Raw genomic sequence first — 56586 nt, 5'->3', positions numbered from 1 at the left:
CGCTTGGAAACCACACCAGCCCTGCGTCGGACAATTCCCTGAGTCCCACCTTGCCATCGTCGCCCACACGGTAGTCGCTCGGCACCACCGCCAGCAACTTCTCGCGCACGATCAGCTTTTCGCGCATGCGTCCGCCCACCGCCACCGGCGTGTGCAGCAGGCCAATATCGATCAGCCCCTTTTCCAGCGCGCTGGTCTGCTCCGCGTTGCTCATCTCGCGCAGCACCAGTTCGATGTTCGGCACCTCTCGTCGCAATGCCGCGATCGCACGCGGCAGCAGGCTGAACAGCGCGGCAGACACAAACCCGATGGTCAGCCGGCCACCGCGCTGCGCGCCAATTTCGCGCGCGCGGTGTGACGCCGCATCGATGCGCGCCACGCTAAGCCGCACGTCTTCGACGATCGCTTCGCCGGCCGCTGTCAACGCGGCTCCACGGCGCGTGCGTTCAAATAGCTTGACCCCGAGATCGCGCTCCATGCGCGTGAGCGCCTGGCTCAACGCCGGCTGGGCAATGTCGAGCACTTCCGCCGCGCGCGTCACGCTGCCGGCATCGACCACGGCGAGGAAGTATTTGAGGTTGCGGGTATCCATGCGTTGAGCATATCAGAGTGCAATGAATAACGATCATATCCATAGTATGCAGCGCGATATCGAGGTGCCTAGAATGCTCGCCAGCAGCGCCCTGGTTTCAGGGGCGCACGAACATCTAGAAGTTGCCGCGCGTGGAGGTCCGCAGCCCGCACGGCGCAGGAGATTGCCATGAACTGGTACCGCGAGATCTCGCCCACCGAGAAGCGCACGCTGTGGGGTTGCTTTGCGGGCTGGGCGCTCGATGCCATCGACGCGCAGCTGTTCAGCCTTGTGATTCCCACACTGATCGCCACCTGGGGCATTGCCAAGGGTCAGGCAGGCCTGATCGGCGCGGTGACGCTGGTGGGGGGCGCGCTGGGCGGGTTGCTGGCCGGCGTGCTGTCCGATCGCGTGGGCCGCGTGCGCGCGCTGCAGATCACCGTGATCTGGTTCTCGCTGTTTACGTTCCTGTGCGCATTTGCGCAGAACTACGAGCAGTTGCTCGTGCTCAAGGCACTGCAGGGGCTCGGCTTCGGCGGCGAGTGGACCGCGGGTTCGGTGCTGCTGGCCGAGACCATGCGTGCGCGGCATCGCGGCAAGGCCATGGGCATCGTGCAGAGTGCGTGGGGTTTTGGCTGGGGCGCGGCGGTACTGCTGTACACGGTGGTGTTCTCTTATGTCTCGCCAGAGTGGGCGTGGCGCGTGCTGTTTGCGATTGGCGTGATTCCGGCCGGACTGGTGCTGTATCTGCGGCGCGGTATCGTCGAGCCGCCGCGCGAGGCGCGCGCGGCCGGGGGTCCGACACTCGGCCCGGCCCAGCAAGCTGGCACGCTGTCGATCCTCGCCGGGATTTTCCATCCATCGGTATTGCGTCAGACCGTCGTGGGCGGGCTGATCGGGCTGGGCGCGCATGGTGGCTATCACGCGGTGACCACGTGGCTGCCGACCTATCTGAAAACCGAGCGGCATCTGTCGGTGCTCGGCACCGGTGGCTATCTGTCGGTGGTGATCGTGTCGTTCATCATCGGCTGCTTTCTCAGCGCCTGGTTGCAGGACCGCATCGGCCGTCGCTGGAACGTGATCTTCTTCGCGCTCGCCAGCGCGATCACCGTCAATCTGTACGCCCTGCTGCCGATCAGCGATACCGCGATGCTGTTCCTGAGCTTTCCGCTCGGACTGTTCTCGGCCGGCATTCCCGCCACGATGGGCGCGCTGTTCAACGAACTCTATCCGCAGGGCGTGCGCGGGACTGGCGTGGGCTTCTGCTACAACTTCGGGCGCATCGTGTCCGCGGTGTTTCCGTTTCTGGTCGGCCATATGGGCAACTCGATGCCGCTGGGCACCGCGCTCGGCATCGATGCCGGTATCGCCTATGGCCTCGTAGTGGTAGCCGCGCTATTCCTGCCGCGGCCGCAGACGCAAGTGGCACCGACTGCCACACCGCAACGCGTCTGATTTTTCGGAGCGTACGCACGATGGACCGTCTTCCTTCCGCGCTGGCCGATGGCGGCAATGTTCTGACACCCGACAACGCGCGCTGGCTGGCTGCGGGGGTAGACCAGGCCGTTCCGGTCGAGGCGGTCGATAGCCACGCGCATGTGTTCGTGCGCGGTCTGCCGCTGGCGGCCGAGCGGCGCCATGCGCCCGACTACGACGCGACGCTCGACGCGTACGTCTCGCATCTGCGCGCCAACGGCCTGTCGCACAGCGTGCTGGTGCAGCCGAGCTTCCTCGGCACCGACAACCACTACTTTCTCGACGTATTGAAACGCTATCCGCAGCGGTTTCGCGGTGTGGCGGTGATCGAGCCGGGCACCTGCCACGGCGAGCTCGCCTATATGGACAAGCTGGGCGTGGTCGGCGTGCGGCTGAACCTGATCGGGCGGCCGTTGCCGGACCTGCGTAGTGGCCCGTGGCCCGACCTGTTGACGCGCGTCAACGCCATGGGCTGGCACGTGGAGATCCATCGCGGCGCCGGCGATCTGGCGGCACTGCTGCCGGCGCTGATCGAACAGCAATGCACGGTAGTCATCGACCATTTCGGCCGTCCCGATCCCGAACTCGGGGCCTCGGATCCGGGTCTCGACTATTTGTGCGGCACGGCCTCGACCGGCCGGGTGTGGGTCAAGCTCTCGGCCGCGTACCGCAACGTCGCCGATGCCTCCGGCACCTCGCTCGGCGAGGCCCTGACCCACCGCCTGCTCGACGCATTCGGCCCGACGCGACTGGTATGGGGCAGCGACTGGCCGCACACGCAGCACCGCGACGTCATCGACTACGACGCCTCGCGCGCGGCGCTGAACCAGTGGATTCCGGATGCGTTCACGCGACAGATCGTGCTCAGGGACTCGCCACGGATGCTGTTTCGGCTGGGCTAACGCGCATGCACCGGCGCACCGCGTTCGGGCATCTCCGCGCACAGGATCGACCCGGTCGTGGATTCGGTCATCAGCAGCAACTTGCCATCGGCCCCACCAAAGCAGAGGTTGGTCAGCGATGCACCGACCGGCGTGCGGATGACCTCGACAGGTTCGGCGCGATGGTTCAGCACCCAGACATAACCGAGCCCCGGGTTGGCGACGAGCAGGAAACCGTCTGCCCGCATGGCCAGACCATCGGGACCGCTTGGCCCATACGAAGTAAAGAACTGACCGACCTTGCTGACCGACCCATCCGCCTGCAACGGGACACGCCATACGCAGTTGCCGCGCGTCATGGCGACGTAGAGGACCTTCTCATCGGGTGACAGGACCAGACCATTCGGGCTTGGCGCGTTGTCGATCAGGATATCCAGCCTGCCGTCCGGCGCCAGGCGGTAGACGCGACCGGTGGGGTCGTGCAGGCCGGACTGGCCCTGATCGGTAAAGTACAGATTGCCCGCCGCATCGAACGTCAGGTCGTTGACGCCGCGAAAGCGTTCCGAATTTCTACGTTCCAGAAACGGCGTGACGATGCCGGTGTTCGCGTCGAGGCGCATCAGGCCGTGGCGGTAATCCGTCATCAGGAAACTGCCGTCGGCCATGCGCTTCATACCATTGGGCTCGCCATCGAACTCCGCCACCAGCTTCCAGTCGCCGCCCATCGACACACGGAACACGCGGCCATAAGGGATGTCGGTCACCCATAGATGGCCGTCCGCCCACACGGGGCCTTCAAGGAACGAATCGACCGATGCGCCGCCGCGGTTGGCGAGCGACCACGCATTGTCGCGGTCGTGCCGGCGAAAAGCGTCGGGCAGCCGGGTCAGCACCTCGGCATCGCGCACGACGGGGGGTTGTAGCCACTGCATCAGCGTTCTCCGCGAGTGTGTCTCGTCATTGCTTTTCGATATTGGCTTTCTGCGCCACCGTGGCCCACTGCGTGGTCTCGCGCTGGATCAGTTGCGCGAACGCCGCGCTGTCCAGATTACCGGGTTGTGAGCCCATCTGCGCGAGAAACTGCGTCATATCCGGCGCTTGCAGCGCTTTCTGGATCTCAGCCTGCAGGCGCGCGACGATCTCCTTGGGCGTGCCCTTTGGCGCGGCCAGCCCGGACCAGTTGAACAGACCGAACGCCGGCACGCCCGCCTCCGCGAACGTGGGCACGTTCGGAAACACATCGATGCGCTTGCTGCCGCTGATCCCAAGCAGGCGCATCTGGTTGCCCTTGACCGGCGCCAGCGCGGTAGGCGTGGACACCACGAGCAGATCGACACTGCCGCCCAGCAAGCCGACCATCGCTTCGCCAGCGCCCTTGTACGGCACATGCATCAGCCTGATGCCCGCTGCCTGCTGAAACGCCTCCGCCGAGAAGTGTGGCGAGCTGCCCGGGCCGCCCGAGCCGAACGTGACTTCGCCCGGATGCGCCTTGGCATAGGCGACCAGCGACGCGAGATCCTTGAAGCGCGAATCCGCCTTGACGCCCACGACCACCGGCGAAAACGCGAACGGTGCGATGGGCACGAGTGCGCTCTGATGATCCCAGTTCAGCTTCTTGAACACGTACGGCAGCGTGGTGTAGGAATTGTCGTTGGCCAGCAGCGTGTAACCATCGGCCGGTGCGTTGACCACCTGCGTCGTGCCGATGGTGCCCGATGCGCCGGGCTTGTTCTCGACCACGAAGCTCTGCCCCATCTGCAGGGTGAGCTTCTGCGCGATCTTTCGCGTCACCACATCGACGGCGCCGCCGGGCGGATTGGGCACGACGATTCTGACCGGCTTGTCCGGGTAGGCGGCCAGCGAAGGCTGGGCCACGGCCATCAGCCCACATACGACCGCCGAGACGGCGGTCGTCCATGCAAATGCGCGATGCAACATCGTTGTCTCCTGCAACTGCTTTTTATACCGCCGTCGCGGCGTCTTCCAGCACGGCGAGCACGTTCTTCGCCGCGCCCACCCCCATATTGATATACGCCGCATCGCTGACGCCGCCGATATGCGGCGACAGGATGAGGTTGGGGATCTGTTGAAACGGATGCGGCACCGGCATCGGTTCCACCGCAAAGCTGTCGAGGCCCGCCGCGCGAAGCTTGCCGCTCGCCAATGCCTCGGCCAACGCGGGCTCGTCGATCAGGCCGCCACGCGCCGTGTTCACCAGCATGGCACCGTCCTTGAACTGGGCCAGCGTCTCGCGATTGATCATGCCGCGGTTGTCGTCCGTCAGTGGGCAATGCAGCGACACGACATCAGACTCGCGATAGAGCTGCGACAGGTTATCCACGCGGGTCACGCCATCCGGCACCGACTTCGCGTACGGATCGAAGGCGACCACGCGCATGCCCAGCGCAACGCCCACCGACGCGGCGCGGCGTCCGATCTCGCCCAACCCGACGATGCCCAACGTGCGGCCGTTCAGCTCGACCGACTTGTGCGTAGCCTTGTCCCAGTGGCCCGCGCGCATGCGATCGTTCAGCTGCGGCACGGCTTTCGCGCAGGCCAGGATCAACGCCCAGGCGTGCTCCGCCACGGCCACGGCATTGGCGCCGACAGCCGCCTTGACCGCGATGCCGCGCTCGGCCGCGGCGTTCTGGTCGATGACATCGATACCGCTGCCATGCTTCGAAATGACCTTCAGCGCAGGCGCGGCGTCCATGACGCGGGCGCCGATCTTGCCGTACCGCACGATGATGGCGACCGGATCCTTCTCCGCAACCATTGCCAGCACGGTCTCTTCGCTGCACTGCTTGCCAGCGAAGCACACCTCGAAGTCGTTCAGCAACGCGAGCGCCTCGGGCGCGAGGTCATTGCCCGTGACCACCAGCGCGGGTTTCTTGCCGGCGCTCACAGCGCTTCCCCTTCAGCGAGCACACCGGCCGCGCGCAGTTCCTTGTCGAGCCAGCCCGGACGCAGTTCGCCCGCCTTGATCGCGGCGATACGCTTGGCCTCCGCATCGACTTTCTTCTGCGCCAGATCCAGAATCGCGGCGACGTCATTGCGCGGAATCACCACCACCCCGTCCGCATCGCCCACGATCAGATCGCCCGGATTGACGGCAACGCCAGCGACCGAAGCGGGCCAGTTGACCAGACCGCCGATGGCCTTGGTCGGACCGCACGGGTTGGTGCCGGCCGAGAACACCGGGAACGCGCCACCCGCCAGTTCATGCGAATCGCGCACGGCGGCATCGATCACGAAACCGGCAAGGCCCGAGGCCTGCGCCTGCGTGGCCATGATCTCGCCGCACAAGGCCGCCGTCTGATCGCCCTTGCCATCCACGACGATCACGTCGCCGGGTTGCCCGATGGCGAGCGCAACGTGGAACATCAGGTTGTCGCCCGGGCGCACTTCGACGGTCAGCGCCGGGCCGCACACTTTCATCGCGCGGGACAGCCCCTGCACGCGGGCATTGAGCGTGCCGCGACGCCCCACCACATCGGCAAGGATGGCGGCCTGGAACCTGGACGCACGCTCGACCAGTTCTGGCGAAACGCGCTCGATATCGCGACGGATCGCGGGGGATGCTTTGGCTTGGGTGCTCATCTACAACTCCTGAAATGGGGGACTGACGATCGGTGCTTACTGTGCGGAAGCAAGCTTCCATAGGCCTTCGAACTTGCCGCGCTGGGTGGCCATGTGCTGGGTCCACGCGGCGCCGGAAAGATACGAGATGCCGCGCGCTTCGTTCACCGCGCGCGACAGGAATTCGGGGTCCTTGACCGTGGCCTCGATGGCGTCCTGCAGCCGTCGGGCAATCTCGGGCGGCAAGCCACGTGGCGCGGCAAAGCCGCGCTCCGACGAGATCGTGATGTCAAGCTTCTGCTCGCGCGCCGTGGGCACGTCCGCCACCAGGCCGGGACGACGCTCCGTACCGAGCTGCGCCAGCACCTTCACGTCCTTCGAGGCGCGGTCCGCTTCGGTGAACTCGGTGGTGCTCATGGCCATCACGTCGATGTGGTGGCCAAGCAGGCTGGTCTTGGTCTGCGACGTGCCCGCAAACGGGATGTGATTGACCTTGGCGCCAGTGGCCTGCTGCAGCGCCAGCGCCGCCATATGTCCATTGGTGCCGATGCCGTTACTGCCCATCGACAGGCCTTCGGGATGGCCTTTAGCAGCTTGACGAGATCCGCCATCGAGGCGAGCTTGCTGTCCCCTGCCACCACGAACATGGCAGGGTCGTCGATCACACGCGCCAGCGGCACGATGGACGCGGCTTCGTACTTCGGCTTGCGCTGGATCGGGATGGTCAGCAGGGACGGCGTGGAGACGATGCCGACGGTGTAGCCGTCCGCTGCCGCACGGGACAGCGCGGCGTAAGCGATCTCGCCCGAGGCACCGGGCTTGTTCACCACGATGACGCGTGCCTTGCCGCCCAGATGCTTCTGCAGGTATGGCGCCATCGCACGCGCCAGCAGATCGGTGCCGCCGCCGGCGGCGAATCCCACATACACCTCGATCGGACGGTCATCCGGCCACGCGGCATAAGCGGGCATGGCAGTCAGCGCCGTCATGGCGATGGCCGCGAGATAGAGGGTTCGGATCGCACGCATTGGTTGTCTCCTTTCTGCGCGTTGTACTCTGTACAACGTCGTTTCATTTACTGTGTGGCAACTATAGTCCGTTACAGTGATGGCTCCACTTGTCGTTAACCCTTGCGCGGTACAAAACGTCGTTGTACACAGTACAATGGACACTCCATCACCAATCGGACCAACCCGACCATTACGATGAGTAACCATGGTGTGGCGGCAGTCGAGAAAGCGCTGGGATTGCTGGATTGCTTCAGGCTCGGGGCCGAAATCCTGTCGCTGGCCCAGCTCTCCACGGCGTCCGGCATGCACAAGACGACCGTCTTCCGCCTGTTGAATTCGCTGGAGCGCATGAGCTACGTGGCCCGCACCGCCGATGGGCGTTATGCACTCGGCCCGCGGGTGCTGTACCTCGGCAAGCTCTATGAGCAATCGTTCCAGCTGGGCTCGGTGATCGAGCCAGTGCTGCAGGAGCTGGCACTGGCCACGCGCGAGAGCGCGTCCTACTACGTGCTGCATGGCGACGAGCAGCGCATGTGCCTGTACCGCGCGGAGCCCAGCGAAGGCCTGCGCGAAACCCGCTTGCCCGGCACGATCCTGCCGCTGGACGACACAGCGATCGGGTCGGTGCTGAAGTACTGGGGCAAGGACGATGCTGCCGCACGGCGCGAGGAACCACTGCCGTGGTTCACCTCCGGCGCGCGCGATGTCTATACGGCCGCGTTCGCCACGCCCCTGTTCGGCGCGGGCGACAAGTTCATGGCCGCGCTGACGCTCTCCGGCCCCGCTTCCCGGCTCGAAGCCGCCGACCGCAGGGAGATCGCGCGCGTGCAATTGGTCGCGGCGAGAAAGTTGTCGAAGGCGCTGGGCGCAAGCGCCGCGTGGTGCGAGAAACTCTATCCGCTCGGGTAGCCGAGGCAACCATCGCCGCCTGCGTCGTGCAGCGATAACGCAAAAAGGCCCGGCATTGCCGGGCCTTCTTACTTCGACTCCCCTAACCTCAACGTACTGACTTGAACGCCGCGCGCAGTTCTTCCGCGAACAGCTGCGGTTGTTCCCACGCCGCGAAGTGGCCGCCCTTGGCCACCTGGTTGTAGTACATCAGCGATGGGTAGGCCTGCTTGCTCCAGCTCTCCGGCGCGCGATAGATCTCGTGCGGGAACACGCTGATAGCCACCGGTACCTTGATGTCGCGCGTCTTCTGCGCGTCCGCGCTGAAGTTGTTGTTATTGTTTTCCCAATAGAACCGCGACGACGATGCCCCGGTGTTGGTGAGCCAATACAGCGTGATGTCGTTGAGAATCGCATCGCGCGTCAGCACTCGCTCGGGCTGGCCGTTGCTATCGCTCCATGCCGCGATCTTCTCGTACGTGAAGGCCGCCAGCGACGCGGGCGAGTCGGTCAGCGAATAGCCGATGGTCTGCGGACGCGTGACCATCATCGCGCCATACGCGGCATTGCGGCCGAAGAATGTGCTCAGCGACTGGTACGCATCGCGCTCGGAAGCCGTGAGTTCCGACGGTGCCGGATCGCCGCTCAGGATCGACTTCATCAGCCCGCCAGGCACGGTCGCCGGCATGTTCAGGTGGATGGCCTTGAGCCCCGGGGGCGCCTGACGTGCCAGCGCGTCCGAGATGACCGAGCCATGATCACCGCCCTGCGAGACGTAATGCGTATAGCCGAGGCGCTTCACCAGTGTGTCCCACGCCCGCGCGGTGCGGTCCGGCCCCCAGCCCAGTTCGGTGGGCCGGCCCGAAAAGCCATAGCCCGGAATCGACGGGATGATCACGTCGAACGCATCTTCGGCGCGACCGCCGTAAGCAGTGGGATTGGTCAGCGGGCCGATCGTGTTGACGAACTCGAAGATCGAGCCCGGCCAGCCATGCGTGAGAAGCAGCGGCAGCGCATTGGGGTTGCGCGACTTCACGTGGATGAAATGGATATCCACGCCATCGATCTTCGTGACGAACTGCGGCAACGCATTGAGCTGGGCCTCGGCCTTGCGCCAGTCATAGCCCTTGCCCCAGTAGCGCACGAGTTCCTGCACGCGTGCCAGCTGGATGCCTTGCGTATCGTCGGCCACGGTTTCCTTGTCGGGCCAGCGCGTCGCGGCGATGCGGCGGCGCAGGTCGTCCAGCTGCGCCTGTGGCACATGCACGTGGAACGGACGAATGCTTTCGTCGGCCTGCGTGGCCTTGGCGGTGACCGCGGGCTTCGCCGCGTCGGCAGCATGAGCAGGCTGCGCAAACCCGATAAACGCGACCGCGGCAAAGGCGCTGGCGGCGGCGATGGCATGCAGACTCAGGACTCGGCTTGCCGGCTTCTGTTGCACGGCCCCACGATTGACGCGATACGACATGAACGTTCTCCTCGGTTGACTGGTTCGGATGCAACACAGTCTAGGGAGGCCGTTCATGCCGTACGTGTCTGGAAAGCGGCTTTTTGTGTGTGGCTGTATCGCGACTTTGGCCGGATACAAAGGGATACGTTAGCGGCCCTTAGCGGTCCGGCGCGACCACTTCGTACGCCTCGATGATCTCGCGCACCGGCCCTGGAATCGGCGCCGACTTCTGCGTTGCGGGATCCGCGCACACGTACACGATCTCGCCCGTGATCAGATGCTCTTCCCCGCGATACATCTCCACGCGGAAGAGCATGCTGGAGCGTCCCAGCCGCGCCATGCGGCCGCGGATATCCAGCTGGTCGTCAAAGCGCGCCGACGCGTGATACTCGAGCGTCGACTTGACCACGAAGATATCCACGCCGTGCGCGCCGAGCACGTCCTCCGGGTAGCGAATGCCGAGCGCGCGCCAGTACTCGGTGACGCAAATATCGCAGTACGTCAGGTAATGCGCATTGAAGACGATCGATTGCGGATCGACTTCAGCCCAACGCACGCGCAATGGCATGCCATGCCGGAAATCGCTTTTGGCCATGACTGTGATTACTGTGCCTTGGCCAGACCGAGCTTCTCGATGATCGCCTTCTCTTTCTTCACCGTATCGGCGGAGAACTTCGCATAGTCGGCGCTGCTCATGTAGTACGGCTCCATGTCGAACTTGGCCAGCGACTCGCGATAGTTCGGCATCTCCATGGCCTGCTTGAACGCGTCGTGCAGCTTCTGCACGATCTTCGGGTCGGTGCCTTTGGGCACCACGAGACCGAACGGCGAGGTCTGCACGATATTGAGGCCGAGTTCCTTGAGGGTCGGCACATTCGGGAAGCGCGCCGAGCGCTTCTCGCCCCACGTCGACAGCAGGCGCAGACGGCCCGACTCGACGTACGGTGCCCACGCGGGCGTATCCGCCACCGACATCACGTGGCCGCCCAGCAGCGCCTGCATCGACTCCGAGTTACCCTTGTACGGGATATGCGAGAACTGGACCCCAGCGTTCAGCGCCAGCTCTTCCATCGTGATGTGCAACGTGGTCAGCGCGCCCGGCGTGCCGTAGGTCAGCTTGCCCGGATTGGCCTTGGCATACGCGATGTATTCCTGCATCGTCTTGATCGGCGAATCGGCCGGCACGACCAGACCGAACGAGTAACCCGCCAGATTGATCACGTACTGCAGGTCCTTGACCGGATCCCAGTTGATCTTGGTCGTGTACGGCAGCCGGTACACCGGCATGGCTACCTGCGCCAGCGTGTAGCCATCGGGCGCCGTGTTCTGCATCATCTGCGCGGGCAGCACACCACCGGCACCGGGCTTGTTCTCGACGATCACCGGTTGGCCGAGGATCTTGGAGGCGTTGTCGGCCAGCACACGGAATGGGACGTCGGTGGAGCCGCCGGCGGTATAGCCGATGACCAGGCGGATCGGGCGCTGCGGAAACTTGTCGGCCTGCGCCTGCGCGGGCAATGCGGTCAGGCCGATCGTGCCAATGGCGCCAACCGAGGCGAACATGCCCAGACGGGCGAGGAAATTGCGGCGTTGCATGATGGTTGTCTCCTAGTCGGATGCGTAGTTATTCGGTGTAACTATTCTGGGTCGCAATGTCGGGGGGTTATCTAGGTGCTACGCCTCCCCGGGAGCGAAGGCCGCGCGTAACGCGCCAGCGGCATCGGCATAGGCGCCAGCCACCGCCTTGACGAAGCGGCCCATCTTGAAAAAATCGTGAATCATGGTCGGATAGTCGGCCAGTGTTGCGGGGACCCCCGCGGCTTGCAGCTTGCGCACGTAGGCCACGCCCTCGTCGTGCAGCGGGTCGTAGCCCGCCACCGCAATCCAGGCGGGGCAGCAGCCGCGCACGTCCGCCCCATCTCCACCGCCATCGAGCGGCGCAAAGCGCCAGTCGTCGCGATCCTCGGGTCGGCTCAGGTATTGGGAGAAAAACCAGTCGATCATCTCGGCGGTCAGCAGGTACCCGTCTGCGAGCGCTCGATGCGACGGCGTATCCTGCCGCGCGCAGGTACCCGCATAGATCAGCAGCTGCAACACGGGCGCAAGCCCGCGGTCACGCGCCTCGATCGCGCAGGCCGCCGCGAGCGTGCCACCGGCGCTGTCGCCACCCAGCACAATACGCGACGGATCGGCACCAACGCGCGTTGCTTCATCGAACGCCCATTGCATAACGTCGAACGCATCGTTGGCCGCGGTGGGAAAGCGCCATTCCGGCGCCAGGCGATAGTCGGCCGACAGCACCAGGCACTCCCCATCGAGCGCGAGCCGCCGGCACAATGCATCGTGCGAGTTGATGCTGCCCACGGTAAAGCCGCCGCCGTGGAAATACACGAGCAGCGGCTGCGGATCGGTCCAGCTTGGTTCGCGCGGCGCGTACAGCCGCACCGGAATCTGATGGCCGTCACGCGCGGTGACGTGCAGGTTCTCCACCGTGTGCACGGGCGGCGGCGACACATCGAGGATCGGCGCGCTCTTCTCGTACGCGACCTTGGCGTCGAAGACATCCAGCGCATGGATCGGCGGACGCTTCGCGCGCGCGATCAGGTCAAGCAATTGCGCGACCTGGGGATCGAGCGGTTGCGCGGACATGCCGGGCGTCGGCAGAGGATTGGCGGACATGACGTTGTGTAAGACCACGGCATAAAGCACTGCAAGGCAGAACGACCAGCACCGCACGGAAAATTGTGAACGATCGTTCGATTTCCGTCATTCTGCCATTGATTGGTGCGCGCAGGATTACCAAATTACCCTCATCGCACACATTGCGCACCCATCGCGCCAATTTCCGCGACTATGCTGAAAGAGATTCGGCAGCACCACATGTTTGACATACATACGCCAACCAGGCGCAGGAGACGACATGACAGGCGAACATCTGCAGGTAGTGCACGGGGACATTACGCGCATGGAGGTCGATGCGATCGTCAATGCGGCCAATGCCGGCTTGCTGGGCGGCGGCGGCGTGGACGGCGCGATCCATGGCGCGGGCGGGCCCGCGATCGGCAATGCCTGCCGCGCGATCCGCGATACGCACGGTGGCTGCAAGACCGGTGAAGCGGTCATCACCACGGGTGGATTGCTGCCCGCGCCGTACGTCATCCATGCGGTGGGGCCGGTCTGGCACGGTGGCGTCAAGGACGAGGACACCATGCTGGCCAACGCCTATCGCAACAGCATCCGGCTCGCGGCCGAGCACGATCTGCGGACGGTGGCGTTTCCGAATATCAGTACCGGCATCTACGGCTTTCCGCGCGAGCGCGCGGCCGATATCGCCATTGCCGCCGTGCGCGACGCGCTGGCACGAGCGCCCACCATCTCGCAGGTGACGTTCGTCTGCTTCGACGACGAGAACTACCGGCTCTATCGCGACCGGCTTTCCTAGTCGGCTGAAATAGATCGATCCGATCAGGGCAACGTGCTGCGGATCAGCAGGTTCACGCGCTCGGGTTGTTCATGGATGACCCAGTGCGTGCCTTCTGGAATGCGCTCCACGCGCAGGTCCGGCACGAAATCGCCGAGACCATCGACGAGCGTCTTCGGCAGCGCGCGGTCCTGCTCGCCCCAGATCACCAGCGTCGGCACCTTCACCACGGCGCAGTTGGGATCAAACCGGGCCGGATTGAAGCGCGACAGGTCCGCCGCGGGCTCGCTGTCGGTCGGCGGTCGCATCGGCGTGGCGCGGTAATAGTTGACGCTACCGGTCAGCGCATGACTGTCGTTGTCGCCCGGCGTTGACCACGCCGCGTGATACCGCGCCCGCACCGCATCGGTGAACCACGCGGGGCGCGTCCCTTCATGGCCGCCCAGCATCTTTTCGAGCAGCGCGAAGTCGTTGGCCGCCAGCGCCTGCTCCGATCCCGGCTTGCGCAGCCAGTTCATATAGCCCGAGGCCGCCTGTTGCGCGGGGTCCGCGGTCAGCGCGCGCGCGAACAGATACGGATGCGGCGCGTTGACGATGACCAGTTTCTCGACGATTTCCGGATGCTGCATCGCAAGATTCCAGCAGACCGCCCCACCCCAGTCGTGCGCCACGATCACGCAACGGGTGTAGCCCAGCGCGCCGGTCAGTTGCACCAGATCCTCGGCCACATGGCGCGGCCGGTAATTCTCCACATCGGACGGCTTGCCCGAGAGATTGAACCCGCGCAGATCCGGCGCCACCGCGAAATGGGTCTGCCCGAACTCGGCCAGCTGCCGCTCCCATGCGTACCAGAACTCCGGAAAACCGTGCACAAACAGGATCAGCGGCTTGCCCTGTTCGCCCGCGCTCGCATAATGCAGCCGCATGCCGTTCGGCAGGCTCGCGAACTGCAGGTGATGAATCACGGCAGGGGCAGTCATGAGTGTTGCGGCTGGGCTCGGGTGCATAGGGTGTCAATAAATATAGGTTGACGACGCGGACTAGTGCAACGAACTGTGGCGACGAACTGCGACGACGAACTGCGGCAACAGACTAGGCGAGCTTCACCAGTTGCTTGCCGAAGTTGCGGCCCTTGAGCAGGCCCATGAATGCTTCCGGCGCGCTTGCCAGCCCTTCCGCAATGCTCTCGCGGAATTTGAGCTTGCCTTGTCCGACCAGACCGCCCAGCTCTTTGAGCGCCTGCGGCCAGACGTCCATATGCTCGGAGACGATAAAACCTTCGATCTTCGCACGCGAGATCAGAATCGCACGGGGATTCTTCAGCGGCAGATCCTGGCCGTCATAGCCCGCGATCAGCCCGCACAGCGCGATGCGCCCGAACGCATTGAGCCGCGCGAGCACCACGTCGAGGATATCGCCGCCGACGTTCTCGAAGTAACCATCGATGCCGTTCGGCGTGACTTCCTTGACGGCCGCGTACAGCGCCTTGGCATCCGCGGCGGCCTTGTAGTCCACGCAGGCATCGAAGCCCAGTTCCTTGACCACGTAGTCGCACTTGTCCTTGCCGCCGGCCACGCCGACCACCCGGCAACCGGCCTGTTTCGCAAGCTGGCCGACCACGCTGCCGACCGCCCCCGACGCCGCGCTGACCACCACGGTCTCGCCGGCCTTCGGCACGATGATGCGGTTGAGCCCATACCACGCGGTCACGCCGGGCATGCCCACCGAGCCGAGGTACGCCGACAGCGGCACATGCGTGGTGTCCACCTTCTGCATGCCGCTGCCATCGGTGACGGCCATCTCCTGCCACCCAAACATCGCCACCACCTTGTCACCGACCTGCCACTTCGGGTTGCGGCTCTCCACCACTTCGCCCACCGTGCCGCCGATCATCACCGCATCGAGCGGCTGCGGATTCGCGTAAGACTTGCTCTCGCTCATGCGGCCGCGCATATACGGATCGAGCGACAGGAAATGATTGCGCACGAGCACCTGGCCGTCGGCCAGCTGGGGCACCGGCACGCTCTCCAGGCGGAAGTTGTCGGGCGTGACGGCATCGGTCGGCCGCGAGGCCAGAACGATGCGCTGATAGGTCTGCTGATTCGACATGATGGGTCCCCTCTTTGTTGTGACTGGTTTAGCCGTCCGCGCCGGTGTCGGCGGTGCCCGCCGTGCGCCGCGGCGGCGAGCGCTTGATGAACTTGAACGTGCCCGAACCGCGCGCGACCGTCTTGCCCTGCGGATCGACGATCTCCGCCTCGCAGAACGCCATCGTGCTGGTGCGATGCACGCAGGTACCGCGCGCCGTCAGCTTGTTGCCACGCCCCGGCGCCATGAAACTCGATTTCATCTCGATCGTGACGACGCCGCGTCCTTCGGGATCGGTCGACCGACCCGCGATGGCCATGGCGACGTCGAGCATCGTCATCAGCACGCCACCGTGCGCCATGTCCCAGCTGTTCTGATGGCGTTCGAGCAGGTCCAGCTCGATCTCGCTCTGCCCCGCTTCCATGCGGTTGCAGCGCACGCCGAGGTCGAGAAGAAAAGGTATCTTGTGAAGAAAGCCGTTGTGTTCCGTCATGATCCGAAAGCGTCTGCGTCATTGGGCGCGCACGTGCGCGCCCGCCATTATGGATTCAGATCGCGCTCACGCCACCGTCCACGGCCAATATCTGTCCGGTGATATGTTTGCCCGCGTCGCTGGCAAACAGCAATGCGGCGCCCTTGAGGTCTTCGTCATCGCCAAGACGGCGCAGCGGCACGCCCGCGCACATGGCATCCACGCCGATGCGGTCGAGCGAACCCTGCGTCATTTTCGAGGGGAAGAAGCCCGGTGCGAGGGCATTGACCGTGATGTTGTGCTCGCCCCATTCCGCCGCGAGCGTGCGCGTGAAATTGACCACCGCGCCCTTCGAGGTGTTATAGGCAATCGTTTCCATCGTGCCCGGTGGATTGCCGGCCAGTCCGGCGATCGACGCCACGTTGACGATGCGACCATAGCGGCGCGGAATCATCGACAGCCGGCCAATCCGCTGCGTGAGCAGAAACAGTCCGCGGATATTGAGGTTCATCACCTTGTCCCACGCTTCGACCGGATGATCCTCGGCCGGCGCGCCCCAGGTGGCCCCCGCGTTGTTGATCAGGATATCGACGTGGCCGAGCCTGGCCAGCGCCTCATCGGCCAGCCGCGCGATATCGTCCTCGCGCGCGCCATCGGCCGCGACCCACTCGGCCTCGATGCCGCGCGCGCGCAAATGCGCCTGCGCCTGTTCCAGTTCGCCGGCCTTGCGCGCCGACAGCACCAGCCGCGCGCCCTGCTCGCCAAGTGCTTCGGCAATCTGCAGGCCGAGCCCGCGCGAGCCGCCGGTAATCAGCGCGGTGCGCCCCTTGAGATCGAACAACTGGTTGATCGTGTGCATGGTGTCTCCCTTGTTTTGTTTTTAGAACCACGCATCGCGCATGTCGAGCGTGGTTCGGTCCAGCGAGGCCAGCAAGTCGAATTGCGGTCCGGTCCCAGGTAGCTCGAAGCGATAGAAGTACGTGGCCGCGGCCAGCTTGCCGCGATAGAAATCCGCGTCGCTGCCAGCGCCGGCCAACGCCGCGTGCGCGACGAGGGCCTGTTCGAGCCACATCCACGCCATCACCACGTGCCCGAACGCTTCGAGGTAGACACTGGCATTGGCCAGCGTGACCTCGGGACTGCCGGCCGACCACAGCGTCGTGGTCACGGCTGCGAGCCGCTGCGCGGCCGCGCCGAGAGCCTGCGCCTGTGCGCCGAGTGTGTCGTCACCCGTTGCGGCGGCGCGCGCGATGGTGTCGCGCACGCGCTCGCCCAGCAGCCGGAACGCGGCGCCGTCCTGCATCACGACCTTGCGGCCGAGCAGATCGAGGCCCTGAATCCCGTGCGTGCCTTCGTGAATCGGATTGAGCCGATTGTCGCGATAGAACTGCTCGACGTTGTACTCGCGCGTGTAGCCATAGCCGCCATGCACCTGAATCGCCAGGCTGTTGGCTTCCAGACACCATTGCGATGGCCAGCTCTTGGCGATGGGCGTGAGGATATCGAGCAGCAGCGACAACGACCGCGCATCTTCACCCGCCGCCTGCGAGGCACGCTCCTCATCGACGAGCCGCGCGCAATACAGGTTGAGCGCAAGACCGCCTTCGACGTAGCTCTTCTGCGCCAGCAGCATGCGGCGCACGTCGGCGTGCTCGACGAGCTTTACCTGCGGCGTCGAGGGATCCTTTCCCCCCGCGCCCACGGGTCTGCCCTGCGGTCGGTTGCGCGCGTAATCGAGCGCGTGCAGATAGCCGGTATAACCGAGCGCCACCGCGCCCAGGCCCACGCCGATGCGCGCCTCGTTCATCATATGGAACATGCAGGCGAGACCCTTGTGCGGCTCGCCCACGAGGTAGCCGATGGCACCGCCCTGACCTTCAGGCCGGTACTTCGTGCCCTCGCCAAAATTCAGCAGACAGTTGGTCGTGCCGCGATAGCCCATCTTGTGATTGAGCCCCGCGAGCGCGACGTCGTTGTGTTCGCCGCGCGTGCCGTCCGCATTGACCAGGTACTTCGGCACGATAAACAGCGAGATCCCCTTTACGCCCGGGATCAGCTTGCCATCGGGGCCGGGGATCTTGGCCAGCACCAGATGCACGATGTTCTCGGACAGCTCATGCTCGCCCGCCGAGATCCACATCTTGTTGCCGCGCAACCGGTAACGTGCCCCGAGCGGGGAGTCGCCGTCCGGCTCCGCCCGCGTGGTGATATCCGATAGCGACGAGCCAGCCTGCGGTTCGGACAGGCACATGGTGCCGAAATAGCGCCCCGCCAGCTCCGGCCGCACGAAGGTATCGATCTGCGCTGGCGTGCCGTGCGCCAGCAGCAGGTTGGCATTGCCGATAGTCAGGAACGGGTACGAACTCGTGCCAACGTTGGCCGCCTTGAAATACGCAAACGCAGCTTTCTCGAGCACCACTGGCAACTGCATGCCGCCGTACTCGTAGTCCTGTCCGGCAGCCATCAGGCCCGCTTCGCAGAACGCGCGCAGCGCCGTGCCGACCTCGGGGATCATGCGCACGGCGTCGCCGTCAAACTCGGGCTCGTGCTGGTCGCTCTTCTTGTTGTGCGGGGCGAACAGCTCGGTGGCGATGCGCTCGCACGTGTCGAGCGCCGCATCGAACGTTTCGCGCGAATGGTCCGCGTAACGCGGCACGCGCGTGAGTGCCTCGACCCCGAGCCACTCGTAAAGGATGAAATTGAGATCGCGACGCGACAGGATCAATGACATGGTGGCTGGGGGTCGGGGACGTTTGGTTACAGCACTTCGAACAACCCCGCCGCGCCCTGACCGCCGCCGATGCACATGGTCACCACCACGTACTTGACGCCGCGACGCTTGCCTTCGATCAGCGCATGGCCGACCAGACGCGCGCCCGAGACCCCGTACGGATGACCCACCGCGATCGCGCCGCCGTTGACGTTCAGGCGATCCATCGGAATACCGAGCTTGTCCGCGCAGTACAGCACCTGCACCGCGAACGCCTCGTTCAGTTCCCACAGGCCGATGTCCTCGACCTTGAAGCCGGTCTTCTTCAGCAGCTTGGGCACCGCGAACACCGGGCCGATGCCCATTTCATCGGGCTCGCAACCGGCCACCGCAAAACCGCGGAATACGCCGAGCGGTTGCAGGCCACGCGCGGCAGCCACCTTGCCATTCATCACCACCGCGGCCGACGCGCCATCCGAGAACTGCGAGGCGTTGCCGGCGGTGATCACGCCACCGGGCGTGGCCGTGCGAATCTTCGACACGCCCTCGAGCGTGGTGTCGGCGCGAATGCCTTCATCCGCCGCGAGCGTGACTTCCTTCGTCAGCAACTGGCCCGTGGCCTTGTCAGCGATGCCCGCGAGCACCGTGATCGGCACGATCTCGTCCTTGAATTTGCCGGCTTCCTGTGCAGCAGCCGCGCGCAGCTGGCTCTGCACGCCGTACTCGTCCTGACGCTCCTTCGAGATGTTGTAGCGCTTGGCCACGTTCTCGGCGGTCTGCAGCATGCTCCAGTAGATCTCGGGCTTGTTCTTCGACAGCCAGCTTTCCTGGATCATGTGGCGGTTCATCTCCTGCTGCACGCACGAGATCGACTCCACACCGCCGGCCACGAAGATATCGCCCTCATCGGCGATCACGCGCTGCGCGGCCATGGCAATGGTCTGCAGGCCCGACGAACAGAAGCGGTTCACGGTCGCGCCCGGCACCGTCACCGGGCAGCCCGCGCGCAGCGCGATCTGGCGCGCGATATTGGCACCGGTGGCGCCTTCGGGATTGGCACATCCCATCAGCACATCTTCCACCTCGCCCGGCTCGATCTTCGCGCGCGCAATCGCATGCTGCACCGCATGGCCACCCAGCGTGGCGCCATGGGTCATGTTGAACGCGCCCTTCCAGCTCTTGGCCAGCCCGGTACGGGCCGTGGATACGATGACTGCCTCGTTCATGTCTTGCTCCTCGGAATGTTTTGGTATCGCTTAGAGATGGTTCGGAACGGATCGTCCGGCGCGCTTCTCGTCCAGCACTTGTTCTGACGTCATACGCACCACGCCCGCCGCGCTCATGTCGCGCCAGGCTTCGGCGAGCGAGCCGTCGAGATCGATCGCGCGGCACGCGTCCTCGATCACCACGACATCGAAGCCCGCCATGCGCGCATCCAGCGCGCTCCATGCCACGCAGAAATCGGTCGCCAGGCCCACGCAGAACACACGCCGCACGCCGTGCTCGCGCAGATAGCCCGCGAGTCCGGTGCGCGTGGTGCGGTCCGCCTCCATAAACGCCGAATAGCTGTCGACGCCCGCGTGATGGCCCTTGCGCAGCACCAGCCGCGCGTGCGGCACGTACAGGTCGGCATGCAGCGCGGCACCCTGCGTGTCCTGCACGCAGTGATCCGGCCACAGCACCTGTTCGCCGTATTCAAGCCGCGTCAGGCCAAACGGCTGCATGCCCGCATGGCTCGATGCAAACGACGCGTGCCCGGCCGGATGCCAGTCCTGCGTCAGCACCACATGACTGAACGCGGGCGCCAGCCGGTTGATCACGGGTACCACTTCATCCCCGCGCGGCACGGCCAGCGCGCCGTCGGGCATAAAGTCGTACTGGACGTCGATCACCAGCAGGCAGTCGGTCTTGTCAGCGTTCATGATGGATCGACCATGGTCCGTGGCGCTCCCGTTCCTGGATGAATCACCGGCCTCAACCGTTGAAGCCCTTGCCTTCGTCGGCCAGCTTCTTCAGCAGTGCCGCCGGCTGCCAGGCTTCGCCGTGATAGCCGCGCGCATAGCGATGCATCGCCTGCACCACGTTGAACAGGCCCACCTGGTCCGCGTACAGCATCGGGCCGCCGCGGAACACCGGGAAGCCGTAGCCGGTCAGATACACCATGTCGATGTCCGACGCCTTGGACGCAATGCCTTCCTCGAGAATCTTCGCGCCTTCATTGACCAGTGCGAACACCAGACGCTCGACGATCTCTTCATCGGAGATCTTGCGGCGCTCGATGCCGATCGCCTTGGAGTTCTCGACAATCATGTCGTTGACCTGCTGGTTCGGATACGGCTTGCGGTCGCCCGCCTTGTAGTCGTACCAACCCGCGCCGGTCTTCTGGCCAAAGCGACCCAGCTCGCACAGCTTGTCGGCGGTCTGCGAGTACTTGAAGTCGGGACGCTCCACCGCGCGACGCTTGCGGATGGCCCAGCCGATATCGTTGCCGGCCAGATCGCCCATACGGAACGGGCCCATCGCAAAGCCGAATTTTTCCACGGCCTTGTCCACCTGTTCCGGCAGCGCGCCCTCGTCGAGCAGATAGCCGGCCTGGCGGCTGTATTGCTCGATCATGCGGTTGCCGATAAAGCCGTCGCACACGCCCGAGACCACGGCGGTCTTCTTGATCTTCTTGGCCACCTGCATGACCGTCGCCAGCACGTCCTTGCCGGTTTCCTTGCCGCGCACGACTTCCAGCAGCTTCATCACGTTGGCCGGGCTGAAGAAGTGCATGCCGACCACGTCCTGCGGACGCTTGGTGAACGCGGCGATCTTGTCCACGTCGAGCGTCGAGGTGTTCGAGGCCAGGATCGCGCCCGGCTTCATCACCTCGTCCAGCGTCTTGAATACGGCCTCTTTGACGCCCAGCTCTTCGAACACGGCCTCGATCACGAGGTCGGCATCGCTGATGTCGTTGTAGGACAGCGTGGTCGTCAGCAGCGCCATGCGCGCTTCCACCTTCTCCGGCGTCAGCTTGCCTTTCTTCGCGCTGTTGTCGTAGTTCTTTCGGATTGTGGCCACGCCGCGGTCGAGCGCTTCCTGCTTGGTTTCGAGCATCGTCACCGGGATGCCCGCGTTCAGGAAGTTCATCGTGATGCCGCCACCCATGGTGCCGGCGCCGATCACGGCGACGCGCTCGATCTTGCGCACCGGGGTGTCCGACGGCACGTCGGGGATCTTGCTCGCGGCACGTTCGCCGAAGAACGCATGGCGCAGCGCGCGCGACTCGGGCGTGCCGACCAGGAACATAAAGCCTTCGCGCTCGGCCTTGAGGCCGGCTTCGAACGGCTTCAGCGAGGCCGCCACGGCGTCCACGCAACGTGCCGGTGCCGGGAAGTTCTTCGCCACCGCTTCCACGGTATTGCGCGCGAACTTCAGGAAACCTTCCGGGTTCTCGTGCTTGACCTTGAGGTCGCGCACCTTCGGGTGCGGGCCGGAGGCGGCGCCCACGTTCTGGGCGAACTTCACGGCGGCCGGCAGCACATCACCGTCGACGATCTGGTCGAATAGCTTCGAGCCTTCGAATTTTTCCGACAGCACGGGCGTGCCGGACACGATCATGTTGAGCGCATGCTCCAGGCCGATCAGGCGCGGCAGGCGCTGCGTGCCGCCGGCGCCGGGCAGCAGGCCGAGCTTGACTTCGGGCAGCGCGATCTGGGCACCCTTGGCGGCCACACGATAGTTGCAGCCGAGCGCGAGCTCGAGGCCGCCGCCCATCGCCACCGAATGGATTGCCGCGACCACCGGTTTGGCGGACGCTTCCAGCGCGCGGATCACCGAATGCAGCGTCGGCTCCTGCGTGGCCTTGGGTGTATTGAACTCGCGGATATCGGCGCCGCCGGAGAATGCCTTGCCTGCGCCGGTGATCACCACCGCCTTGACCGCGCCGTCATCCAGCGCACGGGTCAGGCCTTCCACGATGCCGAGCCGCGTGCTGTGGCCGAGGCCATTGACGGGCGGATTGTCGAGCGTGATGACGGCCACGCCGTCCTGAACCTGATACTGCGCTGTCATGCTGGTTCCTTTGGAGTTCGGTTGTCTCGGATGGATGTCTTGTAGTGTGGTGCGAGCGGGAACAAGCATACACAAAATAGCACGGTCGTTCAATTTCTCGTTTCCACCTGCCCGTTGTCGCGTTTGGTGGGCCCGCCATGCAGCGGGGATCACTCTCCGCCATCAATCTCACGGGAATTTGATGCAACCCTCTAATCTGCTGCGAACGGTCGCGCTAGACTCGCGGCTCTTTGCTTTTTGCCAGCCCATATGGACGCTCACCAGCACCCGGTCGTCGAGCACGATAACCTCCAGCGCAAGCTCGGCGCGCGCCACCTCACGATGATCGCGATCGGCGGCGCGGTCGGCACCGGCCTGTTCGTCGCGTCCGGCGCGTCGATCGCCCAATCGGGCCCCGGCGGCGCGCTGCTAGCCTACTGCCTGATCGGTCTGATGGTCTATTGCCTGATGACCAGCCTCGGCGAACTGGCCGTGCATATGCCCGTGGCCGGGTCGTTCGTCACCTACAGCGCGCTTTACGTCGAGGAAGGCTTCGGCTTCGCACTTGGCTGGAACTATTGGTTCAGCCTCGCGGTGACCATCGCGGTGGAGTTGACCGCCGCGCAACTCGTGATGCAGTACTGGTTCCCGGGCGTGCCCGGTGTGGTATGGAGCGCGGGTTTTCTCGCGCTGATGTTCGTGCTCAATGCGTTTTCGGTGCGCGGCTTCGGTGAAGCCGAATACTGGTTCGCGCTGATCAAGGTCGTCACCATTGTGATCTTCCTGATCGTCGGCGTGCTGATGATCTTCGGCATCCTGCGCGGTGGCCCGCAATCGGGCTGGCAGAACTTCACGATCGGCGATGCGCCGTTCGTTGGCGGCATCCCCGCCATGTTCGCGGTAGCCATGATCGCGGGGTTCTCGTTCCAGGGCACCGAAACCGTCGGCGTGGCCGCCGGCGAAGCGACCGACCCCGCCCGCACGATTCCGCGTGCGATCCGGCAGACGTTCTGGCGCATCCTGTTGTTCTACGTGATCGCGATCCTGATCATCGGCGTGCTGATTCCCTATACCGACCCCAACCTGCTGCGCAACGATGTGACGGACATCGGCGTGAGCCCCTTCGCGCTGGTATTCCGCCACGCCGGGCTGGCCTTCGCCGCAGGCCTGATGAATGCCGTGGTTCTCACCGCCCTGCTGTCAGCGGGCACGTCGAGCATGTACGTCTCGACCCGCATCCTCTACGGCCTCGCCGTCAGTGGCCGCGCCCCACGCGCACTGGGCAAACTGACCCGCGCGGGCGTCCCGCTGAACGCGCTGTTCGTCACGACGGGCATCGGCGCGCTGTGCTTCTTCAGTTCACTGTTCGGTGACAAGACGGTGTACCTGTGGCTGCTCAACACCTCGGCCATGACCGGATTCTTCGCGTGGTTCGGCATCGCCATCAGCCACTACCGCTTCCGCCGCGGCCTGCTCGCACAGGGCTACGCAGTCTCGGACCTCGCCTACCGCTCCCCGCTCTACCCGTTCGGCCCGATCTTCGCAGGCATCCTCTGCATCGTGATCGTCGCCGGCCAGAACTACCAGGCCTTCACCGACATTACCCACCGCTGGCCCGAGATCCTCGCCACCTACATCGGCGTGCCAGCCTTCGCCGCCCTCTGGCTCGGCTATCGCCTCGTCAAGAAAACCCGCCTCATCGCCTACGAAGACATGCCGTTCGAACTGCCACGGCGGAACAGTGCAGCGCGGGACTAGCCTTTCACCGCCTGCCGTTGCGCCTTGAACTTGCTCAGCGCCTCAGCGGAAAACAACTGACTGCGCCCAACCTCGCTCGCCGCGACAAGCTTCCCGTCGCGAACAAACCGGCGGAACGTAGGCATGGACACCTCAAGATAGTAGGCCGCTTCCGCCGCGGTCAACTCGGCGTCGGCAAGATGGCCGAAAACCTGATCGTATGAGTAGCTGACGTCCTTGAACGCCAGCTTCCCGACCAGCGAGAAGAACCGGCTCCGATCCTTCGTCGACATCCCGCCCAACTGGCGGACAAGCTCTTCCGGCGTCATTGACATGATGGCCTCGCAGTTTTGAGATAGCTCTTGAGCTCGTCATAGAAATTTTCACGCGAGCCAACCTGATAAAACTCGATCATCAGGAACTCCACAGCCACGCTCTTTCCCTCCGTGGCCGCCGGTCCGTACGCGATCAAATATTGCTGCCGCTGATAGCGAAACTTGTGCACCCAGATGCCGGCGAGATCCCCAGTCTTGGGTTCACCGATTCCGGGATCACGACAGATCGCCATCACTTCGTTTTTGATGGCAAGCTGCAACTCCAGCCGTGCCTTCTTGACGAACTGGGCGAACGGCCGCCTGAAGGTCGCGTCATCGATTCTTTTTTGAATCATAAATGATCTTATAAGATATCGCATCGACCGGCAAGTGCGACACCACCCGATGCAAATTCCAAGATGGCAGCCACCGTGATGCAGTGCCGCCGCGACCAGGCAGTATCGAGCCGCGGAGGTGCGAAATCGATGAGACGATTCGCATTCTGTGGGGCAAAAAAAGGGTTGATCGTCGATTACCCGGGAAGGCGGCTCGGATCCTGAAGAGAAAGTAGAGGTCATCGCGGAAGCCATACACCGCGAGGTTGAGCACCTTGATCCGGTTGTTGATGCCCTCCACGAGATTGGTGCCCCGAGGCTAGCGCGCGTGGGAACGATAGCGGCAACGATTCGGGATTCGGGATTCGGGGATGATTTGCTCAGGAAGACGGAGGGCCGAGTTCGGCCAGAAGCCGACGTTGATAGGTCTTGCATCCGCCGACTGGTTCTGCTCGCATAGCGGCCCTGAGTCCACGCGGTTTTCGTGCAGCGACGCGGGACGGGGAGGCAAGCCTGCAGCGCGGCCATTCACCGATTATCTATAGCAGGCCCTGAAGCCGAATCAGGATTCTGCGCCGACGCAAACCAGGTGTTAACGAAATCGATGAAGGTGCGCAACGTCGGTGAGATCGTGGCCTGAATTGGCCAGACCAACCGGAACGTATAGCGGTACCGAAGATATGGCTCGAGCACCGGCTCCAGCCGCCCCGAGTTGAGATGATCCCGTACCGAAAACTCGGACATGCAGGTCAGCCCCAGCCCGTCTAACGCGAATTGCAGGCGGGCTGCGTCGTTATTGCAGATCAGGCGAGTTGGCAGAACCGGCGGTGTATCGCCTTCGTCCTGCGTCAGCGGCCAGGTCTGGATTTGCCCGCTATGCGGCATCCGGTAGTGAATGCAATCGTGCCCGGAGAGATCGCGGGGATGGGCTGGGCGTCCCCGCCGCTCCAAATACGCGGGTGAGGCCACGAGGTAAAGCCGGAAACTACCGAGATCGCGAGAGGCCAGGCTATCGTCCTCTATCTCGCCGGTGCGCAGTGCCGCATCGAAGCCTTCCGCCAAGATATCGATCTTTCGGTTATCGAACGACATGTCCAGCTCGATTCCCGCGGATGCTTTTGCTGGAATGCCGTGAGCATCGGCAAGTAGTGCCAGCTCACGAGGGGCAGTGCAACGCACAAGCGGGGCCGTTCGCTAACGCTCGAAGTCATTTATTGTCTCCAACTAGGACACACAGCAACCCTTTTCTGCATCTTTATCGCTCTAGCGCCGCCGCATAGGATGAATCCCGTAGACGCACACCGCGTCGCATACAACCTTAAGGGATCATCATGAAACTCTACATCGCTCAAGCCACGTGTTCGCTTGCCGTCCAACTCGTTGCAAACGAACTCGGCCTGAACCCGGAACTGATTCACTACGATGTATTCGACAAGAGCACGACGGCTAACGATAACTTCGCCGAGGTAAATCCGCTCGGCTACGTGCCCGTGTTAGTGCTGGACGATGCCGCGAAGACGCACCTGACTGAAACTGTGGTGATCACTTCCTTTCTCGCAGATCAGCAGCTCGCTGCTGGCTTGATCCCTCCGCACGGCACGCTCGACCGTGTGAAGTTCGATCAACTGCTCACGATGCTGGCTACGGAGATCGCTCAGAAGCACATCCCGTTGATGCGCAAGCTGCAGACCGAGTTCGGTACCGAGTGGACGCGCAACAAGCTCGTGGTGGCTTACACCAAGCTGGACGAGCAACTCGCGGATGGTCGCTCGTATCTGCTGGGCGAGCAGTTCACCGTAGCCGACGCGTATGTTTGGGCAACGATGTGGCATGAACGATCGGGCGCTGAGATCACGCATTTGAAGCATCTGATGGCCTATATCGACCGCATCACCGCACGTCCTGCCGCCGCTAAGGCGCTTAAGGACGAGGCTGAATTGGTGTCGCGTCATGCCGCCATGAAGCTCGCAGCCTGAAAGTTCTGAAGCGCCCGTGCCCGCTTTCGCCTTAATGCCGGCACGGGTTCGCCTCAGGTGCCACTGCCATGCTCTCCAGCCTTGTCTCGTCCCTCTCGCTGATCACGGGCCCCGCGCTTCTGACAAACGCTTCCACCGTGATGCTGCTTGGCGCCACCAATCGCTATGGCTTGGCCATCAATGTCCTGAGCGATGTAGGCGAGCGGCCCTGTGATCATGACAAGGCAATGGTGCCGTTCATGCGCCGCCGTACTCGTTTATTGTCAAAGGCGATGCTGTGGCTTCAACTGGCGGTCGGCAGCTTCGGGTTGTCCACGTTATCGGCGCTGGCGGAGCTGTGTTTCGGGCAGACCGTCGCACCCGGTATCGATACGCTGATCACGCCCCTCCTGCTAGGATGCTCCACGATCGGCGGCGTCGGCTTGATCCTCGGCGTGTCCACGTTGTTCGTGGAGAGCTGGTCGAGCGACAGTGATCTCCTTGTTCTCCTGCCCCGTGCTAATCGCGCAGGCTATCGGCCAGATGATTGAGTACGGCGCGCGTTTTCGCCGCCATCTTCACGCCGACCGGGATGATCGCGTGCACCGGCGGGCCTTCGACATCGGCCTCGGGGAGGATATGCACGAGCCGGCCGCTATCTACGTAGGCCTGGCCAACTCGATCGAAGATTTGCGCGATGCCGAAACCGCTGACCGCGGCGTCGATCAATGCCTGGCCATCCGCCAGCACCAGCACTGGGTCCATCGAGATTTCGCGGATCCGCCCCCCGTCGGAAACCGTCCACGGCCGCAACCGCCCGGTGGGGCCACGGAAGATCACGGCATGATGCGTGGCCAGATCGGCCACATCCTTGATTGTGCCCTTGCGATGCAGATAGTCCGGAGACGCGTAGAGACCAAGTCGAAGGCTGCAGAGCTTGCGTACGGTCATGTCGCCACTTGGCGGCAGTTCGCCGATGCGTACGACGATATCCCAGCCCTCGGCAACGGGATCCGACATGCGGTCATTAAGCGCCATCTCGAGGGTGAGCTTGGGATAGCGCTGCTGCAAGGTCGCCAGAAACGGCAGTAATAGCCGACCAAAGCCGGCCGGTACATCCAGCCGTACCCGACCGATTGGCTCGGCGCGACGTGCCGCCAGCGCCTGCTCCGCTTCCCGCAATCCCTGCAATGCCGCCTGCGCGGCCTGCAGGTAAGTCTCGCCGTCTTCGGTCAATCTAACCGCACGGGTGGTGCGCTGGAATAGCTGCGTGCCCAGCCGCTTTTCAAGCCGCTGCACTGCTTTGCCCACATTGGACTTGCTCGTGCCGAGGCCTTCCGCCGCGCGGGTGAAGCTGCCGGTCTGCGCTACAGCCAGAAATGATTCGATGTCCTGAACCTGCGCTTCAACGCGATCGACCATGTTGATTGTGTTCGTGGAGGCGACAAAGAAAATCAGATTGCGCAGTTTATCAGCAGCAAGGCAGCAACCACAATTCGCGTATCGACACGCACCCCCTCACGACAGGCCCCCATGCTGACAAGAGAATCCCTTCAGTCCGGGCGCTATTTCGACACCCTGGAGCTTCCGCCGGAATACCGATGGCCACAAAGCCGCATCGACGCTTCACTCGCAGAGACGCTGGCCGCCCGTCCCGACAATGGCGACGATCTGTGGATCTTCGCTTACGGCTCGCTGATGTGGAACCCCCTGCTCGAATTCGATCGTCGCGAGCTCGCGACGCTTCACGGCTGGCGGCGCCGCTTCAGCATTCGTAGCGTTGCCGGGCGTGGCAGCATCGCAATTCCGGGCCGCATGTTGGCGCTCGAGCCCGGAGGTACCACACAAGGCGTGGCGCTGCAGCTGCCGCGGCTCAGCCGGGAGCAGGAGCTTCGCGTCGTATGGACGCGCGAGATGATTTCCGGCGCTTATCTGCCTACGTGGGCCCCTGTCACGCTGGCGGACGACACCGACGCCTATGCGATCGTCTTCGTCGCCAATGCCGCGCAGCCCCTGTTCGAACGCGATGCGTCGGTCGGCACAAGCGCGCCAATCATTGCGCGCGCATCCGGTTCGTTCGGCACCAATGCGGAGTACGTGTTCCAGCTCGAAGCGTCATTGTTGGAGCACCAACTTCACGATGCATACATCGCCTCGCTGGCTGCGGAACTGCGGCGGCTGATTGCGTCGGAGGGTCGAGATGGATAAGTTCCACGCCATGCAGGTGTTCACTCGCGTTGTCGAAGCCAACAGCTTCTCCCGCGCGTCGGACTCGTTGAACCTGCCGCGCGGCTCCGTCACGCGCATCGTCAAGGATCTCGAAGCGTTCCTGAAGATCCGCCTGCTCAATCGCACCACACGCAGCCTGAGTCTGACCTCGGAAGGCGCCGCCTATTACGAGCGCTGCGTGCGCATTCTGAGCGAAGTCGAACAGGCCGAAGGCGAGCTCACAACTGACACACGCACACCGCGCGGGAAGCTGCGCGTGGATATGTCCGGCGCGCTCGGCAAACTCGTGGTAGTGCCCGCGCTAGACGACTTTCAGGCGCGCTTTTCCGATATCGACCTCAGCATCGGCTTTGGTGACCGATTCGTGGACCTTGTGCAGGAAGGCATCGATTGCGTGATCCGCGTCGGCGCACTGGGAGACTCCACGCTAGTGGCGCGCCGCATCGGCACCTATCACCTCGTCACCGTTGCCAGCCCCGGTTATCTTGAACGTCGGGGCACGCCGCGCTCGCCGGACGATCTTGAGCAGCACGTCGCTGTCAATTATGTCTCCAGCCGCACGGGCCGCGCCATCAACCTCAATTTCATCGTCGATGGCGAGCGGGTGAATATTCGCATGCGCTCGCGACTGGCAATCAACGATGGCGACGCGCATATCCAATGCGCCATCAAGGGCCTCGGCCTGGTTCAGGTACCACGCTTGCTGGCGCTGCCATATCTCGCGAGCGGCGAGCTGGTTGAGGTCCTGCCGGATTTCCGGCCTCCCTCGCTGCCAATCTCGGCTGTCTATCCGCATAGCCGGCATCTGTCGCCGCCGGTGCGCGCATTCGTCGACTGGGTGGCAGAACTGTTTGCTGCCTGCCCAGGGGTGAGTGCAGACACTGGCATGGAGTTGCCTCCGGACTCGCCAGTGCGCGCACGGCAGGTCAGTATCGCATGACTTCCGGGCGATTTTTCCATCTACAAGAATTCTGTTGGTCGTTTGCAGTGGATTATTTGCGCGCCGGTACGCCGTACAGTGCGGCTGGTCGAGCGGCCGCTGCTTCCGCCATCGCGGAACAAGGCGTTTTCATGAACCCAAAACTGGAAGTTCTGGAGGTTCCGATCTCGGGCCACGCGCAGCACATTGTGCTGCGCCATTACCGGCCCACGTTCGAGAAGGACCTGTTGCCCATCGTGCTCTATTTCCACGGTGGCGGATTTATCGGAGGTAGTCTCGATGAGGCCGAGACGCAGGCCGCGCACCTGGCCGAGTCTATCCCTGCGTGGGTCATATCCGTCGGTTATTCGCTGGCGCCGAAGTATCCATTCCCGGCCGCACCAGAAGATGCGTTTCTCGCGTTGCGCTGGGCCATTGACAACGCGCGCACCTTCCGCGCCGATGCACGCCGCATCGCGTTAGCGGGACATGACGCGGGCGGCAATATCGCCAATGGACTGGCCGCGATGACACGTGACCGCGGTGGCATACGAGTGGCGGCGCAGGCGTTGATCGGCCCACTGCTGGACCCAAGCATGACGCGCATTGCGTGTGACGCCAGCCGTGATGCCGAGCGCGATGCGCTCGAGTGCGCGCGCCAGTATCGCGCGTGGCTGCCCAGCATGGCGCTTCAGGTGCATCCGTACGCGGCGCCGATCGAATCGCGGCGGCTCGGCGGCATGCCTCCCACGCTCGTGATCAGTGCGGAGAAGGACCCCATGCGCGCCGAGGCTGAGCTGTACGCAGGCTGCCTGATCCAGGCGGGCGTGCCTACCGAAGCGATGCGCCGCCGCGATCTGTGCCACCGCGATCTGGTGTGCGACAGGGCCGTGCTCGACGACGCAGCTACCTTCCTGCGTCGGCGCCTGGCCATCCCATAGCGGCCGCATTTCCCGCATTCCGACCTGCGGGCTAATTGTCTCCAAATTAGACACAAAGAAAACACGAAACCATCCTTTATCCCCTTATTGGCGGCAACCATACTGCATTCCAAGCGGCGGACTCGCCCCGAAACCTCGTCTCGAATCGTCTGAACCAAGTGGGAGTTTTTTGACATGAACACCAACCGCAAACGGCTTTCCGTCGCACTGGGCACATTGTTCGTCCTGGGTGCGCTCGGTGCCGCCACCCAGTTCGGCCATATCCATGGCCCCATCGCCGATGCCCAGGCCGATGCCGCCGCACCGCAGGCTGCGGAAGTCGATGTCGCGCCGGTCGTGGCAAAGCAGATCACCGAGTGGCAGTCGTACTCGGGCCGGCTCGAAGCAATCGACAAGGTCGATATCCGTCCGCTCGTACCCGGCAAGATCGTCGCCGTGCACTTCATGGACGGCCAGCTGGTGAAGAAAGGACAATCGCTCTTCACGATCGATCCACGCCCGTATCAGGCCGAGGTTGACCGCGCCGCCGCTCAACTGGCCGCTGCGGAGGCGCGCGCCGCCTATGCATCGAGCGACGCCGCGCGCGCGGATCGCCTGATCGGCAGCAACGCCATCGCGAAGCGCGACTACGACGAGAAGCAGAACGCTTCTCGCGAAGCATCGGCCAGCGTCAAGGCGGCGCGCGCCGCGCTGGATGCCGCCCGCGTGAATCTGTCCTACACCGACGTCGTCGCTCCGGTCGCGGGCCGTGTGTCGCGCGCCGAACTCACCGTCGGCAACATCGTCTCGACCGGCGCCAGCGCGCCCCTGCTGACGACGCTGGTGTCGGTGTCTCCCATGTACGCCTCGTTCGAGGTCGATGAACAGACCTACCTGCGCTACCTGCGCGGTACCGGCAAGAAGGAAGTGCCGGTGGAACTGGGCCTGGCAGACGAAAGCGCCTACTCGCGCACGGGTGCCATCGTCTCGGTCGATAACCGCCTCGATGTCTCGTCCGGCACGATCCGCGTGCGTGCGCGCTTCGACAACGCCGATGGCGCGCTAGTGCCGGGCCTCTATGCTCGCGTGAAGGTCGGCGGCGGCCAGCCGCGCGACGCCGTGATGATCTACGACGCCGCGGTAGGCACCGACCAGGCGAAGAAGTTCGTGCTGGTGGTGGGTAAGGACAACCGCGTCCAGTACCGCGAAGTCAAGATCGGCAACCTCCACGATGGCTTGCGCATTGTCGAGAAGGGCCTGCAGGCCGGGGACCAGATCGTGGTTGGCGGCATGCAGCGCGTGCGTCCGAACGACGCCGTGAAGCCCCGCGCCGTGAACATGGTTGACATTGCGCGCGTCACGAAGCCAGCGGCCTGATTGGGGTCGCCCACGGAGTTCATCATGAACATTTCCAAGTTCTTCATCGATCGCCCGATATTTGCGGGCGTCCTTTCGGTGGTGGTGTTGCTGGCCGGCCTCATCGCGCTGGTGCAGTTACCCAGCGCTGAGTATCCCGAAGTGGTTCCCCCTTCGGTGATGGTGCGCGCGCAATATCCCGGCGCGAACCCGAAGGTCATTGCTGAGACCGTCGCTTCGCCGCTCGAGGAAAAGATCAACGGCGTCGAAGACATGCTGTACATGCAGTCGCAAGCCAACAGCGACGGCAACATGACCACCACTGTGACCTTCAAGCTCGGCACCGATCCAGACAAGGCCGCGCAGCTCGTGCAGAACCGCGTCAATCAGGCCTTGCCCCGTCTGCCGGAAGACGTGCAGCGGCTGGGCGTGACCACGGTCAAGTCCTCGCCGACGCTGACCATGGGTGTGAACCTCGTCTCACCGAATGGCAAGTACGACCTGACCTACCTGCGCAACTACGCCCTCATCAATATCAAAGACCGTCTGGCACGCGTACCGGGAGTCGGCGAAGTGGTGCTGTGGGGCGCCGGTGATTACTCCATGCGCGTATGGCTCGATCCGCAGAAGGTGGCTCGCCAGAACATGACGGCCAGCGACGTAGTCAAGGCGATTCGCGAGCAGAACGTGCAGGTGGCGGCAGGCATCGTCGGCGGCGCACCGATGGCGACCAATGTACCGATGCAGCTCTCGATCAATGCGCAGGGCCGTCTGAAGACCGAGGACCAGTTCCGCAACATCATCCTCAAGACGAATCCGGATGGCGGCGTGGTGCGCCTGTCCGACGTGGCTCGCATCGAGCTGTCGTCGGCCGAATTTGCGCTGCGTGCATTGCTCAGCAACAAGGAAGCTGTCCAGATCATCATCTTCCAGCAGCCGAACGCAAACTCGCTGCAGATCTCGGATGACGTGCGCGCCATCATGGCAGAGCTTCAGAAAGAAATGCCCGAGGACGTTCGCGCCGATATTGTGTATGACCCCACTCAGTTCGTGAAGGAGTCCATCGACGCCGTTATCCACACGCTGTTCGAGGCCATAGCGCTGGTCGTGCTGGTGGTGATCGTGTTCCTGCAGACCTGGCGCGCGTCGCTGATTCCGCTCCTGGCTGTGCCCGTATCGATCGTCGGCACGTTCGCGCTGCTGCTCGGCTTCGGTTTCACCATCAACGCGCTGTCGCTGTTTGGTCTGGTGCTCGCCATCGGTATCGTGGTGGACGACGCAATCGTCGTAGTGGAGAACGTCGAGCGCAATATCAGCGAAGGGCTGACTCCACGCGAAGCCACGTACAAGGCCATGCAGGAGGTGAGCGGCCCGATCATCGCGATCGCGCTGACGCTGGTCGCCGTGTTCGTGCCGCTCGCCTTCATGAAGGGCCTTACCGGCCAGTTCTACCAGCAGTTCGCGATGACCATCGCGATCTCGACGGTGATCTCAGCCTTCAACTCGCTGACGCTCTCCCCCGCGCTCGCCGCGCTGCTGCTGAAGGATCACCATGCACCGAAGGACGCACTGACCCGTGCCATGGACAAGGCACTTGGGCCGTTTTTTGTGCGCTTCAACAAAGTGTTCCATCGTGGCTCGGATTCGTACGGCAAGGGCGTGGGCAGTGCCATCCGGCGCAAGACCGTGATGTTTGCCGTCTACGGCGTCCTGCTGGCCGGTGCCATCCTCATGGGCAAGGTTGTGCCGGGTGGGTTCGTGCCTGCTCAGGACAAGGACTATCTCGTAAGCATCGCCCAGTTGCCGCCGGGCTCTTCGCTGGAACGCACAGAAGAAGTGGTGCGCAAGATGACCGAGATCGCGCTGAAGCAGCCGGGCGTGGTCGGCGTACCCGCGTTTCCGGGCCTATCGGTGAACGGTCTCAGCAACTCATCGAGCAGCGGCCTGGTCTTCTCGGTGCTCAAGCCCTCAAAGGAACGTGGTCCGGGAGAATCCGCCGACGAAATCGCCGCCGCCTTGAATGCGAAGTTCGCAGAAGCCATCAAGGATGCAGTCACCGGCACCTTCCCGCCACCGCCGGTGCAGGGTCTGGGCACGGTCGGCGGCTTCAAGTTGCAACTTGAAGATCGCGCCTCGCTCGGCTACGAAGCCCTGAACGACGCTACGCAGGCGTTCATGAAGGCCGCTGCCAAGGCACCCGAACTGGGTCCGATGTTCTCGAGCTACCAGATCAACGTGCCACAGCTTGACGTGGATCTGGACCGCACGAAGGCGAAGCAGCTGGGCGTGAACGTGACCGATGTATTCGACACGATGCAGATCTATCTGGGCTCGCTGTACGTGAACGACTTCAACCAGTTTGGCCGTGTGTACCAGGTACGCGCCCAGGCGGATTCGCAGTTCCGCGCCACGGCAGCCGACATCTTGCAGTTGAAGACGCGCAACGCCTCCGGCGAGATGGTGCCACTGTCGTCGCTGGTCACGGTCTCGCCAACGTATGGCCCGGAGATGGTCGTCCGCTATAACGGCTTCACTGCCGCCGACATCAACGGAGGCCCGGCGCCCGGCTACTCGTCCGGCCAGGCCAAGGCCGCCATCGAGCGCATTGCAGCCGAAACGCTGCCCCGCGGCATCAGCATGGAATGGACGGACTTGACATATCAGGAAGTGCTGGCTGGCAACGCCGCGTTCTGGGTGTTCCCGATCAGCGTGCTGCTGGTGTTCCTGGTGCTGGCCGCACAGTACGAAAGCCTGACGCTGCCGCTGGCGATTCTGCTGATCGTGCCGATGTCGATCTTGTCCGCACTGCTCGGTGTGTGGATCACGCGTGGTGACAACAACATCTTCACGCAGATCGGCCTGATGGTGCTCGTGGGACTGTCCGCGAAGAACGCGATCCTGATCGTTGAATTCGCCCGCGAGCTGGAGATGCAGGGACGCACGATCGTGCAGGCTGCGATCGAAGCGAGCCGCCTGCGTCTGCGTCCCATTCTGATGACGTCGATCGCGTTCATCATGGGCGTGGTGCCTCTGGTGATGTCGACCGGTGCCGGCGCTGAGATGCGCCGCGCGATGGGGATTGCCGTGTTCTTCGGCATGCTCGGCGTGACGCTGTTCGGCCTGCTGCTCACGCCCGTGTTCTACGTGGCGCTGCGCAAGCTGACTGGCGGCAAGCGCCTCATCGACAAGCATCACACGCATACCCAGCCGCTGCATGGCGAAGCGCCCGTTGCTTCCGCCGAGTAACACGTCAACCCAGGAGATCATCATGAAGACCTCATCGCATAACTGGCTGGCCAGTGGCTCGATGCTGTTGGCCTCGCTGCTGGTGCTTGCCGGTTGCTCGCTGGCGCCAACCTACGAAGTGCCGGCAACGTCGGCCACGACGCAGACGCAGTTCAAGGAGGCCTCGTCCGACTGGACGCAAATGCAGCTGAAGCCCGGTGAAGGCGGCAACTGGCAGACGGCGCGACCCTCCGAGGAACTCGCGCGTGGCGAGTGGTGGACCATTTTCGGCGACAGCCAGCTCGACGCTCTCGAGCAGCAGGCGCTGGATGCCAACCAGAACCTCAAGGCCGCCGCTGCACGGCTCAAGGAAGCGCGCGCGCTGGTGCAGGCGGCCAAGGCCGGCTACTATCCGACGCTCGATGCGGGCTTCGGTCCGACGCGCGAGAAGCTGTCGGCCGCCTCGCAACTCCAGCCCGACGGCACAAATATTCCGCAGCAGACGCTGTGGCGCGCGCAGGCCAGTGCTTCGTACGAAGTGGATCTGTTCGGCCGCGTGGCTTCCACGGTCGATGCATCGAAGGCCGAGGCGCAACGTAGTGAAGCGCTGTTTCGCTCGGTGCAGCTAGCTTTGCAGGCGGACGTGGCGCAGAACTACTTCGCGCTGCGCGGGTACGACGCAGAGATGGAGGTGTTCAGCACGACTGTGAAGCTGCGCCAGCAAGCGCTCCAACTGGTGGAGCGCCGCTTTGCGGAGGGCGATATCAGCGAACTCGATGTCGCGCGTGCGCGCTCGGAACTGGCTACCGCGAAGTCCGACGCCATGACCGTTCAGCGGCTGCGCGCCGCCTCCGAGCACAGCCTTGCGGTATTGCTTGGCAAGGCGCCTGCAGAGTTCTCGATGACACCCACGCCGCTGCAGGCCATCAACGTGCGTATTCCCGCAGGTCTGCCGTCGTCGCTGCTCGAACGCCGACCCGATGTGGCAGCCGCCGAACGTACGATGGCCGCGGCCAACGCGCGTATCGGCATCGCCAAGGCGGCGTTCTTTCCGTCGCTGACGCTCACCGGTGTCGGTGGCTTCGAGTCCGCCACACTCGGCGATCTGTTCAAGTGGAGCAGCCGTGCATTCCTGCTCGGTCCGCTCGCGGGCACCTCGCTCAACATTCCGATCTTCGATGGCGGCCGCCGCAACGCGAATCTCGCCAATGCACGGGCCGTGTATGAAGAGGATGTGGCGAAGTATCGCCAGCAGGTGCTCACCGCATTCCGCGAGGTGGAGGACGGTTTGTCCGATCTGCGCATCCTGGAATCGCAAACGCAGACGCAGGCCGATGCAGTCAGTGCAGCGGGCCGCGCGGCGGACATCTCACGCACGCAGTACAACGAGGGTGCGGTCAACTACCTCGACGTGATAGATGCTGAGCGCACAGCGCTGCAGAGCAGGCGTGCCGCCGTGCAACTGCAGAGCGTGCAAGCGGCCGCCACGGTCAACCTGATCCGCGCCCTTGGCGGCGGCTGGCAGGGTGTGCCGGAGACCGTCGCGAAACAATAAATCTGCACGGATTGTCTCTCCCACGCGCGCTCCTCTCCTGCATGCGGAGGAGCGTGCGGATTCGAACGTCTTTTTATCTCCTCCATTTTATGACTCCCCCTCCAACGGGCACACATCGTGGCCAATCAATGGTGCTGATCGCCGTCTGTCTCGCGGCAATTGTGCTGCCACTCAGTTTCTCCGGCGGCGCCGTGGCCACTCCCGCCATCGGCCGCGATCTCGGCGGCAGCGCGGTATCACTCACCTGGATCACTAACGCGTTCATGCTGAGCTTCGGCAGCCTCCTGATGGCCGCAGGCGCGTTGGCCGACGTGTACGGGCGCAAGCGCCTGTTCGTGGGCGGCGTGTTCTTCTTCGTGCTGACGTCCTTCGCGCTCGCACTGGCACCGTCCGTGTTCTGGATCGACGTGCTGCGCGCGCTGCAGGGCATCGCCTCAGCCGCAGCACTGTCGGGCGGTACCGCCGCGATGGCCCAGGAGTTCGAAGGCCACGCCCGCACACGCGCGTTCAGCATGCTGGGCACGAGCTTCGGCATCGGCCTCGCTTTCGGTCCCCTACTTGCAGGTTCGCTGATCACCACGTTCGGCTGGCGCGCAGTGTTCTTGTCCACCGCGCTGACGGGCCTCGTCGCGCTGATCTTCGGCGCATTGCGCATGCGGGAGACGCGCGACCCCAACGCACAGGGCCTCGACTGGCCGGGCACCATCACCTTCACGGCGACGCTGGTGCTTTTCACCTACGGCGTGATCGAAGCACCGGAGCTGGGCTGGAGCGATCCGTTTGTCATCGCGCTGCTCGCCGCTTCCGCGCTGATGCTGCTGGTCTTCATCGTGGTGGAGTCGCGCGTGCAGCGTCCGATGCTCGACCTCACGCTGTTTCGCTATCCACGCTTTATCGGCGTGCAGATGCTGCCGATCGGCACCTGCTACTGCTACATCGTGTTGATCATCCTGCTGCCGCTGCGTTTTATTGGCGTGGTGGGTCTGAGCGAGATCGATGCCGGCATCCTGATGATTGCGTTGTCCCTGCCAATGCTCGTTGTGCCTGTGATCGTGGCATCTCTGACCCGCTGGGTCTCTGCCGGCGTGCTGTCGGGTATCGGCTTTCTGATCGCGGCAGTAGGTCTGCAATGGCTGAGCCGTATCGATGTTTCCACCACCGGCGTCGCCGTGGCCATGCCGATGCTGCTGATCGGCATTGGCGCGGGGATGCCGTGGGGCCTGATGGACGGCCTCGCGATCAGCGTTGTGCCAAAGGAACGCGCGGGCATGGCAACGGGCATTTTCAACACTACGCGCGTCGCCGGTGAAGGCATCGCGCTGGCCATCGCCAGCGCCGTGCTGGCCGCGTATGCGCAGTCGGTGCTCGGCGACATCATTGGCACGCGTGAGACCGCTGCACATATCGCGGAAAGCGCACAACGTCTGGCCACCGGCGATATGGCACGCGCCATTGCCACGCTCCCCGGCGTCAATCCGCGCGACCTGCTGAGTGGATATGGCGAGGCATTCCAGAACCTCCTGCACATCATGACCGTCATCACGGTGCTGGCGGCCGGCTCGGTGTTCGGATTTCTGAGTCGAACGAGCTCGAACGACGACGCCGTCGGCACGGCCGGGCAATCCAATCTCTAACGACAGGAGTCCAAATCATGAACGTTTCTCTTCAAGACAAGTCCGTAGTCATCGCTGGCGGCACCTCCGGCATCGGCCTGGCGCTGGCGCGGAAGGCGGTTGTCGCAGGTGCGAAGGTGCATATCATTGGCCGCTCGACGGAGCGGCTCGCACTTGTGCAGGCAGCGTTCGGCAGCGATGTGGTGACGCATTGCGCCGACATCGGCATCGAAGGCGAAGTGGAGGCCGTGTCACGGCAAATTCCGCGCGTCGATCATCTGGTTACGACCGCCGCGGCACTGGCTTTCAAGCCATTTGTCGAACTGCGCAATGTCGAGATCAACTTGATGCTGAACTCGAAGTTCTGGGGCCCGATCTATCTTGTGCGCCACCTCTCATCCCGTATGTCCAAGGACGGGTCCATCACGTTCTTTAGCGGCCTGGCGGCATACAAGGCCACTTCGGGCGGAAGTATCGTGGCTGCGGTCAACGGTGGCCTCGACGGACTGGCACGCACGCTGGCGCTGGAGCTCGCCCCGATTCGCGTCAACGTGGTCTCTCCCGGGGTCGTCGATAGCTCGACGTGGGACTTCCTGCCGGAAGACGTGCGCGAGGGTGTACTCAACGGGATCGGCAGCACGCTACCCGTGGGGCGCGTGGGCAGATCAGACGAGCTTGCCGAAGCGGGTCTGTTCCTGATGACCAACGGCTTCGCGACGGGTACGATCCTGCAGGTGGACGGAGGTGCAAACGCGTAAGCGGCTCCGGCAAGGGCGGCGCAGTAAGCGGCCGCATTAAGCCTGATTGCAGCCGTCAAATCGGGCGGCCCCGGATGACGCCAAAGGGTCGTTCTGCGACATCCAACCACGACCACCCCAAACTGAAGCCGCCCGCGAGCATTGCCCTTGCCGAGGAAGTGAACTGCCAGAAGGAAGTCGTCCGCAAGGCCGACTTCAAGGCCGATTGACCATCCCGTTGGCAATCAAACCTCCAGCCACTCCTTGCGCACCATCGCGTTGCCCTTGAGTTCCGCTGGGGAGCCCTCGAACACGATCTGCCCGTGGCCCATCACGTAGACGCGTTGCGAGATGTCGAGGGCGATGGCTAGCTTTTGTTCGATCAGGAGCACGGAGATGCCGCGGGCGCGCAGCGTGCGCAGGAACTCCGCTACCTGCGTCACGATCAGCGGGGCGAGGCCTTCGGTGGGTTCGTCGATCAGCACGAGGTCGGGGTCGCCCATCAGCGTGCGGCACAGCGTGAGCATCTGCTGCTCGCCTCCGGAGAGCACGCCGGCTGGCGTGTGCTCGCGCTCGCGCAGCCTTGGAAATATCTCGAACATGTCCTCGATGTTCCAGCGCGGTTTGGGCTGGTGTGGGTTGCGTTTCTCGCCGAGTTGCAGGTTCTGTCGCACAGTCAGCGTGGGAAAGATATCGCGGTTCTCGGGCACGTAGCCGATGCCGAGGTGCGCGATCTCGAACGTGCGGCGGCCGAGGATATCGGTGCCGCGCAGCTTCAGCGTGCCCTCGGCGCGCACCATGCCCAGAATCGCCTTGGCGAGCGTCGAGCGACCCACGCCGTTGCGGCCGAGCAGCGCGACAATCTCGCCCTCCTCGATGCGCAGGTCGACGCCATGGAGGATATGACTCTTGCCGTAGTACGCGTGGAGCCTGGCCACTTCGAGCATCGGCGCCGCCATCATGCCGCCTCCACCGCGTCGTCGAGCGTGGTACCGAGATACGCCTCGCGAACCTTGGGGTTCCCGCGAATCGCCTCAGGCGTGTCGCTGGCAATCACCTCGCCATAGACCAGCACCGAAATCCGGTCCGCAAGCCCGAACACCACGCTCATATCGTGCTCCACCATGATCAGCGTCTTGCCCACCGTCACCTTGCGAATCAGCTCCACGGCATGGTCCGATTCGGACCGGCTCATGCCAGCCGTCGGCTCGTCTAGCAGGATCACCTCCGCACCGCCCGCGATGGTGATACCAATTTCCAGCGCGCGTTGCTCGGCGTACGTCAGCATGCCCGCCTGCGCATGGCGACGATGCGTCATGCCGATCAGTTCCAGCACCTCCTCGGCGCGCAACCGCGCATCGCGCAATGCCGACAGCCGATGCCAGAACGAATAGCGATACCCGAGCGCCCACAACACCGCGCAACGCAGGTTCTCGAACACCGACAGCCGGTGAAAGATATTCGTGATCTGGAAGCTGCGCGACAGCCCCATGCGGTAGATCTCGAACGGCGGCTTGCCGCCGATATCCTGCCCATTGAGCTTGACGGAACCTGAAGTGGGCGAGAAGCGCCCCGACATCAGGTTGAACGTGGTCGACTTGCCGGCACCATTTGGCCCGATCATCGCGTGCCGCTCGCCGCGCTGCACGCACAGATTCACGCCGCGAATGATTTCGGTCTGGCCAAAGCGCTTGCGCACGTCGGTGAGTTCCAGCGCGGGAGTCGTCGCCGTCATGCGGTACCTCCGGTTTCCAGCATGGCCCGCACGCGCGCGGCCGCGTAGCGCCATGCCAGCGCGCCCACCCCCCACAGCATGCCCGCCACGAGCCATGGCGCCAGCGTGCCGGCATCGAAGCCGACGCCGAACAGCGACATCGCGGTGCCGTTCGCGCTATCCACCTGTACCTTGTAGATCATCTCCACGGTCAGAATCGTCGCCGCCAGCAGCAGCAGGCCGGCTACCGCGCCCTGCGCGTAGGACGGCAACATCCGCTTGAAGCGTCCCGCCGCGATCAGCGGCACCTGGCGCAGGATCAGGCTCGCCAGCCCACCCGGCACAAACATCACCATCAGCACGAAGAACAGGCCCAGATACAGCAGCCACGCCTTGGTCAGGTCCGACAGCGCCACCGCGAACAGAATAAACACGATCGCGCCGAGCACCGGACCAAAGAACACCCCCGCGCCGCCGATAAACGTCGCCAGCAACACGCCGCCCGACCGAACCGCACTCACGTTCTCCGCTGACACGATCTCGAAGTTGAGCGCCGACAGCGCGCCCGCAATGCCGGCGAAGAACGCGGACAGGATCAGCACGAGGTAGCGCACGCGCTGCGTGTTGTAGCCGATGAATTCCACGCGTTCGGGGTTGTCGCGCACCGCGTTGGCAATACGTCCGAGTGGCGTCTGCGTCCACGCATACATGCCAATCATCGACACCAGGCACCATGCCGCGATCAGATAGTAGACCTGCCGCCCCGGCCCGAACGTGATGCCGAGAAACGGCTCGCCAACCACGCGATTGGTCGAGATCCCGCCCTCGCCGCCAAAGAAATCCGGAAACATCAGCGAACTGGCAAACACCATCTCGCCGATGCCAAGCGTGATCATCGCGAACGTCGTGCCCGAGCGCCGCGTGGTCACGTAGCCAAACAGCACGCCAAAGAACGCGCCCGCAAGCCCACCCACCAGCGGCAACATCGACACCGGCAGCCATACCTTGCCGGCACCGATCATGTTCAGCACATGCACCGCGATAAACGCGCCCAGCCCCGCATACACCGCGTGCCCGAACGACAGCATGCCGGTCTGCCCGAGCAGCATGTTGTACGAGAGCGCAAAAATAATCATGACGCCCATCTGCGACAGCAGCGTCACGGCAAACCCGCCCGGAAACAGCAGCGGCAGCACCGCCATCACCAGCGCGGTAAAGCCCCAGATCAGCCAGCGCGCAAGATTGAGCGGGCGGTAATGCATCGTGGTACCGGTCATGGTTGCCATCCGTCAGCCCTCCCGCGTGCCCATGAGCCCACGCGGGCGCACGATCAGCATGACTACCAGCAGCAAATAAGGCAGCACAGGCGCCACCTGCGCCACCGTGAGCTTCCACAGCGAGCTCAGCGGCGTGGCGTCGGTCACGGTCATGCCGAGCCCCGCGAAGATGGTGGCCGCCGAGGCATCGATCGTCACCGCGAAGGTCTGCAGCACCCCGATCAGTATCGACGCGATAAACGCGCCGACGAGCGATCCCATGCCACCCACCACCGCCACCACGAACACGATCGAACCGACCGCGGCGGCCATCGATGGCTCGGTCACAAACGCATTACCACCGATCACCCCGGCCAGCCCCGCCAGCGCCGCGCCACCGCCAAACACCATCATGAACACACGTGGCACGTTATGGCCCAGCGCCTCGACCATCTCCGGATGCGTCAGCGCGGCCTGAATCACGAGCCCGATACGCGTGCGCGTCAGCACCAGATAGATGCCCAGCAACATGGCCAGCGACACCAGCATCATGAAGGCGCGGTACTTCGGGAACGACGAGGTGAACACCGTGAACAGCGGTCCGTCGAGTTCGGGAGGAATCCGATACGGCACCGCCGCCAGCCCCCACACCAGCTTGACGCCCTCCTCGATCAGGTACGCCAGCCCGAACGTGAACAGCAACTCGGCCACATGCCCGTACTTGTGCACGGTACGCAGGCCAAAGCGCTCCACCAGCGCCCCCGCGCCCGCCACCAGCAACGGCGCCACAATCAGCGCGGGCCAGAAGCCAATCGTTCCGGCAATCGAATAAGCCAGGTAGGCGCCGAGCATATAGAAGCTCGCGTGCGCGAAATTGAGCACGCCCATCATGCTGAAGATCAGCGTCAGGCCCGACGACAGCATGAACAGCAGCAACCCGTAGCTGATGCCGTTCAGTAGCGATATGACGAAGAATTCCACGACGACCCCTTGCGTATTTGCGCCCCCCTCCCGCGACGCGGGAGAGGGGTTGGGGGTGAGGGAGAGAGCCGCTTAACCTGCTGCGCTTAACCTGTTGCGCTTAACCTGTTGCGCTTAACCAGCGTAGTTAGCCCGCGCAGTTAACCTGGACCGCCCGGCCGCTTCATCTGGCACGACGTCGGCTGCGCGGCCACGTACTGATCGAGCACCGCATTGGTCTTCCAGCCGTAGCCCGTGTTCTCCTGGTCGTACTTGACGTCCTTGCCATTGACCTTGGTCCACGTGGCCACCACCAGCGACTGCTGCGCCTGATGATCGCTCGCGCGCATCTCCACGGTGCCGTTCATACTCTCCACCTTCAGGCCGCCAAGCGCCTTGGCCACCTTGACCGGATCGGTCGAGTTGGCCTCCTTGAAGGCCTTGCCCAGCATGGCGATGCCGGTATAGGACGCGACCACGTAGAAGTCGTCGTTGTACTTCTTCTTGAACCCGTCGATCACGTCGGCACCGCGAAAACCATCGTTGTTCGCGTTGTAGTAGCCGACGTAGCGCACGCGCTCGGCCCCGGCCGCACCCATCGCGGTCGGCACGCCCGTGGTGGTCGCGTAGTACGTATAGAAGTTGGTCGTGAGATTCGCGTCCTTGGCCGCCTTGACCAGCAGCGCGAGGTCGCTGCCCCAGTTGCCCGTGATCACGGTATCGGCACCCGACGCCTTGATCTTGGCCGCATACGGCGCAAAGTCCTTCACCTGCGCAAGCGGATGCAGATCCTCGCCGACGATCTGGATGTCAGGCCGCTTGCGCTTGAGGTAATCCTTGGCCGCGCGCGTCACCTGATGCCCGAACGAATAGTTCTGGTTGATCAGATAAACCTTCTTGACCGCGGGATCCTTCGCCAGGTACGTGGTCAACGCCTCCATCTTCATGTCGGAGTTCGCATCGAGCCGGAAATGCCAGTAGCTGCATTTGCTGTTGGTCATGTCCGGATCTACCGCCGCGTAGTTCAGGTAGACGATCTCCTTGCCGGGATTGCGCTCGTTGTGCTTGGCCACCGCATCCTCGAGCGCAAGGCCCACCGACGAGCCGTTGCCCTGCACGATGTAGCGGATGTTCTGGTCCGCCACCTGCTTGAGGATGGTCAGGCTTTCCTGCGGCGACAGCTTGTTGTCGAAACCGACCACCTCGAACTTGTGCGGCCCACCCCACCCTTTCTGGTTGGCCACCTCGGCCACGTATTGCCAGCTCTTGAGCTGGTTCTGACCCACCGGGGCCATCAGGCCCGACAGCGGATCGATAAACGCGATCTTGACGGTCTCGGCAGCTGCCGGGAAAGCCAGCGAAGAACCGAATGCCGCCACTACCGCCGCGGCTGCCGCCAACGGACGCATCTTGGTCATGCCTGTCTCCTTCACTTTATTTTTATAGGGGGCCGCCGTACCGCCCGATGGCATCAAGCGGTCGGCAGCTTGTAGTCCGCGAATTGCTCGCGCAGCTTGAGCTTCTGCATCTTGCCCGTCGCGGTCAGCGGGATTTCGGTGACAAACGCCACATCGTCGGGAATCCACCATTTGGCGACCTTGCCGTCGAAGAAGCTCAGCAGCGTGTCGCGCGATACCTCCATGCCGGCGCGCTTCACCACCACCAGCAACGGTCGCTCGTCCCATTTGGGATGCCGCACCGAGATGCATGCGGCCATATGTACCGCTGGGTGCGCAGCCGCCACGTTCTCGATGTCGATCGAAGAAATCCACTCGCCGCCGGACTTGATCACGTCCTTGCTGCGATCGGTGATCTGCATATAGCCGTCGGGGTCGATCGTCGCCACATCGCCCGTCGGAAACCATCCGTCGTCATGCGCGGGCGTCTCGGCGCGGAAATAGCGATCGATGATCCAAGGCCCGCGCACGAGCAGATCGCCGAATGCCTTGCCATCCCATGGCAGTTCGCGGCCATCGCCATCGACGATCTTCATGTCGACGCCGAAGATCACGCGACCCTGCGTCTCCAGAATCCTGTGCTGGGCTTCCTCGGGCAGATCCGCATGACGCGCGAGCAGCTTGCAGACGGTACCCAGCGGCGACATCTCGGTCATGCCCCACGCGTGAATCACCTCGACGCCGAGCGCTTCCAGCGCGCGGATCATCGCGGGCGGCACTGCCGAGCCCCCGATCACAGTGCGACGGAAGGTCGAGAATTTCAGGTCATTGGCCTGCATGTGCTGCAGCAGGCCGAGCCATACCGTGGGCACGCCCGCGGAGAAGGTCACACCCTCGCGCTCGAACAGGTCGAAAAGCGATGCGCCATCGAGCTTCGGCCCAGGCAGCACGAGCTTGGCGCCGACCAGCGGCACCGCATACGGCAGGCCCCATGCATTGACGTGGAACATCGGCACGACGGGAAGGATCACGTCGCGTGCCGAACAACCGAGCGCGTCGGGCAGCGCCGCCGCGTACGCGTGCAGCACGGTCGAGCGATGCGAATAGAGCGCGCCCTTCGGGTTGCCGGTGGTGCCGGAGGTGTAGCAAAGGCTCGAAGCCTGATTTTCGTCGAGCTCGGGCCACGTGTAATGGCCATCCCGCGCATCGAGCAGGTCCTCGTAGCACAGCAGCGGGACTTTCGGGTCCGTGGGCATATGCGCGCGGTCGGCCAGCATGATCCAGCCTTTCACCTTCGGGCAATGCGCGGCCACGCCTTCGACTAGCGGCAGGAACGTGGCATCGAAGCACACGTACTCGTCCTCGGCGTGATTGATGATATAGGCGATCTGCTCCGCGAACAGGCGCGGATTGATCATATGGCAGACGGCCCCCATGCCGGAGATGCCGTAATACAGTTCGAGGTGACGATAGCCATTCCAGGCCAGCGTGCCGACGCGCTCGCCCTGTTTCACGCCCAATGCTTCCAGCGTCTGCGCCAGCTTGCGTGCGCGCAGCTCGCAGTCTCGATAGGTATAGCGGTGGAGATCGCCCTCGGTCCGTCGTGAAACGATTTCGGTGGTGCCGTAGTAGCGCGCGGCATGCTTGATGATCGAAGAAATGAGCAACGGTGCGCCCATCATTTGACCCATCAATGCCATATGGTTGTCTCCAATGGTCTCCAGCATCTTATTGAACGGCCCGCGAAAAACCGAACAGTCGTGCTAATTTTGGGCCGCAGCTCGCAAAACCGGGTGCACGTACAATACTGGTTGTCATTTGCCGTCTCAACATGTCGTTTTCCCTAGCCTGAGACCGCACATCTCTCTCAAAGTCGCCCCGCCCCGATGCCCCCGAATTCAGATCCCAGCAACGCCTTGCCACGCATACCGTTCGCCGTGCCCTTTACCACGGCGCCCGGCTTTGCCGCGCTTGGCGAGCGGTTCTTCACGCGGCTGCCACCGACGCCATTGCCCTCGCCCTACCTCGTCAGCGTGGCACCCGACGCCGCCGCGCTGCTTGGCTGGCACGGCGATGCCGCACGCGAGGCCGCGCAACAACAAGCATTCATCGACACGTTCGGCGGTTGCGCCGTGCCCGACTGGGCCGATCCGCTCGCCACGGTCTACTCCGGACATCAGTTCGGCGTATGGGCCGGCCAGCTTGGCGATGGCCGCGCGATTCGCCTCGCGGAAGCGCAGACGGCCACCGGTCCATGGGAGATCCAGCTCAAGGGCGGCGGTTTCACGCCGTACTCGCGCATGGCCGATGGCCGCGCGGTGCTTCGCTCGTCGATTCGCGAATACCTGTGCTCCGAAGCCATGGCCGCGCTCGGCGTGCCGACCACGCGCGCGCTGTCGATCGTCGGCTCCGATGCGCCGATACGACGCGAAACCATGGAGACCGCCGCGGTGGTCACGCGGCTGGCGCCGAGCTTTATCCGCTTCGGCCATTTCGAACACTTCGCCGCACGCGAGGACCATGCTTCGCTGCGCCAGCTGGCGGATTTCGTGATCGACCGCTTCTATCCCGCCCTACGAGATCAGAGCGGCAACCCATACCAGGCGCTGCTGCGCGAAGTCTCGCTGCGCACGGCTGACCTGATGGCGCACTGGCAGGCGATCGGCTTCTGTCACGGCGTGATGAATACCGACAATATGTCGATCCTCGGGCTGACCATCGACTACGGTCCGTTCGGTTTTCTCGACGCGTTCGACGCCAACCATATCTGCAATCATTCGGATCAGCAGGGTCGCTACGCCTACAGCCAGCAACCGCAGATCGGTTTCTGGAACCTGCACTGCCTCGCGCAGGCACTGCTGCCGCTGTGGCGAGAAGACACCGGAGACAGCGAGGACGCCAGGAAGGCAGCCAACGACGCCGCCGCGGAAACCGCGCGCGAGGCACTCGATCCGTTCCGCGACCGCTATGCTGCCGCGTTCTTCCGGCTCTATCGCGGCAAGCTCGGCCTGCAGTCGGCCGACGATGGCGACGAAGCACTGCTGACCGGGCTGTTCCGGCTGCTGCACGCACAACGTGTGGACTACACCTTGTTCTGGCGCAACCTCGCCCGCATATCCGGCAAGGATGGTGGTTCGGACGCGCCGGTGCGTGACCTGTTTCTCGATCGCGCCGCCTGGGACGCATGGGCCGCCGAGTACCGGACGCGCCTGCGGAAAGAGTCATCCGATGATGCCGCACGTGCGGTCGCGATGAACGCTGTCAACCCGAAGTACGTGCTGCGCAATCACCTCGCGGAGACCGCGATCCGCGCGGCGCGCGATAAGGACTTCAGCGAAGTGAACCGACTGCTGGCCGTGCTGTCCCATCCGTTCGACGAACAACCGGAAGCCGAGCACTATGCGGCGCTGCCTCCGGATTGGGCGTCAGGCCTTGAAGTAAGTTGCTCCTCGTAGCCAACGTCGTAGCCAACAAGGAAGAATCGAACATGACCACAAAGAAAACCGACGCCGAGTGGCGCGAGCAACTCTCCGACATCGAGTATCGCGTGGCGCGCGAAGCCGCCACCGAGCGCCCGTTCACGGGCCGCTTCTGGGATCACTGGGACCAGGGCATCTATCACTGCGTCGGCTGCGGCACCCCGCTGTTCGAATCGGGCACCAAGTTCGATGCGGGCTGCGGCTGGCCGAGCTATTTCCGCCCGATCAACGGCGAGGTTATCGAGGAAGTCACGGACCACAGCCACGGCATGACGCGTGTCGAGGTTCGCTGCAAGGAGTGCGGCAGCCATCTGGGCCACGTATTCGAGGATGGCCCGGCGCCAACCGGTCTGCGCTATTGCATCAACTCGGCTGCGTTAAACTTCGACGATCGCGATCCTTCCGACCGCGATCCGACATAACCCCCTCATTGCTGTCAGGGCACGCCACGCATGAAATTCCTGTTCGACCTGTTTCCGGTCATCCTGTTCTTCGTCGCCTTCAAGATGTTCGGCATCTATCCGGCCACCGGCGTGGCGATTGCCGCGACGGTGCTGCAGATCGCCTGGGTCCGCATTCGCCACGGCAAGGTGGAGCCGATGCAATGGATCAGCCTGCTGATCATCGTGGTGTTCGGCGGGGCGACGATCCTGTTGCACAACGAGACGTTCATCAAGTGGAAGCCGACCGTGCTGTACTGGGGGTTCGCGGTCACGCTGATCGCGTCCGCGGCGATCTGGCGCAAGAATCTGATCCGCGCCATGATGGAAAAGCAGGTGACGCTGCCAGATTCGGTCTGGGGCCGCCTGAACCTGGCCTGGGCCGGCTTCTTCGCGGCAATGGGCGTGCTCAACCTGTACGTGGCCTTCACGTTCGATACCGACACCTGGGTGAACTTCAAGCTGTTTGGCAGCATGGGGCTCATGGTGGTGTTTATCGTCGTGCAGAGCATCTGGTTGTCGCGCCATATGCATGAGGCACCGGTGGTCGATGCCGCCACGGACAAGAGGCCCGACTGATGGCAGCCGATCCCACCCATATCGATGCGCTGCTGCGCGCGGCGCTCGAGCCCACCTACCTGACCGTACGCGATGACAGCGCGGCCCATGCCGGCCACGCGGGCGCGGCCTCGGGCGGCGGTCACTATGACGTGACAATTGTCAGTGATCAATTCGCGGGCAAGTCGCGCGTGACCCGTCACCGCATGGTGTATGATGCGCTGCGCAGCTTGTTCCCCGTCCAGATTCACGCTCTGGCGGTCAGCGCATACACCGACGAAGAATATCAATCCCGCTAGATTTCGCTAGATCTCCCATGAAGATTACCGTCCTCTCGTTCAGCCTGGCCGCTGTGCTCGCCGCTGGCTGCCTGCCTGCGTTTGCCCAGAATGCCGCCGTCGTGAATGGCAAGCCCATCCCCTCGGCCAAGCTGGACAAGCTGATCGCCGGTACTGGCCAGCCCGCGAATCCCGAACTGCGGGACCGCGCGCGCACCATGCTGATCGACCGCGAACTGCTGCTGCAGGAAGCCAACAAGCGTGGCATTACGCAACGCGACGATGTGCAGGAACAACTCGAGCAGGCCCGCCTGAACGTGCTGGCCGGCGCGGTGTTCGAAGACTACGTCAAGACGCATGGCGCAGGTGACGACGAACTGCGCGCGCAATACGAGAAGATCAAGTCGCAGTTCGGTAACGGCAAGGAATACCACGCCCGCCACATCCTCGTGGAGAAAGAAGCCGACGCCAAGGCGATCATCGCCAAGATCAAGGCCGGCGCCAAGTTCGAGGACGTAGCCAAGGCTTCGTCGAAGGACACCGGCTCCGCCACCAACGGCGGCGATCTGGACTGGGCCAACAGCGGCAGCTACGTGCCCGAATTCTCGGCCGCGATGACCGGCCTGAAGAAGGGCCAGATGACCGATACCCCGGTCAAGACGCAATTCGGCTGGCACATCATCGAACTCGTCGATGTACGCGACCAGAAGATTCCGTCGTTCGAAGAGGTCAAGCCGCAGCTGCAGCAGATGCTGATGGGCGACCAGGCATGGCAGCGCGAGCAGTTCCAGGCCATGATGAAGTCGCTGAAGGACAAGGCGAAGATCCAGTAAGGATCCACGCGCCAGTTCGGCGGCATCGCAAAAAGGCACCTTCGGGTGCCTTTTTTGTTGGCTTTTTTGTTGGCCTTTTTTGTTAACTTTTCTTGTGTCTGTTTGTGCTGCGTCAGTATTCGTGTATTGCATGCGGCCTACCCCACACACCGCGATTCCCGCCGCATGTCGGCGCCGGTAAGATCGGACACTCACCACCGATCGGGAACCTTGGCACGATGGCCGCGGCAAGCAGTTACTGGCATATGTGGCACCTCTATTCGCGCGGCGTCATCTATTGCGCACTGGGCATGCCCAACGTCGAATGCACCGGCATGCGCTGGCGCAATCTCCACGCCTATGTGCCCGTCCGCGATCGTTACGCACATGCCAAGCTGCTGCAGGCGACCATCGCGTTCATGGAAATCCGCGGCGAGATCGCGGTCCCGCCGGACGCCGATCGCATGCGCCTGCTCTACTCCAAATTCCTGCCCTGGAGCGCCCAGTTCCAGCCCGCAGCAGACCCCACCGACGCCACCAAATAAGGCGCTCGGACCACCTCCCCCAGCAGTTCCCGTCTTGCCGTATCAGGGCTTGCCCTCATACGGCTGCCCTGATGTTGACAATCAAATCTCCGTGACCTACAACTTCGTTCACACATAAGAACAATTTTGTAGACAATCCTGTTCTCAATCATGTGAGCGCAGGGCCACAGGAGACACACATGATGCAAGTGACAGCGCCGTCGGCCGTCGATACCATCGGATCCAGCCATCCCGAGAGCAATGCCTTGATCAAGCCAGGGTACGACGAGCGGCTCACCAACGAGGACCTTGCGCCGCTGCGCAAGCAGACCTGGGGCACCTACAACATCTTCGCGTTCTGGATGTCCGATGTGCACAGCGTGGGCGGCTACATCACCGCCGGCAGCCTGTTCGCGCTCGGCCTCTCGAGCTGGCAGGTGCTGGTGTCGCTGCTGGTCGGCATCCTGATCGTGCAGTTCTTCTGCAATCTCGTGGCCAAGCCGAGCCAGGTCACCGGCGTGCCCTACCCCGTGATCTGCCGCGCCTCGTTCGGCGTGCTCGGCGCCAATATTCCCGCCATCATCCGCGGCCTGATCGCGGTGGCGTGGTACGGCATCCAGACCTACCTTGCCTCCAGCGCGTTCCTGATTCTCGCGCTGCATTTCGCGCCATCGCTCGCGCCGTATGCGGACGTGAAGCTCCACGGCTTCGCCGGGCTTTCCACGCTGGGCTGGTGCGCATTCATGACGCTGTGGGTGCTGCAGGCCCTGGTGTTCTGGACCGGCATGGAGACCATCCGCAAGTTCATCGACTGGGCTGGCCCCGCCGTGTACGTGGTGATGATCGCGCTGGCCATCTGGCTCGTGTCCAAGGCCGGCTGGGAGAACGTCAACTTCACGCTGAGTTTCCTCAAGTACCAGGGCTGGGATGCGGTACCCGTCATGCTGTCGGCGATCGCGCTGGTGGTCTCGTACTTCTCGGGCCCGATGCTCAACTTCGGTGACTTCTCGCGTTATGCGAAAGACTTCCGCTCGGTGCGTCGCGGCAACTTCTGGGGCCTGCCCGTCAACTTCCTGGGCTTCTCGCTGCTGACCGTGATCACCACCTCGGCCACGCTGCCCGTGTTCGGCAAGCTGATCACCGATCCGGTCGAAACAGTGAGCCATATCGACAGCACGTTCGCGATGCTGCTTGGCGTGTTCACGTTCATGACGGCCACCATCGGCATCAATATCGTCGCCAACTTCGTCTCGCCGGCGTTCGACTTCTCCAACGTCTCGCCCAAGCACATCAGCTGGCGCACGGGCGGCATGATCGCCGCGGTGGCATCGATCTTCATCACGCCGTGGAACCTGTACAACCACCCGACGATGATCCACTACACGCTCGACGTGCTTGGCGCATTCATCGGTCCGCTGTTCGGCATCCTGATCGCCGACTACTACCTCGTGCGGCGCCAGCGCGTGAACGTGGACGATCTCTACACGCTGCGCCCCACGGGCCGCTACTGGTACAGCAAGGGTTACAACCCCGCCGCCGTCGCCACCATGATCCCGTCCGCGATCATCCCGATCCTCTGCGTGATCGTGCCGGCCTGGCAGGGTCTCGCCAACTACAGCTGGTTCGTCGGCATGGGTATTGCACTGGTGCTCTACCGTGCGCTGGCACCGCGCATGATGCGTGCCCACCTTGTGTGAATCTCCCCTTATTGAACATCGCCATGAAGCTCAAGATCATCAACCCCAATACCACCCAGAGCATGACCGACAAGATCGGCGAGTGCGCGCGCGCGGTGGCGGGCCGCGACACGCGCATCGTGGCCGTGAGCCCGCGCATGGGACCGGCCTCGATCGAGAGCCACTATGACGAGGCGCTCAGCGTGCCGGGCATTCTCGAGGAAGTCCGGCTCGGCGAACAGGAACACGTCGATGGCTATGTTATTGCCTGTTTCGGTGACCCAGGGCTGTATGCCGCGCGCGAGCTCGCGCGCGGGCCGGTGATCGGCATCGCGGAGGCCGCGATGCACGCGGCCAGCATGATCGGCACGGGCTTCAGCGTGGTCACCACGCTCGCGCGCACCTGCAATATCGCGTGGCACCTCGCGGAGCGCTATGGCATGGAACGCTTCTGCCGCAACGTGCGCGCGAGCGACCTGCCGGTGCTCGATCTCGAAAAGCCCGGCTCCGACGCGCGCCGCATCATCACCGACGAGTGCCGGCGCGCGCTGGCCGAGGATCGCAGCGATTGCATCGTGCTCGGCTGCGCGGGCATGACCGACCTGTGCGAGGAAATCGGCGAAACGCTCGGCGTGCCCGTGATCGATGGCGTGGCCTGCGCGGTGAAAATGGCCGAAGCACTGGTGTCGCTGCGGCTGGCCACGAGCAAGCGCGGGGACTTTGCGCGGCCGTTGCCGAAGGCCTATTCAGGTCTGCTGTCCGACTACGCACTGAAATGATGCGTCGTCCGTAGCCGTTGTTGTGTACGATATGCCCATCAATTGTCCCCATTCCGGTGCAAGCGCCGGGCATATCGTTTCGCTCATGGCTACCAAGCGCAAACCGGCACCCGAAGATGTCAGCAACGGGGCCGAAGACATCAATACCGCGGCCGACGCCGAGCAATCGCTTAATGAATCGATCTATCGCGATCTGCATACCGCAATCATGGAGCACCGGCTGCTGGCCGGCACCAAGCTCGTCGAGGAACGATTATGCGAAGTGACCGGGGCAAGCCGCGCGCGTATCCGTCAGGTGTTCGCGCGTCTGGCCCATGAGAAGCTCGTCACGCTGATTCCGAATCGCGGCGCGTTTATTTCAAGCCCGACCATCGAGGAAGCGCGGCAGGTGTTCCAGGCGCGCCGCATGGTCGAGCGCGAACTGGCCGCACTGCTCGCCGCGGAGGCCACGCCCGCGCAGATCCGCGCGATGCGCAACCATATCGGCCAGGAAGACGCGGCGCGCGCACGCGGCGATCGCGCGGCCGTGATTCGCTTGTCCGGCGCGTTCCATATTTTCCTGGCCGAGCTCGCCGGCAATGCGATCCTGGAAAAACTGGTGCGCGAGATGGTGTCGCTGACCTGCCTGATCATCACGCTGTACGATCGGCCGGGCGCCCCCGCCTGCCCCGAGCACGAGCATCGGGACCTCGTCGATGCGATCGAGCGGCGCGATACCGCGCGCGCGGAGGCGCTGATGGTCGACCACCTGCGGCATATCGAGGGGTCGCTGGACCTGAGCGTGCGCGAGACCGGCGCGCCGGATTTCCATAGCATCTTCCACCGCGAGTAAGGCTCTCCTCGATTTATTGCATTGCAGCAATGCATACTGGCTCCGGGTGTTCTATGCTTAACGTTCCTGCTATCTCTTAACTTGAAGGAGTTGACGGATGACCTGGACCACCCCTGCTTATACCGATCTGCGTTTCGGCTTCGAAATCACGATGTATATCGCCAACCGCTGATGCCGATGTGCCTTTGGGCCATCGCCATCCGTCTGGCATGAGCCCGCCTTACCGGCGGGCTTTTTGTTGTGTTTTGCAGCTCGGGGACCAATGACGACGATTCGCGTACTCGGGTCCGCCGCTGGCGGCGGCTTCCCTCAATGGAACTGCAACTGCGCGAACTGTGACGGCGTGCGGCGCGGCACGATCGATGCCAGGCCGCGCACGCAGTCATCGATCGCGCTTTCCGGCAATGGCCAGGACTGGCTGCTGGTCAATGCCTCGCCCGACGTGCTCGCACAGATTCGCGCCACACCCGCGTTGCAACCGGCGCGTGCCGCGCGCGATACCGGCATTGCGGCGGTGTTGCTGATGGATGCGCAGATCGACCATGTGACCGGTCTGCTGATGCTGCGCGAGCATCGCCAGCCGCTGCCGCTGTATGCCACGCCATCGGTACTGCACGATCTCGATCGCGGCTTTCCGTTGCGCGGCATCCTGTCGCACTACTGCGGTGTACGGACGCATGAACTGGCGCTCGATGGCGGACCGTTCTCCGTGCCACCGTTGCCCGACGTGGATCTGCACGCCATCGCGCTCGACAGCAAGCCGCCACCCTACTCACCCAATCGCGCCACGCCGCAGCCCGGCGACAATATCGGCCTGCGCATCGTCGATCGCAAGAGTGGCCGCCGCGCGTTCTATGCCCCGGGGCTCGGCGCGATGTCGCCGGAAGTGCGTGACGAACTCGATCGCGCGGACGTGGTGCTCGTCGATGGCACGTTCTGGACCGATGACGAAATGCCGCGGCTGGGGCTGTCGACCAAGCGCGCGCGCGATATGGGCCATCTGGCGCAGTCGGGTCCCGATGGCATGATCGCCGCGCTCGATGCCTCGCGCGCGGCGCGCAAGATCCTTATCCATATCAACAACACCAATCCGATCCTCGTGGAGAACTCGCCCGAGCGGCGCGAGCTGGCCGCGCATGGTATCGAGGTCGCCCATGACGGCATGGAGATCGCACTGTGACCGCTCCTGAAGTTTCCGCTGAAGTTTCCGCTGCCGTTTCCGCTGAAGGCCTCCCTGCCATCTCTCCAGCGACGCTGGCCGCGTTCGAGGCGCGCCTGCGCGGCATGGAGTCGCGTTATCACATCCATCATCCGTTCAACCGGCGCATGGCCAGTGGCCAATGCTCGCCCGAACAGATTCGCGGATGGGTGGCGAATCGTTTCTACTACCAGTTGAACATTCCGCTCAAGGATGCCGCGATCCTGTCCAATTGCCCCGATCGCGCAACGCGGCGCGAATGGGTGATCCGCATTCTCGATCACGATGGCACCGATACCGAACCGGGCGGCATCGAGGCATGGACGCGCCTCGGCGAAGCCGTGGGGCTGACACGCGAGCAATTGTGGTCGCAGGAGCTAGTGCTGCCCGGCGTGCGTTTTGCCGTGGATGCGTACGTGAATTTCGCGCGCCGCGCGCCGTGGCAGGAAGCCGTGTGCTCGTCGCTAACGGAAATGTTCGCGCCCGCGATTCACAAGGAGCGCCTGTCGGGCTGGCCCGATCAGTACCCGTGGATCCAGCCCGAGGGCCTGGCGTACTTCCGCTCGCGTATTCCCCTCGCGCAGCGTGACGTCGATCACGGTCTGCGCGTCACGCTCGACTATTTCCGCACGCCCGAGCAACAGACCCGCGCGGTGGAGATTCTCCAGTTCAAGCTCGACATCCTGTGGTCGATGCTCGATGCGATTGAAAAGGCGTATCCTGATTAAAGGACAGCTCAATGAATGACGACATCGAGATGCCCCGGCTCGACAAGCTCTATCGGCTGCAGTTCGAAGAGGCCCAGAAGGCATGGGTGCTGCTGTATCCGGAAGGCATGGTCAAGCTCAATGACAGCGCGGGCGCGATTCTGCAGCGCTGCGACGGCGCCCATACCGTCGCCATGATGGTGGAAGAACTGCAACAGGCCTTCGGTATCGAAGGCATTGCTCCGGAGGTAGAGACCTTTGTCAAACACGCCATCGAGCGTGGCTGGCTTGTCTGAGCCGCGCGCCGACTCCTCTTCCCCGATCGCCCAACCTGCCCCACCGCTGTGGCTGCTCGCGGAACTGACATATCGTTGCCCGCTGCATTGCGCGTTCTGCTACAACCCGCTCGACTACGCGCGCCATGATCGCGAACTCGATACCGCGCAATGGCGCCGCGTACTGACCGAAGCGCGCGCGCTGGGCGCGGCGCAACTGGGCTT

Annotated in this window: 56 protein-coding genes and 1 pseudogene (2 of these 57 running past the window's edge); 29 read left to right on the top strand and 28 right to left on the bottom strand. The window is 63.7% G+C overall.

All coding sequences use genetic code 11. The annotated features are described in order from the left end of the window. On the bottom strand, positions 1–592 hold the 5' portion of the coding sequence (locus LDO41_RS03525; protein WP_223981905.1) for a LysR family transcriptional regulator. 356 nt of this gene lie to the left of the window's left edge; the window shows 592 of its 948 coding nt (coding positions 1–592); its start codon is at positions 590–592; the stop codon falls past the left edge of the window. Between the two features lie 168 nt (positions 593–760). On the opposite strand from LDO41_RS03525, the gene LDO41_RS03520 reads away from it, so the two are divergent. Together LDO41_RS03520 and LDO41_RS03515 are read left to right on the top strand one after the other, a co-directional pair. Beyond that, positions 761–2026 (top strand): MFS transporter, encoded by a 1266-nt coding sequence (locus tag LDO41_RS03520; protein WP_223981903.1) that lies wholly within the window; start codon positions 761–763, stop codon positions 2024–2026. A gap of 20 nt (positions 2027–2046) precedes the next feature. Further along, positions 2047–2949, top strand: a complete 903-nt coding sequence (locus tag LDO41_RS03515; protein ID WP_223981900.1) for an amidohydrolase family protein — start codon at positions 2047–2049, stop codon at positions 2947–2949. Here the strand turns inward: LDO41_RS03515 and LDO41_RS03510 are convergent. The 5 genes and pseudogenes from LDO41_RS03510 to LDO41_RS03490 all read right to left on the bottom strand — a co-directional run bounded on the left by LDO41_RS03510 (position 2946) and on the right by LDO41_RS03490 (position 7385). After that, entirely contained in the window at positions 2946–3860 is a 915-nt protein-coding gene (locus LDO41_RS03510) for an SMP-30/gluconolactonase/LRE family protein (RefSeq protein WP_223981897.1), read from the bottom strand. The two genes, LDO41_RS03515 and LDO41_RS03510, sit on opposite strands and share 4 nt — an antisense overlap. A gap of 25 nt (positions 3861–3885) precedes the next feature. Further along, complete coding sequence (locus tag LDO41_RS03505; RefSeq protein ID WP_377740653.1) at positions 3886–4866, bottom strand: Bug family tripartite tricarboxylate transporter substrate binding protein; 981 nt, start codon at positions 4864–4866, stop codon at positions 3886–3888. Positions 4867–4888: 22 nt separating this feature from the next. After that, positions 4889–5833 (bottom strand): hydroxyacid dehydrogenase, encoded by a 945-nt coding sequence (locus LDO41_RS03500; protein ID WP_223981894.1) that lies wholly within the window; start codon positions 5831–5833, stop codon positions 4889–4891. Next, positions 5830–6528: an RraA family protein gene (locus LDO41_RS03495; protein ID WP_223981891.1), complete on the bottom strand. Its 699-nt coding sequence runs from the start codon at positions 6526–6528 to the stop codon at positions 5830–5832. The genes LDO41_RS03500 and LDO41_RS03495 overlap by 4 nt, the downstream gene beginning before the upstream one ends. Positions 6529–6564: 36 nt before the next feature. Further along, positions 6565–7385: pseudogene (locus LDO41_RS03490) on the bottom strand (tripartite tricarboxylate transporter substrate binding protein). Positions 7386–7712: 327 nt separating this feature from the next. On the opposite strand from LDO41_RS03490, the gene LDO41_RS03485 reads away from it, so the two are divergent. Next, entirely contained in the window at positions 7713–8426 is a 714-nt protein-coding gene (locus LDO41_RS03485) for an IclR family transcriptional regulator (protein WP_223981888.1), read from the top strand. 88 nt (positions 8427–8514) lie between these two features. Here the strand turns inward: LDO41_RS03485 and LDO41_RS03480 are convergent, their stop codons facing one another. The 4 genes from LDO41_RS03480 to LDO41_RS03465 all read right to left on the bottom strand — a co-directional run bounded on the left by LDO41_RS03480 (position 8515) and on the right by LDO41_RS03465 (position 12534). Then, positions 8515–9873 carry an epoxide hydrolase family protein gene (locus tag LDO41_RS03480; RefSeq protein WP_223981885.1) on the bottom strand — a complete coding sequence of 453 codons (1359 nt, stop codon included), beginning with the start codon at positions 9871–9873 and terminating at the stop codon, positions 8515–8517. A gap of 139 nt (positions 9874–10012) precedes the next feature. After that, positions 10013–10450, bottom strand: coding sequence for a YbgC/FadM family acyl-CoA thioesterase (locus LDO41_RS03475; RefSeq protein WP_223981881.1), 438 nt, complete (start codon positions 10448–10450; stop codon positions 10013–10015). An 8-nt stretch (positions 10451–10458) separates the two neighbouring features. Then, the gene (locus LDO41_RS03470) at positions 10459–11451 is read right to left on the bottom strand and encodes a tripartite tricarboxylate transporter substrate binding protein (RefSeq protein WP_223981878.1); all 993 of its coding nucleotides are present in this window, start codon (positions 11449–11451) and stop codon (positions 10459–10461) included. A gap of 78 nt (positions 11452–11529) precedes the next feature. Continuing rightward, positions 11530–12534 carry an alpha/beta hydrolase gene (locus tag LDO41_RS03465; protein ID WP_223981875.1) on the bottom strand — a complete coding sequence of 335 codons (1005 nt, stop codon included), beginning with the start codon at positions 12532–12534 and terminating at the stop codon, positions 11530–11532. Between the two features lie 241 nt (positions 12535–12775). Between LDO41_RS03465 and LDO41_RS03460 the strand changes: the two genes are divergently transcribed. Continuing rightward, positions 12776–13297, top strand: coding sequence for an O-acetyl-ADP-ribose deacetylase (locus LDO41_RS03460; RefSeq protein ID WP_223981871.1), 522 nt, complete (start codon positions 12776–12778; stop codon positions 13295–13297). Between the two features lie 23 nt (positions 13298–13320). On the opposite strand, the gene LDO41_RS03455 is transcribed toward LDO41_RS03460, so the two are convergent. From LDO41_RS03455 to LDO41_RS03420, 8 genes are all read right to left on the bottom strand, one after another. Beyond that, positions 13321–14256, bottom strand: coding sequence for an alpha/beta fold hydrolase (locus tag LDO41_RS03455; protein ID WP_223981868.1), 936 nt, complete (start codon positions 14254–14256; stop codon positions 13321–13323). Between the two features lie 112 nt (positions 14257–14368). Continuing rightward, positions 14369–15385 (bottom strand): NADP-dependent oxidoreductase, encoded by a 1017-nt coding sequence (locus LDO41_RS03450; RefSeq protein WP_223981866.1) that lies wholly within the window; start codon positions 15383–15385, stop codon positions 14369–14371. A 28-nt stretch (positions 15386–15413) separates the two neighbouring features. Further along, on the bottom strand, positions 15414–15857 hold the full coding sequence (locus LDO41_RS03445; protein ID WP_223981864.1) for a PaaI family thioesterase: 444 nt from the start codon (positions 15855–15857) through the stop codon (positions 15414–15416). A 55-nt stretch (positions 15858–15912) separates the two neighbouring features. Further along, positions 15913–16695, bottom strand: a complete 783-nt coding sequence (locus LDO41_RS03440; protein WP_223981862.1) for an SDR family oxidoreductase — start codon at positions 16693–16695, stop codon at positions 15913–15915. Between the two features lie 21 nt (positions 16696–16716). Further along, a complete protein-coding gene (locus LDO41_RS03435; RefSeq protein WP_223981860.1) occupies positions 16717–18567 on the bottom strand; it encodes an acyl-CoA dehydrogenase in 1851 nt (616 codons plus the stop codon). 26 nt (positions 18568–18593) lie between these two features. After that, complete coding sequence (locus LDO41_RS03430) at positions 18594–19772, bottom strand: acetyl-CoA C-acyltransferase (RefSeq protein ID WP_223981858.1); 1179 nt, start codon at positions 19770–19772, stop codon at positions 18594–18596. Between the two features lie 30 nt (positions 19773–19802). Continuing rightward, a complete protein-coding gene (pncA, locus tag LDO41_RS03425) occupies positions 19803–20468 on the bottom strand; it encodes a bifunctional nicotinamidase/pyrazinamidase (RefSeq protein WP_223981856.1) in 666 nt (221 codons plus the stop codon). A 52-nt stretch (positions 20469–20520) separates the two neighbouring features. Continuing rightward, positions 20521–22602, bottom strand: a complete 2082-nt coding sequence (locus LDO41_RS03420) for a 3-hydroxyacyl-CoA dehydrogenase NAD-binding domain-containing protein (protein ID WP_223981853.1) — start codon at positions 22600–22602, stop codon at positions 20521–20523. A gap of 249 nt (positions 22603–22851) precedes the next feature. On the opposite strand from LDO41_RS03420, the gene LDO41_RS03415 reads away from it, so the two are divergent. Next, positions 22852–24339, top strand: coding sequence for an amino acid permease (locus LDO41_RS03415; RefSeq protein WP_223981850.1), 1488 nt, complete (start codon positions 22852–22854; stop codon positions 24337–24339). Here LDO41_RS03415 and LDO41_RS03410 read toward each other — a convergent pair. From LDO41_RS03410 to LDO41_RS03395, 3 genes are all read right to left on the bottom strand, one after another. Further along, on the bottom strand, positions 24336–24653 hold the full coding sequence (locus tag LDO41_RS03410; RefSeq protein WP_223981847.1) for a helix-turn-helix domain-containing protein: 318 nt from the start codon (positions 24651–24653) through the stop codon (positions 24336–24338). The genes LDO41_RS03415 and LDO41_RS03410 overlap by 4 nt on opposite strands. After that, positions 24644–24988: a type II toxin-antitoxin system RelE/ParE family toxin gene (locus LDO41_RS03405; protein WP_223981843.1), complete on the bottom strand. Its 345-nt coding sequence runs from the start codon at positions 24986–24988 to the stop codon at positions 24644–24646. The genes LDO41_RS03410 and LDO41_RS03405 overlap by 10 nt, the downstream gene beginning before the upstream one ends. Before the next feature lie 507 nt (positions 24989–25495). Then, the gene (locus LDO41_RS03395; RefSeq protein ID WP_290370855.1) at positions 25496–26146 is read right to left on the bottom strand and encodes a LysR substrate-binding domain-containing protein; all 651 of its coding nucleotides are present in this window, start codon (positions 26144–26146) and stop codon (positions 25496–25498) included. Between the two features lie 152 nt (positions 26147–26298). Here LDO41_RS03395 and LDO41_RS03390 point away from each other — a divergent pair, with 152 nt between their 5' ends. Beyond that, positions 26299–26943, top strand: coding sequence for a glutathione S-transferase C-terminal domain-containing protein (locus LDO41_RS03390; RefSeq protein WP_223981835.1), 645 nt, complete (start codon positions 26299–26301; stop codon positions 26941–26943). A gap of 68 nt (positions 26944–27011) precedes the next feature. After that, the gene (locus LDO41_RS03385; protein ID WP_223981832.1) at positions 27012–27473 is read left to right on the top strand and encodes a hypothetical protein; all 462 of its coding nucleotides are present in this window, start codon (positions 27012–27014) and stop codon (positions 27471–27473) included. Here LDO41_RS03385 and LDO41_RS03380 read toward each other — a convergent pair. Beyond that, complete coding sequence (locus LDO41_RS03380) at positions 27442–28344, bottom strand: LysR family transcriptional regulator (RefSeq protein WP_223981828.1); 903 nt, start codon at positions 28342–28344, stop codon at positions 27442–27444. The genes LDO41_RS03385 and LDO41_RS03380 overlap by 32 nt on opposite strands. A 111-nt stretch (positions 28345–28455) precedes the next feature. On the opposite strand from LDO41_RS03380, the gene LDO41_RS03375 reads away from it, so the two are divergent. The 8 genes from LDO41_RS03375 (at position 28456) to LDO41_RS03340 (ending at position 39497) form a co-directional block, all read left to right on the top strand. After that, complete coding sequence (locus tag LDO41_RS03375) at positions 28456–29130, top strand: gamma-glutamylcyclotransferase (protein WP_223981825.1); 675 nt, start codon at positions 28456–28458, stop codon at positions 29128–29130. Next, positions 29123–30091 carry a LysR family transcriptional regulator gene (locus LDO41_RS03370; protein WP_223981822.1) on the top strand — a complete coding sequence of 323 codons (969 nt, stop codon included), beginning with the start codon at positions 29123–29125 and terminating at the stop codon, positions 30089–30091. Before LDO41_RS03375 ends, LDO41_RS03370 begins: the two co-directional genes overlap by 8 nt. A gap of 131 nt (positions 30092–30222) precedes the next feature. Further along, the gene (locus LDO41_RS03365; RefSeq protein WP_223981819.1) at positions 30223–31011 is read left to right on the top strand and encodes an alpha/beta hydrolase; all 789 of its coding nucleotides are present in this window, start codon (positions 30223–30225) and stop codon (positions 31009–31011) included. 174 nt (positions 31012–31185) lie between these two features. Beyond that, the gene (locus LDO41_RS03360; protein WP_223981817.1) at positions 31186–32367 is read left to right on the top strand and encodes an efflux RND transporter periplasmic adaptor subunit; all 1182 of its coding nucleotides are present in this window, start codon (positions 31186–31188) and stop codon (positions 32365–32367) included. Between the two features lie 24 nt (positions 32368–32391). Continuing rightward, positions 32392–35592: an efflux RND transporter permease subunit gene (locus tag LDO41_RS03355; RefSeq protein WP_223981814.1), complete on the top strand. Its 3201-nt coding sequence runs from the start codon at positions 32392–32394 to the stop codon at positions 35590–35592. Positions 35593–35614: 22 nt separating this feature from the next. Further along, the gene (locus tag LDO41_RS03350) at positions 35615–37126 is read left to right on the top strand and encodes an efflux transporter outer membrane subunit (RefSeq protein ID WP_223981812.1); all 1512 of its coding nucleotides are present in this window, start codon (positions 35615–35617) and stop codon (positions 37124–37126) included. A gap of 128 nt (positions 37127–37254) precedes the next feature. Continuing rightward, positions 37255–38760: an MFS transporter gene (locus LDO41_RS03345; protein WP_318036267.1), complete on the top strand. Its 1506-nt coding sequence runs from the start codon at positions 37255–37257 to the stop codon at positions 38758–38760. Positions 38761–38777: 17 nt separating this feature from the next. Further along, positions 38778–39497, top strand: coding sequence for an SDR family oxidoreductase (locus LDO41_RS03340; RefSeq protein WP_223981808.1), 720 nt, complete (start codon positions 38778–38780; stop codon positions 39495–39497). A gap of 224 nt (positions 39498–39721) precedes the next feature. On the opposite strand, the gene LDO41_RS03335 is transcribed toward LDO41_RS03340, so the two are convergent. From LDO41_RS03335 to LDO41_RS03310, 6 genes are all read right to left on the bottom strand, one after another. Then, positions 39722–40435: an ABC transporter ATP-binding protein gene (locus LDO41_RS03335; protein ID WP_223982363.1), complete on the bottom strand. Its 714-nt coding sequence runs from the start codon at positions 40433–40435 to the stop codon at positions 39722–39724. After that, entirely contained in the window at positions 40435–41211 is a 777-nt protein-coding gene (locus tag LDO41_RS03330; protein ID WP_223981805.1) for an ABC transporter ATP-binding protein, read from the bottom strand. The genes LDO41_RS03335 and LDO41_RS03330 overlap by 1 nt, the downstream gene beginning before the upstream one ends. Next, on the bottom strand, positions 41208–42476 hold the full coding sequence (locus LDO41_RS03325; protein ID WP_223981802.1) for a branched-chain amino acid ABC transporter permease: 1269 nt from the start codon (positions 42474–42476) through the stop codon (positions 41208–41210). Before LDO41_RS03325 ends, LDO41_RS03330 begins: the two co-directional genes overlap by 4 nt. A 3-nt stretch (positions 42477–42479) precedes the next feature. After that, positions 42480–43427: a branched-chain amino acid ABC transporter permease gene (locus LDO41_RS03320; protein WP_223981799.1), complete on the bottom strand. Its 948-nt coding sequence runs from the start codon at positions 43425–43427 to the stop codon at positions 42480–42482. 140 nt (positions 43428–43567) lie between these two features. After that, the gene (locus LDO41_RS03315) at positions 43568–44824 is read right to left on the bottom strand and encodes a branched-chain amino acid ABC transporter substrate-binding protein (RefSeq protein WP_223981796.1); all 1257 of its coding nucleotides are present in this window, start codon (positions 44822–44824) and stop codon (positions 43568–43570) included. A 53-nt stretch (positions 44825–44877) separates the two neighbouring features. Beyond that, positions 44878–46503: a 3-(methylthio)propionyl-CoA ligase gene (locus LDO41_RS03310; protein ID WP_223981793.1), complete on the bottom strand. Its 1626-nt coding sequence runs from the start codon at positions 46501–46503 to the stop codon at positions 44878–44880. A 186-nt stretch (positions 46504–46689) separates the two neighbouring features. On the opposite strand from LDO41_RS03310, the gene LDO41_RS03305 reads away from it, so the two are divergent. From LDO41_RS03305 to pqqE, 14 genes are all read left to right on the top strand, one after another. Then, positions 46690–48258, top strand: a complete 1569-nt coding sequence (locus LDO41_RS03305) for a protein adenylyltransferase SelO (RefSeq protein WP_223981790.1) — start codon at positions 46690–46692, stop codon at positions 48256–48258. Between the two features lie 32 nt (positions 48259–48290). Then, positions 48291–48704, top strand: coding sequence for a peptide-methionine (R)-S-oxide reductase MsrB (msrB, locus tag LDO41_RS03300; RefSeq protein WP_223981787.1), 414 nt, complete (start codon positions 48291–48293; stop codon positions 48702–48704). Between the two features lie 30 nt (positions 48705–48734). Further along, complete coding sequence (locus LDO41_RS03295; RefSeq protein ID WP_223981785.1) at positions 48735–49301, top strand: septation protein A; 567 nt, start codon at positions 48735–48737, stop codon at positions 49299–49301. After that, entirely contained in the window at positions 49301–49579 is a 279-nt protein-coding gene (locus tag LDO41_RS03290) for a BolA family protein (protein WP_223981783.1), read from the top strand. Before LDO41_RS03295 ends, LDO41_RS03290 begins: the two co-directional genes overlap by 1 nt. A 17-nt stretch (positions 49580–49596) precedes the next feature. Beyond that, positions 49597–50391 (top strand): peptidylprolyl isomerase, encoded by a 795-nt coding sequence (locus LDO41_RS03285; RefSeq protein WP_223981780.1) that lies wholly within the window; start codon positions 49597–49599, stop codon positions 50389–50391. A 218-nt stretch (positions 50392–50609) separates the two neighbouring features. After that, positions 50610–50915, top strand: coding sequence for a hypothetical protein (locus LDO41_RS03280; RefSeq protein ID WP_223981777.1), 306 nt, complete (start codon positions 50610–50612; stop codon positions 50913–50915). 182 nt (positions 50916–51097) lie between these two features. Beyond that, positions 51098–52591: an NCS1 family nucleobase:cation symporter-1 gene (locus tag LDO41_RS03275; protein WP_377741159.1), complete on the top strand. Its 1494-nt coding sequence runs from the start codon at positions 51098–51100 to the stop codon at positions 52589–52591. A 23-nt stretch (positions 52592–52614) separates the two neighbouring features. Beyond that, positions 52615–53349 carry an aspartate/glutamate racemase family protein gene (locus tag LDO41_RS03270; protein ID WP_223981771.1) on the top strand — a complete coding sequence of 245 codons (735 nt, stop codon included), beginning with the start codon at positions 52615–52617 and terminating at the stop codon, positions 53347–53349. A gap of 85 nt (positions 53350–53434) precedes the next feature. Continuing rightward, positions 53435–54181, top strand: coding sequence for a GntR family transcriptional regulator (locus tag LDO41_RS03265; protein ID WP_223981768.1), 747 nt, complete (start codon positions 53435–53437; stop codon positions 54179–54181). Positions 54182–54278: 97 nt separating this feature from the next. After that, positions 54279–54353: a pyrroloquinoline quinone precursor peptide PqqA gene (pqqA, locus tag LDO41_RS03260; RefSeq protein ID WP_109582639.1), complete on the top strand. Its 75-nt coding sequence runs from the start codon at positions 54279–54281 to the stop codon at positions 54351–54353. Positions 54354–54443: 90 nt separating this feature from the next. Further along, a complete protein-coding gene (pqqB, locus tag LDO41_RS03255) occupies positions 54444–55361 on the top strand; it encodes a pyrroloquinoline quinone biosynthesis protein PqqB (protein WP_223981765.1) in 918 nt (305 codons plus the stop codon). Positions 55362–55420: 59 nt separating this feature from the next. After that, a complete protein-coding gene (pqqC, locus tag LDO41_RS03250; protein ID WP_290370860.1) occupies positions 55421–56107 on the top strand; it encodes a pyrroloquinoline-quinone synthase PqqC in 687 nt (228 codons plus the stop codon). 11 nt (positions 56108–56118) lie between these two features. Then, a complete protein-coding gene (gene pqqD, locus LDO41_RS03245; protein WP_223981758.1) occupies positions 56119–56382 on the top strand; it encodes a pyrroloquinoline quinone biosynthesis peptide chaperone PqqD in 264 nt (87 codons plus the stop codon). Beyond that, positions 56366–56586, top strand: the 5' portion of a protein-coding gene (gene pqqE / locus LDO41_RS03240; RefSeq protein WP_377740673.1) for a pyrroloquinoline quinone biosynthesis protein PqqE. The gene runs 967 nt beyond the window's last position; 221 of the gene's 1188 nt are visible here — the first part of the coding sequence; it begins with the start codon at positions 56366–56368; the stop codon falls past the right edge of the window. The genes pqqD and pqqE overlap by 17 nt, the downstream gene beginning before the upstream one ends.

Source organism: Cupriavidus pampae (assembly GCF_914271485.1).
Taxonomy (GTDB): Bacteria; Pseudomonadota; Gammaproteobacteria; order Burkholderiales; family Burkholderiaceae; genus Cupriavidus; species Cupriavidus pampae.
This window is presented reverse-complemented; position numbering and strand designations above follow the sequence as displayed.

Coding starts and splice junctions, on each gene's coding strand:
- LDO41_RS03520 (WP_223981903.1), top strand. CDS start 761: ATGAACTGGTACCGCGAGATCTCGCCCACCGAGAAGCGCACGCTGTGG.
- LDO41_RS03515 (WP_223981900.1), top strand. CDS start 2,047: ATGGACCGTCTTCCTTCCGCGCTGGCCGATGGCGGCAATGTTCTGACA.
- LDO41_RS03510 (WP_223981897.1), bottom strand. CDS start 3,860: ATGCAGTGGCTACAACCCCCCGTCGTGCGCGATGCCGAGGTGCTGACC.
- LDO41_RS03505 (WP_377740653.1), bottom strand. CDS start 4,866: ATGTTGCATCGCGCATTTGCATGGACGACCGCCGTCTCGGCGGTCGTA.
- LDO41_RS03495 (WP_223981891.1), bottom strand. CDS start 6,528: ATGAGCACCCAAGCCAAAGCATCCCCCGCGATCCGTCGCGATATCGAG.
- LDO41_RS03485 (WP_223981888.1), top strand. CDS start 7,713: ATGAGTAACCATGGTGTGGCGGCAGTCGAGAAAGCGCTGGGATTGCTG.
- LDO41_RS03480 (WP_223981885.1), bottom strand. CDS start 9,873: ATGTCGTATCGCGTCAATCGTGGGGCCGTGCAACAGAAGCCGGCAAGC.
- LDO41_RS03475 (WP_223981881.1), bottom strand. CDS start 10,450: ATGGCCAAAAGCGATTTCCGGCATGGCATGCCATTGCGCGTGCGTTGG.
- LDO41_RS03470 (WP_223981878.1), bottom strand. CDS start 11,451: ATGCAACGCCGCAATTTCCTCGCCCGTCTGGGCATGTTCGCCTCGGTT.
- LDO41_RS03465 (WP_223981875.1), bottom strand. CDS start 12,534: ATGTCCGCCAATCCTCTGCCGACGCCCGGCATGTCCGCGCAACCGCTC.
- LDO41_RS03460 (WP_223981871.1), top strand. CDS start 12,776: ATGACAGGCGAACATCTGCAGGTAGTGCACGGGGACATTACGCGCATG.
- LDO41_RS03455 (WP_223981868.1), bottom strand. CDS start 14,256: ATGACTGCCCCTGCCGTGATTCATCACCTGCAGTTCGCGAGCCTGCCG.
- LDO41_RS03450 (WP_223981866.1), bottom strand. CDS start 15,385: ATGTCGAATCAGCAGACCTATCAGCGCATCGTTCTGGCCTCGCGGCCG.
- LDO41_RS03445 (WP_223981864.1), bottom strand. CDS start 15,857: ATGACGGAACACAACGGCTTTCTTCACAAGATACCTTTTCTTCTCGAC.
- LDO41_RS03440 (WP_223981862.1), bottom strand. CDS start 16,695: ATGCACACGATCAACCAGTTGTTCGATCTCAAGGGGCGCACCGCGCTG.
- LDO41_RS03435 (WP_223981860.1), bottom strand. CDS start 18,567: ATGTCATTGATCCTGTCGCGTCGCGATCTCAATTTCATCCTTTACGAG.
- LDO41_RS03430 (WP_223981858.1), bottom strand. CDS start 19,772: ATGAACGAGGCAGTCATCGTATCCACGGCCCGTACCGGGCTGGCCAAG.
- pncA (WP_223981856.1), bottom strand. CDS start 20,468: ATGAACGCTGACAAGACCGACTGCCTGCTGGTGATCGACGTCCAGTAC.
- LDO41_RS03420 (WP_223981853.1), bottom strand. CDS start 22,602: ATGACAGCGCAGTATCAGGTTCAGGACGGCGTGGCCGTCATCACGCTC.
- LDO41_RS03415 (WP_223981850.1), top strand. CDS start 22,852: ATGGACGCTCACCAGCACCCGGTCGTCGAGCACGATAACCTCCAGCGC.
- LDO41_RS03410 (WP_223981847.1), bottom strand. CDS start 24,653: ATGTCAATGACGCCGGAAGAGCTTGTCCGCCAGTTGGGCGGGATGTCG.
- LDO41_RS03405 (WP_223981843.1), bottom strand. CDS start 24,988: ATGATTCAAAAAAGAATCGATGACGCGACCTTCAGGCGGCCGTTCGCC.
- LDO41_RS03390 (WP_223981835.1), top strand. CDS start 26,299: ATGAAACTCTACATCGCTCAAGCCACGTGTTCGCTTGCCGTCCAACTC.
- LDO41_RS03385 (WP_223981832.1), top strand. CDS start 27,012: ATGCTCTCCAGCCTTGTCTCGTCCCTCTCGCTGATCACGGGCCCCGCG.
- LDO41_RS03380 (WP_223981828.1), bottom strand. CDS start 28,344: ATGGTCGATCGCGTTGAAGCGCAGGTTCAGGACATCGAATCATTTCTG.
- LDO41_RS03375 (WP_223981825.1), top strand. CDS start 28,456: ATGCTGACAAGAGAATCCCTTCAGTCCGGGCGCTATTTCGACACCCTG.
- LDO41_RS03370 (WP_223981822.1), top strand. CDS start 29,123: ATGGATAAGTTCCACGCCATGCAGGTGTTCACTCGCGTTGTCGAAGCC.
- LDO41_RS03365 (WP_223981819.1), top strand. CDS start 30,223: ATGAACCCAAAACTGGAAGTTCTGGAGGTTCCGATCTCGGGCCACGCG.
- LDO41_RS03360 (WP_223981817.1), top strand. CDS start 31,186: ATGAACACCAACCGCAAACGGCTTTCCGTCGCACTGGGCACATTGTTC.
- LDO41_RS03355 (WP_223981814.1), top strand. CDS start 32,392: ATGAACATTTCCAAGTTCTTCATCGATCGCCCGATATTTGCGGGCGTC.
- LDO41_RS03350 (WP_223981812.1), top strand. CDS start 35,615: ATGAAGACCTCATCGCATAACTGGCTGGCCAGTGGCTCGATGCTGTTG.
- LDO41_RS03345 (WP_318036267.1), top strand. CDS start 37,255: ATGGTGCTGATCGCCGTCTGTCTCGCGGCAATTGTGCTGCCACTCAGT.
- LDO41_RS03340 (WP_223981808.1), top strand. CDS start 38,778: ATGAACGTTTCTCTTCAAGACAAGTCCGTAGTCATCGCTGGCGGCACC.
- LDO41_RS03335 (WP_223982363.1), bottom strand. CDS start 40,435: ATGGCGGCGCCGATGCTCGAAGTGGCCAGGCTCCACGCGTACTACGGC.
- LDO41_RS03330 (WP_223981805.1), bottom strand. CDS start 41,211: ATGACGGCGACGACTCCCGCGCTGGAACTCACCGACGTGCGCAAGCGC.
- LDO41_RS03325 (WP_223981802.1), bottom strand. CDS start 42,476: ATGGCAACCATGACCGGTACCACGATGCATTACCGCCCGCTCAATCTT.
- LDO41_RS03315 (WP_223981796.1), bottom strand. CDS start 44,824: ATGACCAAGATGCGTCCGTTGGCGGCAGCCGCGGCGGTAGTGGCGGCA.
- LDO41_RS03310 (WP_223981793.1), bottom strand. CDS start 46,503: ATGGCATTGATGGGTCAAATGATGGGCGCACCGTTGCTCATTTCTTCG.
- LDO41_RS03305 (WP_223981790.1), top strand. CDS start 46,690: ATGCCCCCGAATTCAGATCCCAGCAACGCCTTGCCACGCATACCGTTC.
- msrB (WP_223981787.1), top strand. CDS start 48,291: ATGACCACAAAGAAAACCGACGCCGAGTGGCGCGAGCAACTCTCCGAC.
- LDO41_RS03295 (WP_223981785.1), top strand. CDS start 48,735: ATGAAATTCCTGTTCGACCTGTTTCCGGTCATCCTGTTCTTCGTCGCC.
- LDO41_RS03290 (WP_223981783.1), top strand. CDS start 49,301: ATGGCAGCCGATCCCACCCATATCGATGCGCTGCTGCGCGCGGCGCTC.
- LDO41_RS03285 (WP_223981780.1), top strand. CDS start 49,597: ATGAAGATTACCGTCCTCTCGTTCAGCCTGGCCGCTGTGCTCGCCGCT.
- LDO41_RS03280 (WP_223981777.1), top strand. CDS start 50,610: ATGGCCGCGGCAAGCAGTTACTGGCATATGTGGCACCTCTATTCGCGC.
- LDO41_RS03275 (WP_377741159.1), top strand. CDS start 51,098: ATGCAAGTGACAGCGCCGTCGGCCGTCGATACCATCGGATCCAGCCAT.
- LDO41_RS03270 (WP_223981771.1), top strand. CDS start 52,615: ATGAAGCTCAAGATCATCAACCCCAATACCACCCAGAGCATGACCGAC.
- LDO41_RS03265 (WP_223981768.1), top strand. CDS start 53,435: ATGGCTACCAAGCGCAAACCGGCACCCGAAGATGTCAGCAACGGGGCC.
- pqqB (WP_223981765.1), top strand. CDS start 54,444: ATGACGACGATTCGCGTACTCGGGTCCGCCGCTGGCGGCGGCTTCCCT.
- pqqD (WP_223981758.1), top strand. CDS start 56,119: ATGAATGACGACATCGAGATGCCCCGGCTCGACAAGCTCTATCGGCTG.